Genomic DNA, 57,671 nt, shown 5'->3' on the forward strand with positions numbered 1-57,671 from the left:
GATACATCAGAGGTGAGTCCAAGACCTTTGGCGATACGCTCTCCCCAATTGGCATCCGCCTTGGCAAAATGCTCAACTTGGCGTCGTTGAATCGCCTCATCGACCGGTTTCATCGCGTCGACGATGTTCTCGATGAGTCTATCTTGCTCATCCGCCGTCATCAAACGATACAAGTCACCGGGTTGCGTGTAATGGTCATCTCGGTCGTACGGTGTATGGCCAGTTGTCCCAGACACTGGCAAACGATATCCCTCCAGCGATTTTGTCTCCGTGGGCGTGCCATAACTGTTCGGTTCATAATTGAGCGATCCGCCGCCATTGCCATCAAAGCGCATCGCGCCGTCGCGTTGGTAGTTGTGCACCTCTGCGGCGTGAGGTCGGTTGACTGGCAGCAGATTGAAATTTGTCCCAACACGATAACGATGCGCATCCGCGTAGGCAAACAACCGTCCCTGCAGCATCTTGTCGGGCGAAAAACCGATGCCTGGCACGACATTGCCCGGTGAGAAGGTAGCTTGTTCCACATCCGCAAAATAGTTTTCGGGATTGCGGTTCAAAACCAGACGACCGACTGGAATCAAAGGATAATCCTCGAAGTGCCAAACCTTCGTCACGTCGAACGGATCGAACTTGTATGTGTCCGCATCCGCGAGCGGCATGATTTGCACGTACAGTTTCCAAGCCGGGAAATCGCCCTGTTCAATCGCGTTGTACAGATCCTCTGTGGCATAATCCGGATTTTCGCCTGCCATCTTGATGGCTTCTTCTCTCGTGAAGTTTTCAATGCCCTGCTCTGTCCTGAAATGATATTTGACCCAAACGGCTTCACCTTTGTCGTTGATCCACTGGAATGTGTGGCTGCCGTATCCATGCATGTGACGATACGTCTTGGGCGTCCCGCGGTCTGAGAACAAAATGGTCACTTGGTGCAGCGACTCCGGCGAGAGGGAGAAAAAGTCCCACATGTCATTCGGATCTTTCGTATTGGTCGCCGGTTTGCGCTTTTGCGTATGGATGAAATCTGGGAATTTGACTGCATCGCGAATAAAGAAGACCGGTGTGTTGTTGCCAACGAGATCGTAATTGCCGTCTTCGGTATAGAATTTGATGGCAAATCCCCGTGGGTCGCGCACGGAATCTGCGGATCCTTTCTCACCGCCCACTGTCGAAAAGCGCGCAAATACTTCTGTGCGTTTGCCGACGGTGGACAAAAAGTTGGCGCTGGTCCATTTGCTCACATCATCTGTGACTTCAAAATAGCCGAAGGCGCCAGCTCCCTTGGCATGCACAACACGCTCTGGCACGCGCTCACGATTAAAATGCGCCAGTTTTTCAAACAGATGTACATCTTCAAATACGGTCGGTCCACGTGACCCCGCAGTCTTCGAATTTTGATTATCCACAACAGGTGCCCCAGTTTGTGTTGTCAACCGATGGTCAGCCAATGTCATTCGCCCTTTCGTTTTAGAAATTAGACTTAGTATAAATCCTAATATAGAATATAGCAAGAGGGTACGAAAATGATGTAGCGTAGATTGACCAGCCCATAGCAATCAGTGTAGATTCATTACATTGTCAACGTTTTGGCCATACATTGTGAATAAGGAGGAGATGCATCGTGAATCGCAAGGTGAACTGGACCACACAGCGCAGAGTCATTTACGAATTGATTCAAACCGCAAAAGATCACCCGACGGCAAATGACGTGTTGGAACGACTGCGTGAATCTGGTCATCAGTTTGCATATGGGACGGTCTACAACTCATTGCGCTATCTCGTCGAAATGGGGCTCGTTCGCGAGTTGAAGCTTGGCAACGCCGTCAGCCGCTTTGATGGCCGCATCGAAGATCATCTGCACATCATTTGTGACGTGTGTGGAACGGTCGCGGAAGCCGCCGTGGAATTGCCAGATACTTGGCTCAGTGAGGTCGCTTCGAAGACGAATTTTACGGTGGAAAACGCCGAGATCGTCCTGCATGGGGTCTGCCAAAACTGCAGAAATCAAAGAACATCTGAATGACTGCAATGCGGCGAATGGGTAGATAGAAAATGGACTTATATCTATTTTTTGAAAGCATGCCTGACCACCAGGTCGGTTTACAGCTCGATGGCCAGGCCCGACACAATTTTTTCAATCTTTAGCCGCTTGCCTAGTCAAACAAGCGGTAGCTCTGAATTGAAATGGCGACCCGCTGACCAGGTATGAGCAAGTCACGCTGTTTTCTATCCACATAGGCCTGAATTTGGACCGTATCTGTCAACCGTACATCCACGCCGTAGAAGTTCCCCTTGTATGACGCGCGAATCACTTTGCCCACCACATCGTGCGCAGAAGAAACCGTCGTCAGACGCACATCCGCAGGGCGAATGATAGCCCGCACTTCCTGGCCATCCTGTTTGGCGGACGCATCCAACGCAAATGGCCCAAGCGCAAATTTCCCGCTTTGCACAACGCCGACAAACTGGTTTGCCTCGCCAACAAAATCAGCCACAAACAGGCTTTTCGGGGCATCGTAAACTTCTTGGGGCGTGCCGAGCTGCTCTACGCGGCCTTGATGCATAACCAGTACCCTGTCGGCAATTTCCAACGCTTCTTCCTGATCATGTGTGACAAAAATACTCGTGATCCCGATTTCATCGTGCACCTGGCGGACCCATTTGCGCAATTCTCGCCTGATTTTCGTGTCGATGGCGGCAAACGGCTCATCCAATAGCAAGATGCTGGGTTTGGGTGCAAGCGCCCGCGCCAAGGCGACGCGCTGTGCCTGCCCGCCCGAAAGTTGATTGGGATAGCGATGTTCAAGCCCAGGCAAATGGACGAGATCGAGCAAATCGTGCACCCTTGCTTTGATTTCAGCAGGCCGCTGTTTTTGCACGCGCAAGCCAAACGCGATATTTTCAAACACGCTCATATGTTTAAACAGCGCGTAATTCTGAAAGACGAAGCCGACACCTCGTTTTTGCGGTGACAAGTGATCTATCACTTGACCACGGATGCGAATCTCCCCGGCATTTTGTTTATCCAATCCGGCAATCAGGCGCAATAAAGTGGTTTTGCCGCTGCCACTAGGGCCAAGAAAGCCGATCATTTCCCCTTCTTGAATGGTGAAACTGACGTCGTTCAGCGCAGCTGAACCACCAGAAAATCGTTTTACCAAGTGACTGACTTCGATACTCATACGCGCTGCACTCCTTGCCGTTTCCTGACGAAATGCAATAGTAGCAAAATGACAAATGAGGTGGCCGCAAGCACCAGTGATACCGCGTAAGCGCCCTGCATTTGACTGTTGACCGTCGCCTGATAAACATAGAGCGTCGCGGTCTGTGTGAGCATGATCAAACTGCCTGAGACCACCAGCACAGCGCCAAATTCACCCTGCGCGCGGGCAATGGTCAAAACCATCCCGTATATCAAGCTCCATTTGATTTCAGGCAGCGTCACCCGCCAAAATATTCGCCAACCAGAGGCCCCCAAAGTCAGCGCCGCCTCTTCCTGTTGTGTGCCAATCTCCCGCAAAACGGGCACCAATTCACGCACGACAAAAGGAAATGTGACAAACAAGGTGGCCATCACCATCCCTGGCATAGCAAACATCAATTTCACGTTGTTCTGCTGCAAAAATCCGCCGATGAACGTGTTCGGCCCATAGATGAGTAGCAGCGCCAAGCCCGCAATGACGGGAGACACCGCAAACGGAATATCGACAATGGCATTGACCACTTGCCAGCCGCGCATGTTGCGCCGCGCAATGATGATGGATGTCAGGATGCCAAACACGGTGTTGATGATGACGGTGATGGCCGTGATCTCAAAGGTCAACCGCAGTGAAAAGAGCGCATCCGGCTTTGTAAGCTGCACCCAAAACTGACCAAAGCCGTCGCGAAATGCGCCCGAAAGCATTCCGATGACAGGGAGGATAATCAAAAGAGCGAACCAGACGTAGACAAAACTAAACAGCCCGATCCGACGCTTCATACCTATCGCTCCCTTCCCGTTTTTTTGTGAACCACGACGCGATATGCTTCAATTTGGCTTGCGGTTTTTGTTTCAACATGTACAGTTGATAGACCAGCGCCAGAAAAGAAATCGCCAGCAGCACAACCGAGATGGCTGCTGCGCCTTGTTGGTCGTAGTTCTCCAATAGTCCATACAGATACACCGCAGCAACCTGCGTATGCATCGGCAGGTTGCCCGAGATCACCACCACAGCGCCCAACTCCGCCATGGAACGGCTAAATATCAACGTGAAACCAGACAAGATTCCGGGCATCAATGTCGGCAAAATGATGGCTTTCATAATACGCCAGCCGCTCGCACCCAACGTCGACGCCGCTTCCTCCATGCGAACGTCGATATCTTCCAACAATGGCTGCACAGCCCGGATGGTATAAGGAAATGTCACAAAAACCATCGCCAAGATAATCGCCGCAGTCGAGTACACCAGTTGAATGTGATAATGCGCCAACCAGATGCCCAAAGGGGCCGATGGACCATAGAGCAAAACGAGCATGATGCCACTTACGGTCGTTGGAATGGCAAAAGGCAAATCGACCAATGCGTTCAAAATGGACTTGCCAGGCAACTGCGTACGCACCAGCGCATAGGCGATGAATGTCCCCGCGATGGTATTGATGATGGCTGCGATGAGTGCCGTTTCTACCGTGACGCGTAAGGCAGCGACGCCAATCGGTTGGATGACAGCATGGATAAATTGATGAACCCCGCCTGAAAACGCCTGTTCAAAAATGGAGCCGACTGGCAGAACAATCAGCAAAAACATGTATCCAGCCACTGAGACAAACGAAATTTTTGTATGGATAGATCGGTTCATTTGGCCTCCAGCACCTGGTTCCAAATCCCGCTGTCAGAATATAAATCGGCATCGATTTTTGGCCAACCGCCCTCATCCTTCACTGTAAACAGATCCTTTGGCGTCGGGAATTTTTTCGCTGCAGAGCTTTGCAAAGCAGCATCTATCGGTCGAAAACCAGCTTGCTCGAAAATCTTTTGTCCCTGTTCACTTTCCAAGAACGACACAAACGCTTCAGCAACTTTTCGATCCCCATGTTTATCCACATTCTTGTCGACCACCGCAATTGGGTTTTCAATCAGCATGGTGGAATTTGGAACGACCTCACTGAAGGTCTTCAAGTTGTTACTATCTTCAAGGATTTCATTTTCGTAACTGACCACCGCGTCCCCGGTCCCGTTCGTAAATGTGGTCATGGAAGCTTCGCCTGACTTATCGAGCACTTTTACGTTTTTCACGATTTGCGAAAGTAAAGATTTTGCCTTTGCCGGCGTACCATGGCGCAAAGTTGCATAATAAATGGCGTTGATGTCCCACTTTGCCCCACCTGAAGTCGATGGATTTGGCAAGTCCACAGTCACCCCTGGTTTGGCCAAATCAGCCCAGGACTCAATATGCTTCGGATTTCCTTTGCGCACGCCAATGGTGACAATGGAATCCGTCACAATGCCGTGGTTTGGCCCAGCTTGCCAATTGTGCGTGATCAACCCGGCTTGTTGAATTTTGTCGACATCATCCGCAAGCGACAAAGCGGCGACATCGACAGGCAAGCCGCTGGCAATCGCACGTGCTTCTGCACCGGAGGCATCAAACGAAGCGTCGAACTTGACCGTCTGCCCCGTCTTTTTCTTCCAATATTTCTCGAATGCCGGAAACAGCTGATTTTCATAGACTTTCTGGGTCACACTGTAGGAGCCAAAATAGAGTGTCACGGTCTTGGCAGAATTTGTCGACTGACCACTTGCCGAGTCATTGTTGCCGCCTGTTTGAGAACCACAACCTGCAATACCTGCCATCATCATAACAATTGTGCTTGCCAAGGCGAATTTGCGCACGAAAGTCCCTCCCCATGTCCATTCCGATCTCGATTTTTTCCTTTGCCCACAAGCAACCCAAATCATTTTGGGGCAAGATTAAGTATCATTCTCATTATTCCGACCGATTTTGTCAACATTGACATGATGTCATGACCAATTTGAAGTGATATCATGTCAAGTGACAGATGATGCCTTGAATGGGGCAGTTGACATACGGTGCAAACTGGGGATGGAGGCGTCAGGCGAAGCACCCTCTGGGATTTTGTAAACGTAACGCAAAGGAGAAACCGCTCAGATGATGATTTTTGTCGATGCTGATGCTACCCCGCGTGATGTGCTGAGCATCACGCGCCGAGTGGCAAAAGAAGCGGATATCGCGCTTGTCACGGTCAGTTCCATCAATCACAATATCGACGGCCCCAACCACATCCAGGTCGATGCTGCGCCCCAAGCCACGGACATGGAAATCGTCAAACGCATGCGCGCTGACGAGCAGACCATTGTCATCACGCAGGATTACGGCCTGGCCGCAATGGTTCTAGCCCGCAATGGACGCGCCATTTCGCCCAGCGGGCGCATATTTTCGAATGAAAACATCGATTCGCTACTAGCCGAACGAGCGATGAGCGCCAAACTCCGCCGCAGTGGCAAAGTCCGTCTGCGCGGTCCTCGGGCCCGGACAGCTGCAGACAACGCGCATTTTGAGGAAGCTTTACGGAGATTGATCAATTCTTTTGACGAAAACGCCTAACGACAAGCATGTAAATCAGGCCCAATCCGCATTGGATGGGCCCTGTTCACACTTTTGATCAGTCTGATGATTTTAAAAGAAATGCTCCATCGAAAAACCGACGGGCAGTGGTGCGGGCCGTTCACAAGTGGTCGTCATTTCATAGTGACGGCCTTCGTCCGATGCCACTTGAAATCCTTGCATCACTTCCAGCGCATGCAATGCCAGCGCGCCACTCGCGCGATGTGGACGCTTTTGCAAAATGGCGTCCGCCATATCCGCCACAGCCAAACCTCGGCCATTCTCCGTAAATCCGTGTGTGAGCGCCACTTCTGTCCACTCTTTTGCATCACGGCGGCGAATGGAAATTGGGCCGCCAAAGCCGTTGGGATCCGGCACACTTAACGTGCCTTCCGTACCATAAATCTCGATGAGCGGCAATCTCGCATGCCAGACATCAAAACTTGTGATGATGGTTCCAACCGCGCCTGACGCAAAATCAAACACCCCTGCGACATGTGTGGCTGTCTCTACCGGAATCTCCTGGCCATACTTGGGCTTGCTTGTGATGGTGCGCGTTGGGAACGTCACTTGCGCCGACCCTGTCACCCTGCGAACAGGACCAATCAAATTGACCAATGCGGTAATATAGTACGGCCCCATATCAAACATCGGGCCACCGCCTGCCTGATAATAGAACGCCGGATCTGGATGCCAACTTTCGTGCCCATGGCACATCATGAAGGCGGTTGCAGCAATCGGTTGACCAATCCAGCCATCGTCAATCAGCTTGCGGCACGTTTGAATGCCACCGCCAAGGAATGTGTCTGGCGCCCCGCCGACCAAGAGACCCTTCTCTTTGGCAAGTTCCACTGTGCGCAAGCCGTCCGCCAAATTGATGGCCAGCGGTTTTTCCACGTGCACGTGTTTCCCTGCCGCCAACGCTTTTTGACATACGTCCGCATGCGCTTTGGGAATCGTCAAATTGACAACGATTTCAACGTCCGCATCCGCCAACAACTCATCCACACTGCATGCTTTGGCGATGCCAAATTGATTGGCGCGCGCTTTCGCCCGCTCTACATCCAAATCGGCGCAAGCAACCACCTCGGTGTTCGGAAATGATTGCAGGTTCCGGAAATATACTTCGCTGATATTTCCACAGCCAATGATACCTACTTTTACACGACGCATAGACTGCCCTCCTAAATGCTCAACCCATTTGTGCGCTAATAAGCACGTGTCCGACTCAACCGCTTTCGCGCATGTTTATACAATCGCATGAAACCTTTCAATGTGACATGAAATTGGATAAACACGCCCGCAGCTTCTATACGCGGACACCTTCTAGCTCCATTTTAAGCTAGTGATGCTTGAGGGACAACGTGCTCATCCTTACGCATTTTGCTATTTCCATACCTTGCGCACCAATGTTCAGGAGATTTCCAGATACAAACGAGGGCCGTCCTAATGTCCAACACAGCTAGACATAGACGACCCAACATCTATGAGAAACAGTTTTTAGGAAAAATCACGCGCGCTGCAATTGCACAGGCGCTTTTACTTTCGCCGACTCATACGCAGCCAAAGCGACCTCCATCGCCCGTAGGCCGTCTTCCCCCGTCACAGAAGGCGCTTTGTTGTCGCGCACACTCTGGATGAAATCAGCAATCAGCAACTCATCCATGTCATTGCCCCAATTCTGATACGTCGCATGACCGCGATCATCACTGTGAAGCGTCATATGCTGCGCATTTGAATCCAGTTCCAGCACACCATCCGTGCCGATGATTTCAATTGTGACGTCGCCCCAAGTCGGATATGTCCTCGGACGAGACCAACTGGGATCATGCGAGGCAATGATGCCGTTCTCAAATTCGAAGAGCAACAGCCCACAATCGTCAACGGGCAAATTCTCATAGAAACGCGTGTCCACTTCTGCAAACACTTCACGCACCTCGCTGCCGGTCAGCCAGCGCATGATATCCAGCACGTGCACAGTGTGATCCAAAACGGCCCCGCCCCCAGACAGTTGTTTGTCCACAAACCAACCACCGGGATTTTGGCCGCGATTCGTCCCCCGCATGGCCAGGATGCGACCAATTTTCCCGTCGTCAATCAGCTCTTTGACACGGCGGACTGAAGGATGGAACCGCACTGGAAACGCAATCTGCAACAGCGTACCATGCTTCTTACAAGCCGCAATCATGCGCGTTGCATCTGCGACGTTGGTGGCAATCGGCTTTTCACACAACACGTGTTTTTTCGCCTCTGCAGCAGCGACCACAATGTCTGCATGTTTGGCATTCTCGGAGCAGACGATGACCGCATCGACATCCGTTTTCAACAACTCATGATAATCTTGCACATACGTTGCACCCAATTCGGTTGCAGCCGTTTGCCCGCGTTTTGGATCTTCATCCGCGATGATGGTAAGTTCTACGTCAGGAATTTGTTGGATTGCCCGCGCGTATGAGTACGCGTGCATATGCGCAAAGCTGATGATGCCAATTTTCACTTCGCCACCCCCAATGCAACCGCCTCACCGGTCTGAATCGATTTCAACGCAGCCAAGCTGATTTCCAACGCTTTGTAAGCATCCTCGGCTGTCACAAGCGCAGCATCACCTGTCGTCAAACACGCGAGGAAGTGCTCCAATTCAAGTTGGTACGGGTCTTTTTCCAATGGACTTTCCGGCACTGCGACACCGCCGCTGCGATATTGGTTATCACGCAAAGATAGATGAATCGGCGCCTCATTGCCACTCGTATGTTCAAGCACACCTTTGTTGCCCGCCACTTCCAACATGGTTTTGAATCCTGATGGATACGCCCAAGTGCCTTCGACATGGCCAATGACGCCATTTTGGAAGCGGAGACTGACAAAGGCGTGATCCAACCGATTGATGTCGCGACCAAGCAAACCTTTGGCATACACGCGTTCCACTTCGCCAAAACACCAACGGAGGAAGTCGAAATCATGGATGATGGCGTCGACCACCAATGTGCCTGACAATTCCACATTGGCATACCAGTCATTCCATGCGCGCGGGAAACCGCCCCCGCGCATCGCCCGCACAGTTCCTACATCCCCCACCGCATTGGCCGCCAACAGCTCATGCGCACGCCGATATTGCGGGAAAAAGCGAAGCACTTGCGCGATAAACAAGCGGACGCCATGTTCTTCACACAGTTGGATCATCGCCTGCGCGTCTTCGAGTGTGCGCGCAATCGGTTTTTCACAAATCACATGCTTCCCAGCTCGGGCAGCTTGTTCGACATAAGCGCGGTGCAAGTAGGTCGGCACACAAATATCGACCACATCGACCTCTTCTTCTGCCAACAGTTGCTCAAGCGTCGCATACCAGTTCGTGTTCAGCAGGAATGCCTTCTCGCGGCCATGCATTTCTCGAATGTCGACAATGCCCACCAGTTTTGCATCTTCCATGCGTGCATACGCTTCCGCGTGCACATTGCCAATCGTGCCACAGCCCACCAAAGCTACGCGATACATATCATCCATCGCCCCTCAAGCCCTTGTTGTGATTTAATTCAAACTGCCTCTCGGCGCAAACTGCTGCCAATTGCAACAATCGTCCATCACGCGTTCTTGACGATCCCGCTCGTCAACACATGAAATCGAATTTCAATGCCGCGCCGCTGAATGGCTGCGGCGCGGGCGATCACGTTGCAGCAGTTTAGAGAATGACTTCGCGGCCTGTTTGGGCAGATTCAGTGATCCCGCTCAGCATTTGCACAATTTGCGCGCCTTGTTCGGCCGTGATCAAAGGCGCTGTGCGCGTCTGTACAGTCTCGACGAAATGGTTGATTTCATCTTCGTAAAAATCGTTGCTTACAATGTCAATGCGACTTTCCGTAAAAATGTCGTCGCGCTCGCCATAGAAACAAAGCGGATCAAGCGAGACGCCGCCCTTTGTGCCAAAGACATCCACCTTGACCGCGTCGTCTTGCGCACCATTGAGCGCCCAGCTCACTTCCAGGCTCAGCACCATGCCATTTTGAAAGCGGATATACGCGCTCGCAAAGTCCTCCACATCAAACACCGCATTGTCCTGATTGGCAGCGTCAGCCGACTTCCAGCGTGAAGTCATCGCCGTTTTGTAAGCGCCAATGCCCTGCACCAATTGCCCGGTGACCGATGTTGCCTGCGGTCTACCGGTAATCCACCAGGCGACGTCCAACGCATGCACGCCGATGTCCATCAGCGGTCCGCCGCCCGATTTCGATTTATCCGTGAACCAGCCTGTCGGCGTACCGCGGCGGCGCAAGATTTTCGCTTTGACGTAGTAGATGTCGCCTACATCGCCGTGATCGACAAACCGCTTGATGGAGCGCGCTTCATTGCGGAAGCGATGCGGCATGCCAATCATGCAGATGCGATTGCTCTTTTTGACCGCCTCGACCAATTGCAAAGCTTCTTGGTAGTCGGTGGACAACGGTTTTTCGAGCAGTACGTCCACCCCGTTTTCCAACGCGATCAACGCGAGAGGCACATGGCTGGTGTTCGGCGTACAAATGCTGACAGCATCCAGCTTTTCAGCCTTAAACATCTCGGCTACATCGGTATAGACGCGGGGGACGCCAAACTCATCGGCCACTGCGCGGGCGCGGGCCTCATCGAAATCGGCAACCGCGACCAGCTCTACGTCCTTGTTTTTGCGATAATTCGGAAGATGCGCAAGGCGCGCAATCGAACCAATTCCAATCACACCAACTTTGATGGTCATCACAATTCCTCCTGAATACATGAATCGATTTTAGATAAGCCCAAAGATACAGACAATCTCACCGGGCGTGTGAATGATAGTGGAACGGCTGCAATGCAGCGCCAACCAAGCCAGCGTCGGAGCCAAAACGCGCGTTGGCCAACGTCACCGTGCCGAGCAGTGAAGAAATGCCATGGATTGCGAATGCTTGCCTCACCCGGTCAAGAGCCCCGTTCCCCTCAGCCATGATTCCACCAGCAAACACAATCATTTCTGGGTTAAAACTGTGTGCTAGATTGACCGACGCTGCTGTCAACGCCGCAATCGCTTGGTCCAAAACCTCGTTCGCCAGCACATCGCCTTGTTTTGCCTTTCTAAAAACCATTTCGCCCGTCAGTTCTTTGGCCTGTCCCTCTACAAGACCAAGACGTTGCGCCATCTGTGCGGCAATACCGGCGCCCGACGCGAACAGTTCAAGACAGCCTCTGGCGCCGCAATTGCAGAGCGGGCCTTGAAAATCAACGGTCATATGGCCGAATTCAGCCGCCCCGCCCCAACTGCCATGCAACAATTCGCCGTTCATCATCGCCGCCCCGCCGATGCCTGTGCCAAGCGACAACATCACAACATGTCTTTTAGCGACGGCCACGCCCAGACTGGCTTCCGCCAGCAACTGAACATTTACATCGTTGTCAACCCATACCGGGAGACCTGTGATTGGCTGCAACGTCTTTCTAAGTTCAACATTTGCCCAGTTGAGAATATTCGGCGTACCGGACAGCACACATCCATTCACAAAATCTACCTGTCCCGCCGTACCAATCCCCACCCCCGCCAAAGAAATCGTTTTGAGCACTTCGCAAGTTTGGAGTTCAGCGAGCAATGTGACCAGCGTACGCACAACTTGTGCACCGTCGTGCGCTGGCGTATTTACGCGAATGCGATGAAGGACTACCCCATCTTCGCGCACAATGCCAGCTAGCATCTTCGTCGCGCCAATGTCAACGCCAATGCTGTGGCGCATGCGCCTCCCCCCACGCTTTCATAATCAGTAACCAGAAAGGGTCACATAGAGAAAGCTGGTCATTCCAAGGAACCATATGATTCTGATGCCTTTTCAAAAGTCGCGCATTTTTTCAACAAAAAGGCGTGTGATTTCCTGCGGTCGTGTGATGGCAGAACCTACGACCACCGCGACACAACCGAGCTGAATACAGCGCAACGCCTCATCCGGGGTATGGATTCTGCCTTCAGCAATCACAGGTTTCCCTGTATTCCGCACCAAGGACTCGATGAGCGCAAAGTCCGGCTCTGTGCGCTGTGGACTATAAGGCGTATAGCCAGATAACGTCGAAGCGACCACATCTACGCCAAGTCCTGCAGCGGTCAAACCTTCTTCTAGCGTCGAGACATCAGCCATAATCAACAGTTCTGGAAACGCGGCACGAATCCTCCTGACCAACGCCTCTAAAGTTTCTCCACCAGGACGTGTTCTCGAAGTTGCGTCTAAAGCCACCACATCTGCTCCAGCATGCGCAACTTCTTCGACTTCTTTAAACGTCGGCGTGATGTACACCGGACTTCCCGCATAATTCCGTTTTACGATCCCGATAAGCGGCATGGCGACTTCTGCTTTGATTTTGCGGATGTCATCCGCTCCATTTGCGCGGATGCCAACAGCACCGCCAATGGCAACTGCCCTCGCCATGAGTGGCATCATGCCAGTGCCATATAACGGCTCATCATCAAGCGCCTGACAAGAAACAATCAATCCGCCGCGAATCTTTTGAATGAACGTTCCATTTTCCATCTCGGAAATCTCCAAATGCTATAGAATCGGACTGCTTCACCTAAAGGAGTATTCGCGCCAAAATGAAATATACCTCCAAACCCAATATTAAAGTGGAGTTTTTTTTCGAAAAACAAATGCGATGATCCATACACATCGCGCCGGGCGAGCTAGTACAATTTATCTATCACGGCTTGCGCCGTTTGTTTCAGCGCTTTAATTGTCGAGTCCTGTTGTTTGATGGAAACAATGGTAGACAGGATATCCAGTAAGTGAATCTGTGCCAATTTCGAAGCAAATGCCCCACCTTGTAGAGGGTTTTCTTGTGAAGCGGCCAACAAAATAGCGTCTGCATAGGATGTCACAGGCGAACGTGCATGATTGGTCAAACAAATGACAAAAGCGCCGTTGTTTTTCGCAATCCGCATTGCGTCCACTAAATCTTTCGTGCTACCCGATGTGGAAATGCCGACGACCACATCCGCTTCGGTGACTAACGCACAATTCATGGAAATAATATGCGCGTCAGACGCGTAGTGGGCGTCGAACCCTAAGCGCATAAATCGATACTGAGCATCTTGGGCCGTAATGCCCGACGAACCTACACCAAAAAAATATTGACGTCGACCGCGCATCAATGCATCCGTGGCTTTTTGCAATTCCTTCTCATCCAATAAGCCAATGGTGTCTTCAAGCGCTTGCGTATTGAACATCGTCATCTTGCGACACATCACATCAACGCTGTCATTCTCTTCAATCTTGCCGTATACTTGCTGCTTTGGGCTGACGAGATCCTGGGCAATCGACAATTTAAATTCTTGAAACCCACTGTAGCCCAATTTGCGGCAAAAACGAATGATGGTCGTTTCACCAACACCCGCAAGCAGCGCGAGATCCGTAATGGAGGAATAAACTGTCTGACTTGGATCCTTCAATACGGACGTCGCAACCTTTTGCTCTGCTTTGGACAACGAAGGCAAGATGCTGTGCATCATCGCGATCGAATTTGCGTTCGTTTGTGTCTTTTCCATAGCTTCACCTCGGACTTTCATTGTGCTATTGATAGGACCAGGGCGACATCACATCGCCCTGGTCCTATCCTGTAAATCATACGATACCTTTGCGCGCGCCATCCGCGATGCCTCGATTGACTGATATTTTCATGATGTTGCTGGTGCGGGACGCATCACGCATGGCGGTCTATCATGAACATCTTACTGCCAATGTTTAGTCTTTGGCTGCAGCCCATACCATCCCCTGCAGCATCAACTGACTCACCTCTGGCATCTTGACGACTTTGTCGGTGTGTCCCAGCGAACAGTAAAACACGCGCCCTTGGCCATAGGTTTTAGTCCATGCCACGGGCATGGTCACTTCGCCAAACTGTGTGGTAGCCAGCACGTGATTGACAGGATCCACATGCATGTAATACTGTTCCGAGGTGACCGTGAAGTCATGTATACCTGCGGTGATCTCATGTTCCTTATCCGTAATGTTGACATCATATGTCACGCCATCATTACCCGGATGTGCGACCCATTGGCCGCCGACCATGTATTGGAACTCCGGCGCATCGCGAAATGCGTCCCCCATGCCTCCATGTAGACCAGTGATGCCAACACCACTTTGAACCGCTTTCACCAATCCTTCCAATTGCGGATGTGAGATGGTGCCCATCGTCCAATGCGGCACAATCAGATTGTAGGTCTTTAAATGCGCCGCATCGCTGAATACCTCCAAATTGTCCGCTACTTCCACGGCGAAATCAGCAGATTTGAGCAACTGCGCCAGTACCTCTGACACCTCGCGAGGTTGATGCCCTTCCCAACCACCTTGTACAATGAGTGCTGTTTTCCCCATCTTGTATGTACCTCCCTGTGACGACAATGCTGTTTACGAGCATCGCAAAGCAACTGTCATTACATTTTAGATCCTTCAAGCCTATGTTATCACTTTATTCGAACGATTATATGATAGGATTTACGGTAGCATGCGGTTTAAATCGCCATGCGCGATGCTTCCCGCACCAGCGGCGCTACAAAAAGATCATCAATCGAGGCATCGCGGACGGTGCATCGACTTTGTCTCAAGATAGAAAGGCGGACAGCACAGATGACGACAATCCAATTAAGTGATGTATCCTGGGTGCGCAATCAAAAAATGATTTTGTCTGATATCAATTGGACTGTGAAAAAAGGAGAACACTGGGCAATCATCGGCCTGAACGGATCAGGCAAGACCTCCATTCTCAATTTGATAACCGGATATACTTGGCCCACAAAAGGCACTGTGGAAGTGCTTGGCCATCGCTTCGGCAAAGTGGATTTGCGCGAAGTTCGCAAACAGATTGGCTGGGTGAGCGCCTCGATGGCGGATCGAATCACGACGGATAAGCCGTTAGAAAGAGCGCTCGATGTGGTCATCAGCGGCAAGTATGCATCTGTCGGCCTGTGGGAAAATGACGCGCATGATGAGGATATCGCCTATCAACTGCTCGTGGAGATGAATAGCGAGCACCTCGCAGACAAGCCATTGCAAGTGCTCTCTCAAGGGGAAAAACAGCGTGTGCTCATCGCCCGTGCCATGATGTCCAAATTGGATTTGCTCATTCTCGACGAACCCTGTACTGGACTGGACGTGCGCGCGCGTGAAACGCTGTTGCAGGCGATTGACCGCTTGGCGCATGGCCAAACCTCCCATGTGCCCACCTTATTGTATGTGACACATCATTCGGAGGAAATCCTCCCTTGTTTCACCCATGTGCTGCTGCTGAAAAACGGGAAGATCAGCGCCAGCGGACCCAAGCACGAAGTGATGACATCGGAGCATTTGTCAGATGCGTTTGAAATTGACGTCGATTTGTCCTGGCGTGGGAATCGCCCGTGGATTCAAGTGGAATCCTGGACACAAACTCCCTCAACTTCGTGATAAATTGTTTCCCGCTTTTGCGTCTGCAGCTTTCAATTTTTAACGCGGTTGAACAAGGACCTTTTGATGGAAATGACAACTTTGACATTTCCCAAGCAATATTGACGACAATCGACAGGGGGTACACGAGATGAGCGCAGATTTCATGCCCGTCATCGAGACAAATCGCACGATTCTCCGCCAACTCGTACCTGCCGACGCGGGCGAACTGTTTGCCTATGCCTCTGATGAAGCCGTAGCCAAATATACTACATGGCAACCACATCAAACTGTAGATGATGCCCGCCAATTTATTCAGCGCGCGCTGGAGCGATATGCACAAAACATTCATGCCGATTGGGGCATCATTGAAAAGGCTACAGACAGGCTGATTGGGACATGCGGGTTCGTCCATGTCCACCCGCATCGACGCGCTGAAATTGGCTATGCGCTTGGTCGAACGCATTGGAATCAAGGTTTGATGAGTGAGGTTGTCAAAAGCGTCATTCTCTACGGCTTTAAAACCCTTCAACTGCATCGCATTGAGGCGCGCGCCGATGTCCGCAATGTTGGCTCTTGGCGCGTGATGGAAAAGTGTAACATGACATTCGAAGGCGTATTGCGAGGACATCTGTTTGCGAAAAACGAATTTCACGATGTACGCATGTATTCTATTCTTGTATCAGAGTTGGATGACCCCTGATATTTGAACTCAAAGATGTTACATCATTGCTGTCGACGATATGCGCGCATATCGAAAAATAGAAAATTTCACAAATCCCCCGTTTCACGCATCCGGGCTGGCCAGAACAAACGTGTTTCCGTCGGGATCTCTAAAAATTGCCTGCATGCCGCCCCATTCCGCACGTTCTGCTGGCCGAACAAATTCGACGCCGAGATCGCGCAACCGGATATATTCGGCTTCCACATCATCGCTCGTAAACGCCACATTTTGAAATGAGCCGATACGCCCCTCATCCCCAGGCGGTGTAAACAGGACAACGAGTATATCTGAACCAGGCGGTTTCAGTTCGATCCAGCGCTGTCCCCCGCCAAACGGCTGATCTGTCACCAATTGAAATCCAAGTTTTTCTGTGTAAAAGCTGAGTGATACATCCTGATTGCGAACCGGAATGCTGACAAAACGAACTTTCATCATGATAAACTGCTCCCATCTCAAACGGAGTGATACACACATAGACAACATTCAGTATATAACAGCGACGCAGACAAAACGAACCCGACCGCCAAAAGTCCAATCATTCCTCGGCAACTGACTTCTCCAAAGGCGAGATCTTATCTACCCAATACGTGAAGCCCATGGTCAGTAAAAGCAAGAGACCCGTCACCCAAAAGACGCTGTGAATGGTGTACGCGCCGCCAACGGCGCCGCCCACAATCGGGCCGAACATGGTGCCCAACTGATTCGCAGTTTGATTTAAACTAAAAGCGCGACCGCGGAAATCGCTCTGCGTAGAGCGGACCACCAATCCATTTAAAGCAGGGAACACCGCGCAGAAAAAGGCCCCAAACATAAAACGCACAATCGAAAATCCCCAAATGTTGTGGAATAGAATTTGGGCCAGGTTGCCAAGTCCACCGCCCAATAATCCAATCATTAAAACATAGCGAAAACCGACTTTACTAGATAGTTTCCCCCATTGCGGCGCAAACAGCACACTGGCGATGCCCGCAAGTGAGAAGACAATCCCCGCCAACAAAGACGCATTGTTGACCGATCCGCCAATCTGCACGATATAAAGCGGCAAAACGGGTTCGATGGTCATCACCGAAAAAGAGGTGAGAATCGTCAACAGCATGACAAACATGAAAGTGCGGTTTTGCGCAGCCACACCTATGGCGCCAAATACTGTGCTTTTTCCCTTGCTGGGGACAAATCCTTCTTCTTTCACGAAAAATATAACCAGCAACGTAGATAAAAACACCAAAACGCCTGCACTGCCAAAAGCCATTCGGTTGTCCAGCAATTTAGAGATGCCGCCCCCCAAAAGCGGACCGATGATGCCGCCCGATGATGTGGCGGTGGATATCATCGCCAAAGCATATCCAATTTTATTCTCGGGAGTACTCGTGCCAACCAACGCGATGGCGCCTGGGATATATCCTGATAAGAGACCTTGCATCACGCGCAAGATAAGGAGTTCATACGGATTGGTCACAAACGCGGTTAAAAAATAAATGAGTCCAAGGGCAATGCCCGCGCGAATAATCATCGGCTTGCGCCCGTACTTGTCAGCAACCGCCCCCCAAAACGGTGAGGCGACCGCCCCAGCCAGAAACGCAGCGCTGAACAAAAGCCCTGACCACATCTCAGTGTGATGCTTAACACCAATTTGAAGAAGAAACAGCGGTAAAAAAGGAATGACCATCGAATAGCTTGCAGATGTGACAAGTGAACCGATCCACAAAATCAGTAAGTTCTTCTGCCAATTCTCCATGTATCTGAACCTTATCAAGTTATGACGCCTTCTTTTCACTTTATTCAATGACTGGGTCGGAAGATATTGTAAAACCCAACGCATTGAGACACGTAGACTATTGTACATCTATTTCTTGCTGCTGAACGCACGAATTTCACTTCATCTTGTTCTAACGTCATTACAATCTTCATCCAGTCAATTTAAGCACGCGCCACCACAGCAGTCTATGCCTAAATCGTCGCGAAAAGACAGACGAAAAGCGTCCCGCACGTAACAAAAATGAATTCAAATCAGCTAAAATGAGACGTGCACCCAATGGTACATCATATTCCACGAAATAGGTGACCCAATTCTATGCAACAAAGCGCATGCAACCCAATATTGATTTTTAATTTTGCCGACGCCGAATACGAGCAAGGAATGCAATTCACCCATCCCGTTGACATCATCGCGGCGTATGCGCTCGATAAAGTGCGCCCTTGTATTCGCCAAATTGAATCATATATCGAACAAGGCTTTTACGCAGCTGGCTTCCTCTCCTATGAAGCAGCGCCAGCATTTGATCCGGCGATGGTCGTGCGACCATGCCACACAGAACATGGTCCACTTTTGTGGTTCGGCATCTATGAAAAACCTGAACCTGTGCAGCAACCCGCATCTCTTGGCGCGTATCACATCGGAGATTGGGCGCCAACGGTAAGCAAAGAGATGTACAAAGCGCAGATCGACCGCATTCACAAGGCAATTGAACGCGGTGAAACTTATCAGGTCAATTACACCATGCGCATGCGCGCTCCATTTGAAGGCGATGCATATGCGTTCTATGAAACCTTAAAAAGCGCGCAGCAGGCCAAATATGCCGCTTATCTGAATATGGGTCAGCACAAAATCCTGTCCGTTTCACCTGAGCTGTTTTTCCGAATTGATGACGGCAACATCACGACCTCCCCGATGAAAGGCACCACGCACCGCGGGCGCTGGCCGGCAGAGGATGAGGCTCAAATGGAAAGTCTGCGCCATTCGGAGAAAGACCAGGCTGAAAATGTGATGATTGTCGACTTATTGCGCAATGACCTCGGCCGCATCGCTGAAATCGGCTCGGTCCACGTCACTGAACTGTTCAAAGTGGAGCCGTATCCGACCGTTTTCCAACTGACATCGACCATCACAGCCAAGTTGCGCCAAGACGCCAATTTGACTGCCATATTGACCGCCCTCTTCCCCTGCGGCTCTGTCACCGGCGCGCCAAAAGTGTCGACAATGAAGCTTATTAAAGCGCTGGAAACCCACTCAAGGGGCGTGTACTGCGGCACCGTTGGTTACCTTCAGCCGAATGGCGACGCGACCTTTAATGTCGCCATTCGCACAGTCGAGATCGACCAAAAGATGCACATGGCCACGTACGGAACTGGCGGCGGCATCACCTGGGATTCGGTCGCTGACATCGAATACCAGGAGGCATATACAAAAACCCGCGTGTTAACCGAACCGATAGACCCATTCCAGCTCCTAGAAACCATCCGCTACGAACAAGGCGCTTACGTCCTGCTCGAGCGTCATTTAGCCCGTCTGGTCGAATCAGCTCAATACTTTGCCATCCCGCTTGATCTCGCCACGCTTCGTTCCACCCTAGAGACATATGCGCACGCATTTGCCGCAGGCGAACGTTATCGTGTGCGACTGCTGGTTGCAGCGGACGGAAAAGTGGAAATCGAGCACGCACCCCTTACCTTAGCGACGCATGCGTCACAACCTGTCACATTGGCCCAGCGTCCGATGGATCCAGCGAACCGGTTTTTTTATCACAAAACCACCCACCGCGACATTTACGCCGTCCATCGTCAGGATCATCCAGGTGTTTTCGATGTGTTACTTTGGAATCCAGCGGGTGAAATCACTGAATTCACCATTGGCAACATCGTGATCAAAATGGATGGCGCTTTATGGACACCCCCGCGTGCTTGCGGACTGTTGGCTGGCACACTTCGCGCGGAACTCATCGCGAACAATGTGATCCAGGAGCGCATTCTCGTTCGTGATGATCTCCATCGCGCAGAGCAAATTTGGCTGATCAACAGCGTGCGCGGTTGGGTGCCCGTACATCTCATCGACACTGAAGACAGCGGCCAAGCACAGCCATAAATGCACAAACACACTCATCCGGCGGATAAACAGCACTTTGGCGCTTGTCTATCCGCCGACGGTTCCACTCTGCGGCTTTTTCCTCAACCTCTAGGCGAGCGGTAACACAATGCTGACGCAGGTGCCTTTGCCGATCTCGCTTGTGATATGTATCTGTCCATTGTGATCCTCAATGATCCGCTTGCTCAACATCAGCCCTAGGCCAGTCCCCTGTGACTTGGTGGTGTAAAAAGGATTCCCGAGTTTTGAAATTTGCTCCTTTGGGATGCCTTCTCCCTCGTCCACAAATTGAATACATACGTTGTCTTGACGCACTTCCAGCCTGATCTCCAGCTCGCCTCCGTTTTGCATCGCCTCAATTGCATTTTTTATGATATTGACGAAAACTTGCTTGAGTCGACTTTCCTCGCACAATACAACAGGAACAGGCATATCGAAGCGTTGAATGATGGTGACGTTATTCAAAATAGCCTGCGTTTCTAGGAGCGCAATGACATCTTTGAGAATCACATTGATTTTTCTCGGCTCAAAATTCATCCCTTGTGGTTTGGCCAAAACCAACAACTCACTTAAAATCATCTCAATGCGATTGAGTTCATTTTGCATAATATCACAATATTCTTTAACATTTTCTCTTGATTCCACCTGCAGCAACTGCAAAAATCCCTTGAGCGCAGTCAGTGGATTGCGAATTTCATGCGCCACACCAGCCGCAAGCTGACCAACTGCGGACAGCTTTTCCGACTGGATGATCAACTCCTCCGACGCCTTTCGCTCAGTGACATCATGCATAATCATTTGCACGCCAGTTTCCCCAAACGGAATCCCTGTCACCTCTGCATGCACGATATCCCCATTCACTTGTATCCATTTTTGTTCAACGACGCCAACTTGCTTTCCGGCGCGCATATCCTTGGTTCGATTTAGCCACTCTTCATGATGATCTGGATGCAAGAAATGGTCATAGCGGCGGCCGACAATTTCGGCTTCTGATTTCGCCCCGAAAAAACGAACGCCTGCAGGGTTGATAAAAACCCATTTTCCATCGTCCAATATGCCGATCACATCAAGCAAATTATCGATGAGCTGGCGGTATTGTTCCTGGCTCCGCTGCAACTTTTGATGCATTCGTTTCCGTTTGCTGATGTCGCGGATGATGCCAATAAAATAGCTCCCTATCCCCTCATCCGTCGTCGACAAGGAGAGTTCAATTGGAATTTCCGTTCCATCTTTGCGCAGTCCAACCAATTCCACTGTGTTGCCAATCAGCTTAGGTTCGCCAACTTCAAGATAATGCTTGAATCCCTGAAAATGTGCCGCGCGAAACCGCTCAGGAATAATGAGAGATAACTCGTCACCAATGCATTCGTCGGCCATATAACCAAAGATTTTTTGTGCAGATGCGTTCCATTTGACAATCTTCCCCCGGTCATCGACCACAATCATTCCATCTTTGGTCGCATCCAAAACGAAACGCATTTGCACTTCTGCTTGTTTCTGTTCTGTGATGTCCTGAATGATGCCAGTGATGTGATCACATGTTTCGATGCTGCCCTCTGTTTCCTGTATGCGCACCATCCGCCTAGAGCCATCGGATCCAATCACACGAAACTCCAAGCCGATTCGCTCATTCTGACCATGAGCAATAAAATTTCGGACAATCGATCTATCCTCTGGACAGATGGTTTGAAGGATTTTATCACACGAAATTGGGCATTCATGTGTATCCAAGCCAAGAATGTCAACAGCCACTTGATTCAGGAAACATTCGTGTGATGTAAAATTGATGTCCCACAGTCCGACACGCAGGGCTTTGAAGACTTGAGTCAAATCCATCCTATTAAAAAAATCAAATTCAGTTCCCTGATTGACCAATGGCGATACGCATCCTTCCACAATACCCGTGATGATTGCAATCAAACTGTTTGTTTATTCTTCATTGTGCGAATCATACAGTCGCTTGTCGTCAGCGCCTACACATTGCTTATAGACCGCTCTCCGATATACCAAGCCATGAAATCATCATATAATCTATAAAGTTTCAATCTACCTTCTAATTATCAGTCAATTTAATTCTATACAAATTGAGAATGACGTACCAAGCGGCACGCCATTCTCAATTTGTATACCGGAGTTGCCCGCATCGCAAAACAATTTAAACATTCACCAAAGCATCCCGCTTTGCGAGATATTCATCATAAGATCCAACAAAGTCGACGACGCCCGTCGGAGTCAATTCAACGATGCGATTGGCCACATCCGTCACCAGTTGACGCGCATGTGAGACAAAGATAACCGATCCTTCAAACTCTGAAAGCGCGGTTGTCAACGCGTCAATCGACTCCAAATCCAAGTGGTTGGTCGGTTCGTCCAAGATCAACACGTTTCCTTGCAACAAAAGCATCTTAGCCAGCATCAAACGCGCTGTTTCCCCACCAGAAAGCACTTCGGTGGATTTGTGCACCTCATTCTTCGAAAAGAGCATGCGGCCGAGAATGCTGCGAATGGTCTGTTCGTCTGCCTGTTCGTCGAAACTGCGCAACCATTCGTAAACGGTGGTGTTCTTCGGAATCACCTCGTTGTGATCCTGCGCAAAATAGCTGGGCTGAGCGGATTTGCCCCACGTGACCGTGCCCGCATCTGGCGTCAGTTCTCCCAACATCACATTGAGCAATGTCGTTTTCCCAATGCCATTTACGCCGATGACAGCGACTTTGTCGCCACCTGTGATATCAAGCCGGACATCTTTTAACACGTGCAAGTCATCGAATGACTTATTGATGCCATCGAGCGAAACCACTTGCTGGCCAAGTTTTTGCTGTGTAGTGAATTTGATGTACGGTGCGACGCGCGATGATGGACGCACCTCTTGAATTTCGATTTTGTCAATTTGCTTTTGGCGGCTGGTCGCCTGTTTCGCCTTGCTCTTATTTGCTGAGAACCGCGCGACGAATTCTTTGAGTTCCGCGATTTTGTCCATATTACGCGCATTGTCAGCCAAAAGCTGTTCACGCGCCAGTGTGCTCGCTGCCACGAAATAATCGTAGTTGCCAGTGAACATCGTAATCTGTTTATAATCCACATCCACCATGTGCGTACAGACCGTGTTGAGAAAATGCCTGTCATGTGAAATGATGACCATCGTGCCTTTGTGCGCGAGCAAGAAATTCTCCAACCAACGAATGGTATCGAGATCCAAGTGGTTGGTCGGCTCGTCCAACAAGAGAATATCCGGTCGACCAAACAGCACTTGTGCAAGCAATACACGCAACTTGAAGCCGCCGATCATCGAACTCATCAAGTCATTGTGTTTCTCAACTGGAATACCGAGTCCCTCAAGCAGTTCTGCCGCGAAATACTCCGCAGAATATCCATCCATGTCGGCAAACGTGCTCTCCAGTTCACCGACCAGCATGCCTTCTTCCTCGGTCATTTCCGGCAATGCATACAGCCGCTCCCGCTCCTTCATCACTTTCCAGAGCTCTGGATGCCCCATCAACACCGTATCCAGCACGGTAAAATCGTCGTATTGGTAGTGATCTTGACGCAGAACGCCAACCCGCAAATCTGGCGCAATGGTGACCGTACCCGTCGTCGCTTCAAAATCGCCCACTAAAATCTTCATAAAGGTCGACTTCCCTGCGCCGTTTGCGCCAATCAACCCATAGCGATTGCCTTGATCGAAACTTAAATTGACACCTTCAAATAAAATACGGCTCCCGAAAGAAACCGAAACATCTTTTACACGAATCATATTTGATGTGCTCCCTCAATTGTTCATTGTGTTCATCTTCAAAGAATACGTTGGCGTATTCTGGAAATCATCGTCATTCATTGTCACATCATACGTACATCAATGAAGTTTAACATGAATGACACTCTGTCTCACGACTTAATTTTTCCAGTCCCACTTTGGCTCACGATTCTGTGAATACAACAAGCACCATAGACCACCATGCACGATGCGTCCCCGCACCAGCAGAATCATGAAAAGTCCAGTCAACCGGGCAACGCGTATGGTGCTCACCGAAGGTACCGCATGACCCCTTTATCCCACGATGTGCTGTACGCGCCCAACCTGCCCATCTTCAAGGCGCACCTTGATCCCATGTGGATGCGTTGGAGATTTGGTCAAAATATCTTTGACAATGCCCCTGGTGGTCTTGCCAGTTCTTTGATCCTGTTTGAGCACAATATCCACTTCCAGACCCGGCCGAATATCTTTGCGATTCTGCCCGTTCGCCATCCGAACACCTCCTTGGCATACCCTTAGTTACATAGCTTGTGCGCGAATCCGCGCTGTCTGTGATTTCCTGATTGGCTGGCGTTCTGGTAGGCGAGATGCTTCATGCGTGGCCCTCTATGCCCAATCGGGCTTTGGCCATCGCTGTGTCCTTGTGCATCTGCTCAATGAGCGGATCCAAACCAACAAACTTGATCTCATCACGCAGGCGATGCAAAAACGAGACAGAAAGTCGTTTGTCATAGAGATCGCCTGTGAAATCGAGCAAATAAGCTTCAATTAAATAAGATTGTCCATTGACCGTCGGTCGATAACCTGCATTTGTCAATGCATACCAATACTCGCTCTTTTGGCCATTCACGCCATGGATCTCGACCAGCGAGACATAGATCCCTGGCGCCACCATCACATACTCATCAACATCGTCAAAATTTGCCGTTGGGAAACCTAGTTGTCGCCCCAGCGCGGCGCCATGGACAATTGTCCCTGTGATTTGATATGGGCGCCCAAGCAGTGCTTGCGCAGCTTCTACCCTTCCCGCTTGCAGATGTTCGCGAATGCATGCGCTTGTCACCAAACGGCCATTCACTTTTGCCTGGGGCACAACCGTGATGGGCACATCCAGCTTTGCGCATAAGTCCACCAGCGTTTGCACAGTTATGTCTACGTCATGTGCAAAAGATGTTCCTTCACTCACCACTAGGCGCTTGATGTTCAATCGCGTCAACTGCTCCGCGAATAAGGCAGCGGCTGACTGTTTTGTGCAGGCGCCAACATCGCTTACTTCATAAAGGCGGTTGACGCCAAACTGGTTGAAAAGCCGTTCCTGTTCGGCGCGAGGCGTCAGCAAAGATTGCGTAGCTTCGCCTCCTTGAACTGGCCTGTCCATTTGTTGCGAAAAACGGAGAACGGTCAATATTTCGTCCGTTATGTATTGTTTAGCTATGTCAAGCAGTCCTTGATGGCCGATGTGCATCCCGTCAAATTGGCCAACACATAAAACCATCGCATCTGCACTTTGCGGAAATTCATCCACAACCTCAATCCATTCCATGATGACGCTCCCCTTGACAACAAAGCCACACGTATTTTAGTAGACAATAAATTGTATTGCAAAAAATCGCTGTATGCGAACTGTGCACAAAAGCGATTGAACTGAGGGTCATCTATCGCCAAAATTCTCCCCACCTGCACTGGTGATTGGCATGATGCGCTCACTTTTTCATTATATCATCATCAGTTTATACACGATAAATCTCGGAGGTGCGAGCATGTGGACATCAGGCATTGCACAATATCATCACTGTGCAATTCGGAGGACAACCACGAGAGCCGATGGTGTGCAAAATACGGTGAAAAGAGGGAGGGTGACATCCGCAAACGCATACACTGACAGTAGGACACCACCCTCAAACGTTAGCTCCATTTGCTGAGCATGTCTGATAGATGTTCGCGATTGACCAACCCTTTTTGCAACAAGGGCGTCGGAACCATCACGTTGTAACGCTTGATTTTCTGATTGATTTCTTGGATGGCTTCTTCCATCGCCTCGTCGGCGATGCGTGGCTGCCGTTTCAACAAAGCGGCAATCTGGTTGCGGATCTCGTGTTGCAAGTCGACCCAAGCAGGGCGGGCATCTGCATTCTTGAGGATACCGTTCAGAACGGCTTCAGGTGGATCATCCAGGCGGATATTCAACGGTTTGCCTCGTCCTTCAAGCTGATCAAAGGCGCCCTTCTCCTGTTGTTCCGCTATCATTTTGTCCATCCAGCTCATCCGTCCGCGTTCCTTGACTTGCGCCACAGGCGCATTTTCTCGCACTTCTAATGGGGGCTCATGCTTCGTCGGTTCTACTTTCGCGCGCCAAAACCGTTTTTTCATCAAGTCGCCTCCAGTAAACCAAGTTATCTGATGAAGCGTTGAAAACGCTCACTTCTAAAGTATGAACGATTCCATGCCATTGCAGCAGCGCGCGTCCGCCAGAAGCGTGAAAGTTTTGTGAATCAGCAAGTTCAAAAGGGGGCTTTCACCCCCTTCTGCCCTCAAATCAAAGCGATTCCACCTGAAAGCCGGCTTCTTTCCATGCAGCTGTACCACCATCGATAAACGCCACATCTGTAAAGCCCATTTGCTTCAGTATGTAAGCGCCAAGTGCAGCTTGTCCGCCAGCGCCGCAGGTGATGATAACGGGTCGGTTTCTGTCAGCCAAGCGGGCGTCGCGCAGGTGTTCCGGCAATTCCAAATCCGCGCGAATCGGCAACATGCCAAGTGAGATGTTTACACTGCTGGGAATCAGGCCACATGCCCCCGCATCAGCCGCATCCTGCACGTCAATGACCAATGTATTCGGATTGGCGTCAATCTTGGCCCGCGCTTCCTGCGAAGATACAGCCGGTACGTTTTCCCGCGCCTTTGCAACCATTTGCATAAACGTCTTTGCCATCTGCAAACACTCCCTGTCCTAAAATGATGGTATCCAGTACTGAAAACCCAATTTGCTTGCACGTGGGCAGTTCATTGTTGCTATGGCAATTTTAGCATTTCAAGCCACCAGACGTCTAAATTATTGGGCTCTACGCTGCGCCTTTCGCGCGGCACCATCAAATTGTGTCACCAGCCAACGCCAAGCGCATACCACAAACAATAGAAAAATCAGGATTTTAAGCGATTTAGGCACTTGATGAAAAAGGACGTCAACCACCATTAAACCACTGATTGCAACAAGGATGCCGATGCCCCATCGCCGCATGCCTGGCAGAGAAAACAACGCGAATGCGCGTTCAGCCTGCATCTGCCGGAAAAGGCGTTGTGCCGCGGCATAGCACAGAACAATCAACAACAGAAACCAACTGAGATCCAGCCACCCCTGAATGTCATCCACACGACGCCCGACAAACGACCAAGGGGTAATACACGCTTGCCAGTTAAGAAAAATCCAGTTGTACGGCATACGAAAGATCAAACGATAATAGGCATCCGGCAACACCCATTCGACCATCCCCGGCAACTTTTCGAGCAAATATCCAATCCCTAACGCAAACACAGGATTGCTGACTAGAATGGCGATGAGCATAGTTAAGGTAAAGATGCCCGTTTCGACAACCACCTGTGTAACACTCCATGTCAATATCACCACACTTGCAATATGAGCGTGAATAACGCTGTTTAAAATAAAGAGATACAGCCCGCTCAAGCCAAATACCCCAATCAACGTAAGGAAACCAAAACACCACTTTACACGTAAAATTTGCTGCCGGGACACCGGCGTTGTCAGCGCGTACCAGAGAGATCCTCGCTGGCGTTCACTGTACATCAGCATGACCGCATACCCCATCACCACAAAAGCTGCCCAAATGCCAACGCTGCCAGTCGCACCGCCATCCACAAACTGCTGTAGCGCCTGAACCGCTTGCAGACGCCACGGCATTGGGGAAGTCACCCCCGACTTAACCGAAACAATGGTTTGCGCCCACGGCAATTTCACCAGCGTCGGAATGATCAGCAAAAAAACGGATAACGCATACCAACGATGCAGGTACACTTCTTTACGCACAAGCGCTTTAGGAAAAATGGACTCGATCACGCCTATACCCCTCCTCTTCCATCATAATATGGAACAACTCGTATAAGTCGAGTGAATGGACGTCGATATACTCCGCGTTCACAGAGGTCAACCTGTGTTTCCAAACATCCACGTCCCCATCCACAACCAAAGACAAATATGTTCCCTGCCGCCATATGCGGAGCACATTCGGATGTTGTAGCAACTGTGCAGATACTGGACGGTCAAGTACACAGCACACCTCGTGTATACGTTCCTGCAAACTGTCTAACGTTTGGGCGCTGATAATCCGACCGTTTGCCATCACTGCAACGTGATCGGCCATGCGTTCAATCTCTTCCAACTGTTGGGTTGCAAACAGCACGGTCATTTCATCCGCTGCTGCCGCTTCAAGCACCAGATGAAGCAATTGCTGTTTGACGACAGGATCTAGTCCATTGGTCGCTTCATCCAGCACCAAAATCTCTGGACGAGCAGACAGACCGATGACGAAGCGCAGCTGCATTTGCTTGCCTTTGGACAAATGGCGAATCCGTTGTTTTGTGGGCAGCGAAAACGCCTCCAATAACTGTGCCTCGCGTGTCTTATCCCACTTGCGATACATCAGACGCGCTACATTTAGCATTTCCGCCACACGCAAATCTGGGTAAGCACCGATATCACCCGCAATATAGTGGAGGCGTTCGTACAACAATTTTGGGGAGATAGCTGATAAATTCTCGCCTAGGACATAAACTTCGCCAGAGGATGGTTGAAATCGTCCGACTACAAGGCGCAACAGTGTACTCTTGCCCGCGCCGTTGGCGCCAACCAAACCGTAAATACTGCCGCTTGGCACTATCAGATTGGCATCCACTACGGCATGTACGCGCCCAAACGACTTGGCAAGCCCTCTGGTTTCTATCACATCATTCACGCTTGGTTCTCCTCCATTTCTCTCATCCACATATCCACTGCCTCTGTGAACATCTGCTTCAAGCGCTCTGGTGGAATCTGGACATGATGTGCCTCGACAATCAGTTGGTTGATCCGCAATTTCATGTTTTCAAGCTTCTCCTGCCGATTGGGCACCGCGTCTGTTGTGGCAATAAACGTGCCTTTGCTCCGCAATGTCTCTATCACTTTATCTCGTTCAAGCTCCCGGTACGCTTTGGCAACGGTGTTGTGATTGACGCCTTGCAAAGTGGCCATCTCACGCACTGTAGGCAGCCTGTCCCCCGCTTTTAGAATCCCTTTGGCGACCCCTTCCCGCACGCCATCAATCATCTGCTGATAAACAGGTGTCGCGGACCGTGGGTTGATGCGCAACCACATGCTAACACCTCACAATCGTTGTTATATTTGTACTATATCAAAAGGTACAAAATAACCATACTTGTTCTGTCACCTTCATGCAAGCATGCTTTGCGACAAAAGGAAAGCGGTTGTCGAACTTGATAGCGAAGGAGAGATTCTCCGCAACCACCCCGAAGTTTATCCTTCCAAGCTGTGCAATTTATGGTACGCTTGAAAATAGCCATACCGTTTCTTTGAAGGTTTTGCGAAAAAGAACGAGGAGGACGAGAATTGATGAAGCAATGGATCAGTGGAGTCGCCGCAAGTCTGGTTGTACTGGGAAGTGCTGTCCCCATGGCGATGGCAGCGCCGAACAAAGCGGCACTTGGCAGCATCGCATTGAACAACGACACCATCTCCCAGCCATACACATTGACGAAAAACGGCGGCACTTATATGCCTGTTTGGTATGTGATACAGGCCCTGAAGAAAGCTGGCATTCAAAGCAAGTGGAATGGCCACGCGTGGAATCTCACTTCGACAAATCTGCCAACGCCCACAACCAGCAGCACATCCGGCAGCGGCAATGTAGCAGTTTTTCTCAACGGCGTGCAAATCGCGACCATCGCCACCGTCACGGCGAAGGATCCAGCGTCACACGGCAAGACGGCGTATGTCGACGCTGAATCTCTCACGTCCATTCTGAAACAATTGAACATCACCAGCACCGCATCTGGAAAGGCGTGGAATCTCGTCACGCCAGATATCCAAACGCTGGTAAATGCATTCAGCAACACCCAGGCTGCCCCGCAGTCGCAAATGACTGGCAGTGAAACGGAAGACATCCAATTAAACTTGACCAGTAAAGGCAAGTCGGATCCGACCTTCAGTGGTCAGCCTACGAACATAGACATCAGCACGAACATTCAAGTGAAAACTGGAACAGTGGATGGCGAGAAAGCAGCCTATACGAGCATAACGATGAATCTGCCTGCTGATCTGACCGGCGTGTCTGGTTCAGGAGATGACAGTGCAAGCGCAGTGCCACAGACCATCCAGGAGTATCTCCAAGGCAGCAAACTTTGGATGAACGAGGGCAACGGCTGGACTGAGGAAACCGCCGATGAACAATTGATACAAAGTTTGGAATCGCAAATGCCTGGTCAAAACATGGGCTTCTCCGCGCTTCGCCAAATTCAATCCTCACAAAGCGGCGATGGTTACACATATACGGCGACACTCGACACCAGCAGTCTCACAAAGCTTTTGGCACCTCTGTTGGAGACCGTGACCAGCACTGCGTCGGCAAGCGGCGCTGACACATCCGGTGTTTCGAGCAGTGAGATGGCTTCCATCCTCTCAACCGTTCTCAAACAACTGAAAGGTAGCATGCAAATTACCGTACAACCTGTCAACGGCCAGAATGTCGTAACCAGTGAACAGTTGACGATGGATATGAATTTACCCATCAGCTCACTGCCGATTCCCGCTGGTGGAACAGATTCTTCGCTGGCAAGCGACATCGACAGCATCGGGTTGCACGAGACCATGAGCATGAACTATACCTATGATGACAGCACGCCATTCACACCGCCAGCGGATCTGAACACCAGTTCTGACTCCACGAGCGACACAGGCGCCCAATAAACACATCATTATCTAGGGGACTTGTGAAAAAAACTTCTAGCGATTCAAGCTGATGGATTTTCACATGTCCCCGACACGATTATGGAGCGACAGTCCGAGAGTGCCCCTCTCGGACCTCATCTTTGATGATCTCCGCTTCAATGCGACAAGTCTCCTCATGTATGAGTTGATAGAGACGCGACATGAAGTTCGCGCCCAATTGATGCTCCGTCCCCCGCTTCACATAGCGGCGCTCCACTTCCTTGGCTCGATCCGCCTGTACGACCGGCTGCTCACACCGCTTTTTCAACTCGGCGATATGTTTCGCCGCCTCGAACCGCTTGGCAAGATAGTCGATCATCTGTTGATCGATACCGTCAATCTCTGACCGATACGTGTGAATGCCTGTCGTCCATTCCTCTTGCACGTTCAATTCCTCCTTGGCCTAAAACCATTCGCGATTTTGAGTACTGCGTTGTCCATGCGCTTTGATGGCTGTATCACCACTGGTTTTGCAACAACAAATAAAAAAGAGACCTCGCCCCATAGGGACGAGATCGCTCGCGGTACCACCCTAATAGAAAGCTCAGTCGCTTTCCATCTTCGTTGCCATAACGAGAAACAACTGTTTCCCGGCCGAGGCTACTGACCAGTACGGTGTTCACCTGGCGGCTCCGGAGTGAACTTCCACAGCGCGGCAGTCCGGTTTGCACCAACCACCGGCTCTCTGCACCTGCACATCGCTGTGTACTCTCTCCATCTAAGCCATTCGACTATTTTTCATCCAGTTACCAATATGTCTTACAGCTACAAAAAAGTGCCCAACCGTTGTTGCTGTACAAAAAGTCTCCTAAACGCAAAAAAGCCCGCCCCTCTAGGGACGAGATCACTCGCGGTACCACCCTAATAAATGGCATGTGCCACTTACCTTCGTTGTGATAACGACAACCCGATGACAAGTTGCCGGCCGAGACTACTGACCACACTTGCGGCGTTCCCCTGGCAGCTCCGGAGTGAACTTCGGCAGACCTGTCAGTTCGGCTCGCACCCACCGCCGACTCTCTAAGCTGAACCAGTCGCGTACTCTCTCCATCAAAGCACTCATATTTCGAATTTTTCTATACTTTATGCCGTGATCGACCAATTGTCAACTGTTCTGATGCAAAAAATATCCCGGCAAATCCAGATATCCGTTCAGCGAAGCCGCCGTGTTACGACTGGCGGCTTCGCTCAATTTCCTCCGCGCGTTCATTCAGATACGTCCATCTTTCCATCAGCGCTTCAAGCTTTGTTTCGAGCGCCTGTTGTTCGGCGTACAAGTCCTGTAATTTTCCGTAGTCATCAGCCGCGTTCTCCATCTGTCGATTCACTTCGGCCAGCGCCTGCTCTGCCTCTGCGATTTTGTCATCAATGGTTTCGTATTCCTTCTGTTCTTTATACGTAAACTTCAGTACTTCCCTTTTGTGTGTATGCGTCGTCCGTTTATCCGGCGCCTCTTCATCAGAGCGCGCTTTGTCGTCTATCGCCGCACGCGCTTTTAAGTAGTCAGAAAAACTGCCGGACTTCTCCTCTATCTCTCCTGCGGTAAAGACAAACAGTTTATCGGCCACCCGGTCCAAAAAATAACGGTCGTGCGATACCGCAATGACCACACCAGGGAAACTGTCGAGATACGATTCGAGCACGGACAATGTCGGAATGTCGAGATCATTGGTCGGCTCATCGAGCAAAAGCACGTTCGGCGCGGTCATCAGCGTGTGCAACAGCGCCAATCGGCGCTTTTCTCCGCCTGACAACTTGCCAATCGGGGTCCACTGCAGTGAACCCGGGAACAAAAATCGCTCCAGCATCTGTGCCGCAGTGATCATCTCGCCATCCGCCGTTTCTACATACGCCGCCTCATCGCGAATATAGTCGATGACCCGTTTGTCAGGATCTAACGCCTCGTGTTCCTGCGAAAAATAGCCGATTTTCACGGTCGATCCAATCGTGACCGCGCCGCTGTCCGGCTGCAGGCGGCCCGCCATCAGCTTTAGCAAAGTGGATTTGCCCATGCCGTTCGGCCCGACGATGCCAATCCGATCCGCGCGCAATACGATATAGCTGAAGTCCCGGATCACGGTCCGCTCGCCATACGCCTTGGACACATTCTCCAATTCGATAATCTGATTGCCAAGCCGCGATTTGACTGAAGACAATTCCAGCTGCGCGCCACCGCCAGTTGGCCCTTGTTCCAGAATGTCATAGTAGCGTTCCGTCCGCGCTTTCTGTTTCGTGCCACGAGCGCGCGGCCCCTTTTGAATCCATTCCAGTTCGTTGCGCAAGAAGTTTTGCCGCTTGTTCTCCGAGGCGCGCTCAGCATCCTCTCGCGCCAACTTTCCTTCGAGAAACGCCTGATAATTGCCGGGGTAGCTGTACAGACGGCCGTGATCGAGCTCAAAAATGCGGTTGACCACGCGTTCCAAGAAATAGCGATCATGCGTGACCATGAACAGCGCACCCTTGCGTTTTTGCAGATAGGTCTCCAACCAAAGCGCGCTCTCGTCGTCAATGTGGTTGGTCGGCTCGTCCAGAATCAGCAAATCGGCTAGTTGTATCAACGCGCGGGCCAAAGCAATCCGCTTGCGCTGACCGCCAGACAATGTGTCGGCCACAGCATTGAAGTCGGTGATGCCAAGCCGTGTCAAGATGCCTTTGGCTTCGTGCTCCAACTGCCACGCATCCAGCGCTTCCAATTGCGCTTGAAGGCGAAGCAATTCCGCTTGCAGTGCGCCGCTGTCTGGTTGCTGTGCCAAGCGGTTCAAAATCGCTTCATACGCACGCAACGCTTTCATCACGGGGGTGTCGCCGTAAAAGATTTGGCTTAACACCGTCGCGCCAGGTTGAAACACAGGCTCCTGCGGCAAGTAATGAACCGTTGTGCCTCCATTCAATGTGATATTTCCCGCATCCGGCCATTCGAGACCGGCAATCATCTTCATCAGTGTGGATTTGCCGGCACCATTGACGCCAATCAACCCAATTCGATCCCCATCGTCAATGCCAAACGAAACATGTGTCAGCAGATTTTTCTCGCCATATGTCTTCGATAGATTTTCCACGGATAGAATGTTCATGTGGAATATGATAGCATACCGCTGACGATGAACTGGCATGCTATCCAAGAAATCGGCGCCCACTAAAAATTTTACTCGCCAGTCGGTCACTTCGCGTCTATACTATGGAACGAATCTCAATCATTTTAAGGAGGACGGCACTTCGTGAAGTCGTTTTTAAGGGGTCTTCCCCTATCCATCCAACACGTATTTGCCATGTTTGGGGCGACCATCCTCGTTCCGATTTTAACCGGGCTCAATCCCGGCGCAACACTGGTTGCCAGCGGTGTTGGCACACTTATTTTTCACCTGATCACCCGTGGTAAAGTCCCTACATATCTCGGTTCATCATTCGCATTCATCGCACCACTCACCTTATTTGTCACCAAGGACCACGCACCTGGACAAGCTGTAACCGGACTTATCAGCGTTTCTATTGTCTACGGCATTCTCTCCCTCATCATCACCAGCATTGGCTTCCAAAGAGTACGCAAAGCCATCCCGCCCGTCGTCGTTGGCCCTGTTGTCGCCATCATCGGATTGTCTTTGGCCCAAACCGCAGTCTCGTCGGAAGCCTCGACACATTGGGATGTGGCCATCGTCAGCCTCTTGGCAGCCATTTTATCTGCACTGGCTGGCTTTAAGCAGATGCGCATCATCCCCATTCTCATCGGGATTGTGGTTGGTTATCTCTACGCCCTCATCCGCGGCCTAGTCAGTTTCAGCGGCATGAGCTCCACCGCGTGGATTCAATTGCCCCACTTTCATACGCCCGTCTTCAGTTGGCAGGTCATTCTCGCCATGGCGCCTATCGCATTGGTCACTATGGTAGAAGATTTGGGGCATATGTTTGTCTTGAACGAAATTACCGGAAAGGACGTAACGAAGGACCCTGGCTTTTCAACCATTTTGCTTGGCAATGGATTAGCTACCCTGATTTCGGCCTTGATTGGTGGCCCGGCTGAGACAACCTATGCGGAAAATTTAGGTGTCATCGCCATGACCCGCCAATTCTCCAGCAGAATCATCCAAGGGGCGGCCGTCATTGCCATCATCCTCGGTTTGTTAGGCAAGTTTGGCGGGTTAATTCAGTCCATCCCCACAGCAGTCGTGGGCGGCATCGGCATTCTTTTGTACGGGATGATCGCTGCAATGGGCATTCGCCATATGATTGAGGAAAAAGTCGATCTTACCAATATGAAGAACTTGGTCATCGTTGCCGTCATTTTCATCATCGGTGTTGGATACAGCAATAACGGGATTGCTTACGCGACTTTGGCGGGCTTGTTGATTCACTGGCTCATCCCGAACGTCGCGCTGCGAACTGCGAAAAAATCATGAAATATGTCATAGAAAAAACAAGCGACTACGTGAGCGGATCACGTGGTCGCTTGTTTTTTTATCGAATGAGACGGTTGCCTATGCCCAATTCCCATTGCGAAACAGTGGGATCCACGTACCATCGCTGGTCTGAGCATCAATGTCCATCGCTTCCGAACCAATCATAAAGTCAACATGTGTCAGACTCATATTCACACCGTGTGAGATGAGTTCATCCTCGCTCATTTGCTCACCATCTTGAATACAGATGGGGTACGCTTGGCCAAGCGCCAAGTGATTCGACGCATTTTCGTCAATCAGCGTCTCATCAAATACCAATCCAAGTTGCGAAATTGGCGAATCATGCGGCACCAAAGCCACTTCACCAAGGTAGCGTGCGCCCTCGTCTGTTTCCAGCAACTTCTGAAGTGTCTCCAATCCCTGTTTCGCTTCCACATTGGTGACCCGACCATCGACAAAGGTCATGGAAAAATCATCGATGACTTGACCCGCGTAGCTGAGCGGTTTGGTGCTTTTCACAACCCCATTGACGCCATCTTTACGCGGCAAGGTAAACACTTCTTCGGTCGGGATGTTTGGCATAAAGACGGTGCCGCCTGGCGTCTTGCTTCCGCCGCCGAGCCACAGATGCTTATCTGGCAGTTCCACAGTCAAATCTGTCCCAGGCGCCCGGTAGTGCAGTTGCCTAAATTGCATTTGATTGAGATAAATCAGTTTTTGCGCCAAAGTGTCCGTGTGCTTTTTCCAAGCTGCAATGGGATCCGCCTGATCTACCCGCGTGATATAGAAGATGTGTTCCCACAGTTTTTCCACAGCTGCATTCACATCTAAGCCTGGAAACAGCTTTTGCGCCCAGGCATCGTTGGCATAGGCGACAATGGACCAACTGATGCGCGAGGCGCTCACATACTCGTTGAACGCTTTGAGCCCTGTACGCCGCGCTTTGGCCTCTGTGGCAACGCGCTCGGCATCCACGTCAGCAAGCAGACCAGGATGCGGCGCCAGAATGTTTAAAACAGCAGCGCCACTCCGGGCCATCTCCTCGTATCCATCGGCGATCCACTGCGGAAACGATTGCAGCGTCTCACCCGGCGCATACTGTAGGGTCATCTTTCCTGTCTCAGCGTCACTCCAGTCCACATGCACCCGCTTTGCGCCGATTTGATAAGCGTGTTTGGCAATCAGGCGCACCAGTGGCGCCGCATCAATAGAACTGCGGACGATGAGCAGTTGCCCTCGTTGCAGATTGACGCCTAGCTTCACCGCCAGTTTTGCATATTTATCTAGCTGTTCTGCGAAATTCATGGAATCATACTCCCTTTTTTTCAAGTGTACGCGTCCGCACCAAGTCCGCCAAACGGCGAACCCCTTCCACCATGTCCTGTTCACCGACAGAGCTGAATGACAGTCGGAGAAATGTTCGACCTTGTTCCTTTTTCACAAAGAAATACTGCCCCGGCACATAGGAGACGCCTGCCTGCAGCGCTTCGTTCAACAGCGCCCCCGTATCCACACCTACCAACTGCAACCATATGAAATAGCCGCCGTCTGGCACATGCCAAGTCACAGTTTCCGGCATGTGCTGATCCAAAGCCTGCAACATCACATCTCGGCGGCGTCGATACGCATTTCGCAATGAGGTGAGGTGCTGATTCCAATCCAACCGGGTCAACAGTGTGCTGATAGACGCTTCGACAAAGGCGTGATCGAGATCCTTCTTGAACCAGTTGATGGCCTGAATCAGTTCCGCTGGCGCAACCGTCCAGCCGATGCGCAGTCCTGGCCCCAACACCTTGGACATGGATCCGACATACAGGACCCGCCCATGGCCGTCAAGGGACTTGAGCGTGGCTGGATCGCTTGCGAAAGACAGTTCTCCATACGCATCGTCTTCCAAAATCAAAAAATCAAACGTTTCAGCAAGCTCCAATAAATGCCTACGCCGTTCCAGTGGCAAATTGCTGCCGGTTGGGTTTTGAAAAGATGGAATTGTATACACTAAGCGAGGCAGCGGCAGTCCATTTTCAGCGCGCTGCTGCAGCATCTGCTCCAATTGCACGGTGCACATGCCACGCTCGTCAACAGGGATGGTGATGATATTTCGTGTATAGTTTTGAAAAATTTCTAGCGCTTCCATGTATGTAGGCGCCTCGACGGCGACTGTGGCAGTGGCGTCCAGCAACACACGGGCGATCAAATCGATGGCTTGAATGCCTCCTGCTGTCACCAACAGTTCGGTTTCGGCGACAGGCATGTTACGCGCCATCAACCTGCGACGAATCCAATCGCGCAACATCACTGCGCGATGACTGCCTATATACTGCAGCGGCAAGTCTTTTTCTTCAGCCAAAAGCGCCTCAATTGAAGCGCCGAGCTGTAGGGTTGGCACAAGCTCTGCCGCCGGATAACCAGCGCTTAGGCGAATGCAACCCTGTGGCACGTCAGGTATCCATGCGCCTGGCGGATCGTTCTCCAAGGCTGATTTTATAGATGGTGGGTAGAAAACATCATAATTCAACTGTGCAACCACCTTACAATGTTTTGTCAGCAGGCACTTTGCAAAAGGCTTCGGTCCTTGTAAAGCACCGAAAAAATCATTTTGACTGAATGGAGAGACTTTCGCAAGAAACGGACGAAAGACCCGTAGTTATTTTCAGATAATCAATGCTTATTTTAATTTTACAATTTTAAATCCACCCATTGCCTTTGAATATATATACGTTTATATTGTTTTTTATACAAATTGTTTGGACATTGAGAAGGAGTAGAGCATTCTTATGAATAAATGGGCATCTATTGGTGCATGCGCAGCTTCTGTTGTTGTGTTGACTTCTGTGGCAGGTTGCGGAACACCGACCAATTCAAATAGTAGTGCAACAAGTGGTACAAGCTCGGAGCCTACACTCATCATGGCGACCTCTGCAGATTATAAACCATATGAATACCATGATACCTCTGGTGGTCAAGATCAGATTGTCGGTTTTGACGTGGATGTGGCTAACGCCATTGCAAAACAATTGCATTTCAAAATTAAAATTGAGGACATGAACTTTGATTCACTCATTGGCGCTTTGCAGTCCAAACGGGCCGACTTCGTCATCGCTGGTATGACCGCAACACCTGAGCGCAAGAAGAGCGTCGACTTTTCTAACGTGTACTATCAGGCGACAAACGTCGTGTTGACAAAGAAAGGCGTCAACATCAAAACGATGGATGATTTAAAAGGAGACAAAGTCGCAGCGCAACTCGGCTCCATTCAGGAAACAGCCGCCAAAGCCATTCCGAATGTGCAACTGGATTCCATTGACACCATCCCAGACGTGGTTCAGGAAGTCGCGACCGGACGCGCCACCGCTGCGGTGATTGAAAATACCGTCGCGACAGGCTATGTAAAGAGTGATCCTCAATTGCAGATCAACACCATCAAAGGTATGACTGCAAATGGTTCAGCCATCGCCTTCCCGAAAGGGTCCAAGTGGACTGCGAAATTCAACACAGCCATTGCAACCTTGAAAAAGGACGGCGAGTTACAAAAGTTATCGAACAAATGGTTTGGTGGTCAAAACGCTTAAGACGAAAGGGTCCTTAGTTTTATGAACCTAGATTTCGGAGCCATCGTGCCGGATATACCATTTATCTTGGGCGGTGTGCTCGTCACGCTCGAATTTACTTTGATCTCGACCGTATTCGGCTTTATCTTAGGAACATTGCTATCCATCATCAAAATTTCCAAGTTTGCGCCGCTGCGCTGGTTTGGCGTTGCTTACACGTCCGTATTTCGCGGCACGCCGTTATTGGTGCAGTTGACCTTTATCTACTTCGCTGTGCCGCAGTTGACGGGGTATGACATCCCGGCCTTGCAAGCAGGTGTCATCGCGTTCTCTCTGAACTCTGCCGCATATGTGTCTGAAGTGATTCGGGCGGGTATTCTGGCAGTGCCGAAAGGCCAGCGGGACGCAGCCTTATCGCTTGGGATTCCGAACAGCAAGATCATGAAAGACATCATTTTGCCGCAAGCGGTCAAAAACATTTTACCAGCGCTGGTCAATGAAGGCATCGCATTGCTGAAGGATTCGACGCTGGTTTCGGCCATCGCTGCCAATGACTTATTGCGCCGAGCGGAAATTACGATGTCCAACACATTTCGCTATTTTGAACCATTGATCTTGATTGCCGCCATCTACTACGTGCTGGTGATGGCGCTGACCGTCATTGGTCAACGTCTGGAGAGGAGGCTCCGCCGCAGTGATTAAAGTAGACCATCTCTCCAAATCATTTGGCGCGCTGACCGTGCTCAAGGATATCTCGCTTGAAATTGCCAAGGGCGAAGTCGTCGCTTTGATTGGCCCGTCCGGGTCGGGAAAATCTACGTTGCTTCGCTGTCTCAATCTGCTTGAAGCGCCGACGGCAGGTCATGTGTTCATCAACGACGTAGATATCACAGCCAAAGGCGCTAATGTGACGAAAATCCGGGAAAATGCTGGCATGGTTTTTCAGCATTTCAATCTGTTTCCACACATGACTGTGATGGAAAATATGACATACGCGCCGATACAAGTGAAAAAGCTGGACAAAGAGACGGCAAAGTCCAAGGCGATGGCGCTTTTGAAGCAAGTCGGACTAGAAGAAAAGGCAAACGACTATCCCGCTACCCTGTCAGGCGGTCAAAAACAACGTGTCGCCATTGCGCGGGCGCTGGCCATGGAACCAGAAATCATGTTGTTTGACGAACCGACATCCGCCCTTGACCCGGAAATGGTCAAGGAAGTGCTGCAAGTGATTCAATCACTGGCCGAAACCAAAATCACGATGGTCATTGTCACACATGAAATGGGTTTTGCCCGCACGGTAGCAGACAGAGTCTGCTTTTTGGACGCAGGCACCCTCGTGGAAGTCGCGCCGCCAGAGCAGTTCTTTACACAACCGAAGTCAGAGCGCGCACAGACATTTTTGTCGAAGATGATTTGACGTTGCTCTTTACGAATAAAAACCACCCTTTGGTGAGCAGCATCTCACCGGCAAGGGTGGTTTAGTTTTGCAGAAAATTCATGATTTCATCTCCTTTTGCTCACTTCGCTAAAATAGCCGTTAAACAGGAACCCCCGCCTGGTTTCACGAATGACAAACGAGTAATGAGTAATGAAACCGTAGAGCGGAGAGATCGAGATGATACAATCCTCGTGTGACCTTCGTGGAGTCCATGAACGAACGCTGAAGGTTCATTCATTCTACGTGCCGCATGCACGAAGGAGAGAGAGCCGAAATGAATTCCCATATCGACAATCTGCCGCCAAAGTTACGCAAGATGATTGGCGAATGTGACTGGATTCCAATAGATGCACCCTATTCAGGCGCCAGTACATACTTGCTAAAGCGTCAATCCAACTGGAACAACTATTTGAAGATTCTACCGAGCCCTCACCATGAACCCCTTCACAACGCGAAAGAGCGATTGGAGTGGCTTCAGCAAAAGTTACCTGTACCAAAGGTGCTGTTTTACAGCCACGATGGCGCACGAGAATTTTTACTGACACAAGAAATAGAGGGAATTGACTGTTCTGATCATGCGGTGTGGCAAGAAAATGTGGCAGACCTCATTCAACGCTTTGCCATTGGATTAAAGATGGTTCACGGGGTGAATATAGAAGACTGCCCTTTTGACCACAGATTGACGACTCGTTTACAGATTGCCGAACACAACATGAAATCCAATTTATTGGATAGCGCAGGCATCATGAACCAGTTTCCAGGGAGTTCTGTTGAAGAACTTTACCATCTCTTGATTTCTGAGCAAAGCGCTATGGTTGAGGATTTGGTTTTTACTCACGGAGATTACAGTATGCCCAATGTGATTATCCACACTGGAGAGATCAATGGATTTATTGACCTAGGGAATAGCGGTGTTGCGGATAGATATCAAGATTTAGCTATTGCCGCGAAGAGCATCGTCCGAAACTACGGCGAAAAATGGGTTCCGTTATTTTTTGAAGCTTATGGTATTGGCGAGATCGACCATGACAAGATCAGATATTATCAATTGTTGGAATGGTTTGTATTCCCTTGATCACGATTTTTGTAAATGCAACCGTTTGCGCTCTTTAAATGCTGATGAATTGGGGAAGTAAGCATTGTAGCCCCAATTCATCAGACTGGATCTGATTGCGCTGCTTAGTACGCTCCACCTGCACCAGCGCCATATCCACCGCCGTAGCCCGGTACAAGCAGGAAGAACAGGACGAAAATGATCAGGAACACGACTGCCCAACGGGTATATCCCCCAAAAGCTCCATACATGCCAAACACCCCCATCTCCCATGACATGATGTAGCGTATGAACTGAAAAAAATCTCTGCGGCGGTATTTGTCCGTCTGCTTGCGCACAATTTCTTGAGCTTGTCCGCATTCAGACGCCTCCCAATGAGAGGCAGCCCACATCCCGGCTTTCTTATAGCACCCCAACGGGTGAAAAATAGAATTACTTGGATTTCTTCCAAAGCGTCATTCGATCCCGCCGACTTTGCGGATCCATCCCTTGCTTGACCAACCAACTGGCCGCTTGCGTTTGCTCGTCGGAAGTCAAGGGCACATCCAACTCGGACGCCAAGTCCCGAATCAATTGTGTAGTGCGTTCAAGATTGGCCAAATCCGTTTTGGTGTATGCCAGAAATATTTGGTTTGCCTTGCGCCAATGCAGTGGATTCGCCATCTTTCGCCGGAATATTTTGAGCGCTTTTGACTCCATGATTGTCTCCCTTCATGTTCCACAAAAATGAATTCATTGCGTCCATTGGACATCTGTGCAATCATGTTATGCGTATCATCTGCCCTGGTTGTCGGCGAATGACAGATGTCACAAAGGGAAGTTTGGAGGAAAAGCCGTACCAAACAAACTGCGATTGATGACCACAGTATTCTTGACCAATGAAGAGGACGTACTCTTACTGCAGAGATCGAACAAAAAGTTGCTTGCACCTGGTATGTGGTCTGGCGTCGGTGGACATGTGGAGTCATACGAACATGATGACATTCATTCATCAGGTCTTCGCGAAATATACGAGGAGACGGGTTTGACGGAAAGTGAAATCGATGACTTGAAGCTTCGGTACATCGTCCTCCGCCAAAAGGAGAGTGAACTCCGGCAACAATTCGTCTATTTTGGCACTGTAACCACACGAGCACTCGGAAACACGGACGAAGGAACACTGCATTGGATCCACTGGAACGATGCGCTCAACCGCGAGATGACGGAAACCACGCGGTATATCCTCAAGCACTACATCGAACACCACACCCCCAACGGTGTATGGGTCGGAACCATGGGCGCAAATGACGGCCACACCGCCAGCATCAGTTGGTCGCCACTCAGCGACTGGGCGTGACAGGGGATGGCGCATATACAGCGCTTAGACATGGTGTTAAAAAGCACTTCCCCAAGAGAATCTGATATCTGAAGTCATAATGTTGTTATATGGAAATTAAACAAACGTACTGCTCTGTGTTCGATGTCCCTTGTCATCGTGTTGAATTCGTGCGATGATTATCATAAGTCACAATAGGTCATTTTGACTCTTTGTGGTTAGAGTGAGGATGCTTGGGAGAGCATAATGCCGAAATATGTAAAAGTACCGTCACATGTACTGTCAAGGATTCGGAAACAACACAGGGCTCAACTCGTTTCAAATGCAGAACATGTCACGGACTTAATTCTCGACTTAGCTAAAGAGCAATTACAGCAAGGGCTAGAAGCAAGTAACGGGCATGAGACAAAGGCGACAGGAATTATTGCGTTTGAGGCTGTTCTTATTGCCCTCATCCTAGACAAAGCATTCGGATGGTGGGTACTGATTCCTGCGTCTTTTATGGCTGTGACAATGTTATTTAGTATTTGCGCTTTGTGGGGAAAAGGGTACGACTCCGGGCCGAATATTGAGAAATTTTATGAAACACACTGGGCAGATTCAAATTTGGACGCTAATTTGTGGATGGCCAGAGGTTTGCAGGAAGCGGTATTGTCTAATGCTGCCCGAGTGCAACGTAAGGGTTTTTTCGTGAACATAGCCCTTATCGGAATGATTTTGACAGCTTTATCGTCGGGTGCCATATATTTTACTGTGGGGAGTGGTGATGGACATGGAACGAAATCGGTTAGCTCCAAGCAATCCACCAGCATCAAAACAGCAACCACAGGGAACGGGACAAAATAGTGTACCTCTCGGGAAGTTCCCAGATGGACATGTGCCGCAAGTGATTTTGAAAAAAGGTTTAGGGCCTGTAAAAACAAAATAAAATTAACACAGAGAATCTGGAGTTGCGAGTTCCCTGTTTCGTTCCCTCTTCAAGCTTCTCAGGCGTTAACCGAAGAAAAATTATAGGATTTGCTTCAATCTTTTACGGAGTAGTCTAATGGCTAATGATCAATGCTTGAAAATTTATAGGCCATCTCCCCCCTTCTATTTCCATTATGATATAATGCTTCTAGAGTGTTCGTATATTTTTGATATCGAAGAACGGAGGCATCGAGTACACATCATGGTGGATCGAATTCGCTTTTTAGGTTGATGGAGAAACTGAATATCTCTCGCCTGAGCGAAGCGAATATCATGATGCGCTGTACTTCGTATGTCTTTCTTTATATGTCTTTGAGTGAAATCAGCGGATAACTCCCCCGCCAAACTGCCAAAATACACTGCGATACCTCGGAGGCTACCACTTGCAGCGCATCGTTCACCTATCCACCGGAAGCCCAACCGTGGCTTTCTTCGTTCAGGCGATTGTACTAAAGGAGTGCAATCGTGATGACCATGGTCCTCAAACTTGAGCATGTAAGCAAGGAATGGCAAGAGAAACCTATCTTTACCGCTGTTGATTTGGATATCTCTGTCGGTGAGCGCATTGCTTTAATCGGAAAAAATGGAGTTGGGAAAACATCGCTATTGTCTGGTATCATGGGACATACGATGTTCAATTCAGGCATCGTCAAAAGAGGTGTTCCCAGCCAAGATTATGGATGGCTCCAACAAAAACTGTCCGTCGATCCGCAAGTCAAGTTGTTCGACTTCGTCTTCTCAAAAATTCAGGAATCCCTCCCCACATCCGATTTCAACCAGAGCGGACACATTAGCGAGACTCATGCCTCACTTCGGGCCAACATACAAAAGCAACTTCGTCGCTTGGGATTGACCAAGGATGTCTGGGACGTTCCATATGTAAACCTCAGTGGCGGCGAAAAGACAAAAACCCAGCTTGTTCTCCTCACCTTACAGCAACCAAAGTTCCTCATTTTAGATGAACCGACCAATCACTTGGACGTCAAAAGTCTCGAATGGCTTGAACATTGGCTTTGCCGCTACCCAGGTACCGTGTTGTTTGTTTCACACGACCGCCAATTCATCGATCACGTTGCCACAGCCACCGTGGAACTCACCCCCACTGGGGCAAAACGATACAACGGTGGATACACGACATTCTGTGAACAGCGAGCACTGGAACTAGAGACACAAAGAGCGCTTTTTGACAAACAGCAACAGGAACGTCGTCAGTTGATGGAAAGTATCCAGACCTATCGCAACTGGTGGGCGGAAAAAGCCAAAACAAGGGAAACCAGAGATCAATTTGACTTTAATCGCAAATCCACGCAAAACAAACACAGGAATCATTTGCGCGCGAAAGAGCACGCTTTGGAACGGCTCGAACAACGCATGGTGGAACAGCCAACAGAAGAGGCAACGTTTCGAGTGGATTTAGGGCATCCACACTTGCAGATGCAAACACTCATTCGTCTAGAGCAGATGACGTTCGGTTACGATGCCCGAATGCTGATGACAGATGTGAATTTGGATGTGCGCCGAGGTGAACGGATTGCCGTTATCGGCCAAAATGGAATTGGCAAAACGACGTTCTTGAAGTTGTTGACCGGCGACCTGAGTCCCACATCAGGGGAAATCAAGCGCCATCCTGCGCTCTTCATCGGTTATTTAGATCAAGAACTTCTCGATGTTCGTCCCACAGAGACGCTCCTCGGCACAATTAGCAACATGCCCGGAATGACCATACAGCGTGCGTGTAGCGCGCTCGCAGGGTACTTATTCGAATCGGAAGACTGGGGCAAATGTGTAGCAGACTTGAGTATGGGTGAACGATGCCGTTTGTCACTGTTGCGGATGGCTTTATCAGAAGTGAACGTATTAATCCTTGATGAACCTACCAACTACTTGGACATCCAAAGCCGTGAAACAGTTGAAGCTTGCTTGACGAACTATCCGGGCTCTCTTGTGATGGTTTCACACGACAGATATCTGATCAAGAAAATCGCCAATCGCGTTGTAAGCATCGAAAATGGCCGAGTCGAACATTTTCCCGGAACATACGATGAGTGGTTACAGCGGCGTGATCGCAAAAAAACTGGCTTGGACATTGAGACGGAGAATCGCATCCAACAACTAGAGTTGCGATTGACGCAGTATATGACACAATCGTCTGGCAGAAGAAGCAGTAGGGTAGACAATGCGGCTCGATCCGACGATGGCATGGAGATTCTGCAACGCATTCAAGAAATTCAGGATGAATTGAAGCAATTGCGCAAAAAGACTCAAAAAACACCTCGGAGGGAAATTGAGAAGGCAAAACGAGAGTACCGCGATTGGATTACTAGGCACGGTCGATAAAGGAGAGGGGGTGGCTCCCCCCTCTCCTTAGAAGTCAAAATGACCCCTAGGTTTATCCTCGCTGAACTTGTCTTGTGAAGGGAAAGATAGTGGAGAAAGGCCACGGGATTTCGTGGCCTTTTGAATTGGTGCGATTCATCCATATTACCTCTTGTACAAAACAGGGAAGTAATCATTGGCAAATAATTGACCATCATAAGGCCTTGGACCAAGGTGAGTGACGTTCGGATGCCACTGAACCCCCGTCCGGAATGCTGTGCCTTTGGACATCAGGTGTGCTACAACAGAGAGCCGTGGATCATTTGTCTGATTTGGTCCGGATCCGTGAAAGGTCAGCGCGTGGTGGAAGCTCGCTTGACCAGCTTTGAGTATGCACGGTTCCTCAATCCACTCTTTTCCTTCGGTGGCATACCTGTTTTTTAGAGATGCCAAATTGGTATCAAAGAATGTATTGCTTTCCGGAATCAGCCCCCATTTGTGTGATCCGGCGATGGACATCATCCCACCGTTATTCAGATCCGTATCTTGCAGCGCAAGCCACACGGTGACCATGTTGGTGGTGCTAGAGCACTGCCAGTAACCGAAATCCTGATGCCAGCCGACGTTCCCAATGTCCGAAACTTGGTCAGCTAAACCAGGCTTGTAGAGCACTTGGTCGTGCCAAAGCCTCACTTCATCCGTTTCCATCAAATCAGCTGCGAGTTGGCCGATCAGCGGATCTGTCACAATGTCACGAATCTCATCGTTGATCCACCAGCCGTTGTCGAGCTTACGAAGTTTCAACGGATCGTCAGGCAAATTTACCAATCCGTTGCGCGTGTATCCATCTCCGTCGATCTCGCCGCGCCAAATTCGTTCATGTGCTTGCCGCAATTTTTCAATCCGTTCGTCACTGATGAGTTTCGGGCTGATCCAGTATCCCTTTTCGCGATAGATTTCGAGATCTTTCTCCGTGATCGAAATTGTCGAAGATGTTTCCAAATCTGATTCCTCCTTACGGGGAGCTTAGTGGCTGTTCTTCTTACATCATGAACGAGTGAATCTCCTTTGACGTTCACCATCGTGCCGAGTAGAATTTGAAACATGAGAGACGAAACTACAAGTGGTATAAAACCAAATGATTTGCATCGTTGGGTCAGGCGTAGCGGGCCTCCTTTTCCGAAAGAAATCCTGGAGTTTGGCTACGATAATCCTCGTCATGCATTGACATTATCTGAACATGTTCACGAAAACGCTTTCGAATTCGTCGTCATTGAAAAAGGACTTGCAGCATGGGAGCTTGACGAGGGTCGCTTTCAAACGCGTGCCGGAGATGTGTTCCACACCCGTCCTGGAGAGGTGCATCGTGGTGGTTATGAGGTCATTGAGCCATGTCGATTTTGGTGGATTCAACTGGAAATCCCCGCGCCGAGCGAGTTGCACGCGCTACCCGAAAACTGGCTGTCGATGCCTCCGGTGGAAGCCACGCCACTCGTGTTCGGCATATGGAATTTGCCGCGTGTTCACCACTGTGGGCCTTTGATCACGACGTCACTCAAGGGATTACGAGAAACCGTAGAACGTCATGATCCACTTTCCCATCTCAAGAGCCGGGTTGCAGTCATTGATTTTCTTGTGCGCTTGTTGCAGCCCGAACGACACAGCTCAATACCCAGTGATGTGTTAGCGGGTTTGGAGGAAATCACGAATCGAATGAATGCATCACCTGATTGGCACCCGCGAATTCCGGAGCTGGCAAACAGGTTGGGCGTGAGCGTATCACATTTTCATCGCATCTTTCGGGATTACACAGGCCTAAGCCCAATGAATTACGTGGAGCGTCTTCGCATGCAAGAAGCTTGTTATCTATTGGAAACGACAGACGACTCGATAACAAAAATATCCTTCGATCTCGGCTACGCGACAAGCCAACATTTTGCAACGGTTTTTCGACGAATTACAGGGAAATCTCCAAGCCAATGGAGACGAAAATAACATATATTCACAAAAGTCGGGGCGCACGCTATTTAACATCCATTCTCCACCTGCCTGCATGATTGACTTTCATATCTACTGTGACTTGGCCCAACATGTTTTTCTCTATGGATAAATGTTTTCTCTCAAATGTTGCTTTCCAAAGCCGATTTTGCTTTCGATATAGCGTATTTTCTAAATGAAGTACATCCGTACCTTTGTTTATACCACTTAAAAAGGTCCGCATGATTTCCTGCTGAATTTCTTTGTCGATCATTTTGTCCATGTTCCCTTTTATTCGGTCCTGGGCCAAAATCGTGGCCTTGCCCTTCACGCGAACGTTAAATACAAGACGTCCCTGCTTCATTTGCGCCTTAATGATTGGTTTCACATTCGATACAGCGACCTCCAAAGACGGCGCATTGGGGCGTTCCTGCACTGTAATGACTGTCCGTTTCACATTGTAAGTAACCCATCGGTATCCCGCGAGTGCTTTGGTGGACATCCAATGTTGATACTTCCGATGTTGAAATAGGAACGCTCCGTTGATATAGGGCTGTGGATGAGACTCGTCCCCCTCAGACCATGCGTTCGTCATACTCAAACTTGGCAGAACAACTGCGCTCGCAGTACCTTGATATTGCCGATTAAAATCAAGTACCTGCAATGGTGGAATGAAGATGTACTGCTTCACAATCGCTCTGGGTGTGTGTTCGATGAGCGTCAATGGCGCCAAGTTAAACAGCGGGGTCGCACTCAAAATCTGCTGTATATTATCTTTGGTTCCAAACATCCATCCTGTCAATCTGAAATCAGGGTACCTGCGCAGCCAATCCATGATATGGCTCATCCCATGCTCGATTGCGCTATCGGTTAAAATCACTGAACTCACATGACTCAACACATACGGCTGCGGAGAAGCTTCAAGGATATTCCTTAAAGCATCTGGCCAGGTTTGTCCAGTCCCGGTTGCTATCCATAACGGTATTTTTTCATTTGACTTTCCTTGCTCCGTTTTTGCGACCTGTGAAAAATCCATAAATTGCAGATATGCAGTGTATTGATTGTCTTTATAATCCGCCCCCATTGCAACTACGTAATATGTGTCCTGCATGACTTTTTGATCCCAGCACCCCGTTGTGAGAAATGAGCAACATAGTATCAACAAACAGAACATGATTCTTGATATCATTTATTTCTCCCTCTGCGGCCCCGACGCTTTGACTTGGTGATCAGACTAGGTTTGTCATCATCAAAAGTAGACGACTTTGAAAGTATCGCTGAAATCAGTTCACGCACATTCAACGGAGCAAGGGGGGTGAGATACGGAACACCAAATGACTCAAGACTTGTGAGATAAATACATAATCCAAACGCAGAGAGAAAGAATCCAAAGAGTCCAAAAGTCGAAGCAAGGATCATGACCAAAAATTTTACGATGGTTACAGCGTTTGTCAATGACGGATTGATAAGCGTGAAGCTTGCGACCGCCGAGACGGCAGTGACCACCAACATACTCGGGGATGTCAGCCCCGCGCGAATCGCAGCATCACCGACCATCAAGCCGCCTACGACTGCGACCGTTTGCCCCACCGCCTTAGGCAATCGCAGACCAGCTTCTCGAAACAATTCAAACATAAACTGCATGAGAAATGTCTCAAACGTGTTTGAGTACGGAATACCATACCTCCCCATCGCCACCGTTGCTAAAAACAACATCGGCAACTGTTCGGGATGATAGGAGGTGATTGCAATCCAAAAGCCAGGAAGGAATAAGGCAATTAAAATACCTGCAATTCGAATTGCTCGTTGACATGTCACAATGAAAAATGGAAAATAAGCGTCTTCTGCTGACTTGATTAATTCAGTGAGACTGATTGGCGCAATAATGGCCAATGGCATTCCTTCCATCAGGATCACAAAGCGACTATTCAATAGACAACCCACGGCCAATTCAGGTCGTTGTGTAGAATCGACAAGCGGGAAGAGGCTGAATTTACGATCCGACATCACCTCTTCAATCATGGAGAGGGTGGGCACCTCTGCGTCGATCTTTTGCAATCTCTTGCGAGCTTCTTCAATGATCTCGGGTTGCGCAAGATCATTCAAAAAAAGCAGACCAATCTTGGTTGGCGAGCGATTCCCTATTTTATACTCCTCATAAGATAAGCTGTTTGTACGCAATCGTTTGCGAATCAGACCGACATTTGTGCGTAAATCCTCTGTAAAAGCATCCTTTGCTCCCTTGACTGTGACCTCCATAGAGGACTCTTCCGGTTGACGATTTGGTGGATTCGCAATGTCCAACATGAACAGTTCGTGATCCGAATTGAGACGTAACAGCAGTTTCCCATCAAAGACAGTATCAATCACTTCAGAAGGACTCTGAACCCGCAGCTGAGTCATGTTCAACAGATTCGCGTCTTCAAACTCAGAGGCCATCAAAGGTTTCCTTGTCTTCGCCATGAAAGCCAACGCAGGAAGCACATACTGGTTGATGTCCCTGATATTCACCAACACTTCACAGTAAACCATGGTCACCTTGTGGCTCGCACGAGCTTCCCCGAAAGTATGCGTCTTCACCGTCACATCCGCGCATCCTTTAAATATTTCCTCAAGCATGAGAGATAAACCGTTTATCATGACCGTCCCTCCTGTCTGTTCGGAAGTATGGACAACAGAAATAAGATGACAGTCGCACCGCAAAATATGCACAAAACCAACACAGTGTAATATTTCACAACCAAATTGAAGAAGGTTAAATCACTAATGGGCAACAAGGTAACGATGATCAATAACAGAAACAGAACAGCCAAAAAGACACGGCGCTGTTTTTGCCCTCGAATCAGGAATAAGTCCATTATTAAGAAGCCAAACAGTGAAATTCGAATAAAAGCGCCAGACAGCCACTGAAATATCGAAAGAAAATCCAAATGTTCAATATACTTTCCAATCTGGACGATGCGCCACTGTTCGAAAGCTGGATAGCGCTGGTTTATCGCCTCCTGTAAACCAAATGCTGAGACTGCGCCCATTAGTGGCCCCATGGTAATGACCATCATCACAACATTGAACATGGCTAGATTCAAAAAGTTGATTTTCACCTTTGGCGCGATATATTGTTGAAGCAACACCACCATAAAAAGCTCCATCCATCCCCCTAGCGCATCCCATACGCATTGCCAAACAGGCGCCATCCCATGCTCTAAGAAAGGAAGCAACATCGAATAATGTTTTTTTGGCATGTTTGCCGACATGATAAAAAGTCCACACAACATGACCAAAGGCCCTAATATTCCTGCCGTAAAGGCAATGGTGCGAACGCCCACCGAACATGCCCAGTAACAGATCAAGCCCAAAAGAAGCGCTAAAATGAACGGCGGCGTGTATGGCAAATACGTCGCATGTGACCAAGAGATCGTATCTTTATATGTCACCCAGTTCATGACGAAGATACACAGTGCGAGAGGAACAGTGATTAAATATCTCATTCCAAAGCCAAACCTTCGCGATATCCAGAGGGGAATTGGCTCTTGTTTTACTCGCTTAGATATCCATGAAATCATCCAAAGCCAGAGGAACATGATTGCCGTGGCAATTAAGAGCCCCACCCAAGCATCTCGTCCAGCTTTTATGACCAGCGCCGGTATCAAGAGAACGTGTGTATAGAGAACGATACTGAGTAACAGCATGAAGAATACATTCCACATACCTATTTTTCGAGCCGTCTCAATCAAACTTCCGCCCTCCCAACCCAACTTTGTAGAATTATCCCACCCATCTAGATAAATATTCCTTTGTTATGAAAGCTTATGTAGGCCCAAAATTGGGGATTGCAACAGGCAAAAAAATCAACAGCAAAACACCAACGTCATCTACATGACAAACAGCGTTGATATCGCCGATTGTCCAAAGACCAGTTCAGCCCCCAGTGGCCTGCAACTGGGGGCTCATGGCACATCGCCCATTTGTACACATATCTTCGAATGTGCACTTGTCATCCCTTCAATCCAGTTGTCGCAATTCCTTTTGTAAGATGACGCTGGAAAAAGAGGAAAATCACGAATACAGGGATAAGAGACAGCACCGACATCGCAAACATTTGCCCCCATTGGCTTGATCCCTGCTGATCCAAAAAACTTTGCAATCCCAGCGCGATCGTATATTTCACAGGTGAGTTCAAATAGACCAACTGACTGAAGAAGTCATTCCAACTCCAGTAAAAACTGAAAATCGCAATGGTGACCAACGCTGGTTTCGTGAGCGGGAGAATCATTCTCCAATAGATTTGAAACATATTACACCCATCTATTTTCGCCGACTCATCCATCTCCTTGGGAATGCCGCGAATAAATTGGACACTGAGAAAAGTAAAGAACGGCGATGCGCCAATAAAACTAGGTATGGTAAGTGGATAGTACGTGTTCACCCAGCCAAGTTTATGAAAAATGATGTATTGAGGGATGAGTGTCACCTGCCCCGGCAACATCATCGTGATCATGAGCATGGCAAATAACACCCGTTTAAAGCGAAAGCGCAAGCGAGCAAATGCAAAAGAAGTCAAGGAAGAAGTGAACAAACTGCCGATCACGACAACAAACGAGATAAAAAATGAATTGAGAAACATCCGTCCAAAATTCACATTCGGCAATGCGGACCAGCCTTTTGTATATTGTGACACAATCCAATGTGTCGGCAAGAGATTGTTGGAGAATATCTCTCCCTCCGGTTTGAACGAGGCAAACACCATCCAAACAATAGGGTATATCAGCAAAAGACCAAATAGGATCAGAAACAGATGCAACACGGCTCGTCCCCACGTGCCAACTTCTCGTTGTCTGATTATCATGCTTGGTCCCCTCCATCCTCATAGTGAACCCATAGTTTTGACGTCATGAAAATGAGGGCGGTCAGAATCCCCACCATCACCAACAGAATCCATGCCAACGCAGACGCGTAACCCATTTGAAAATCTGTGAATGCTTTTTGATAGAGATACAGTGCGAAAAGAAGCGTAGAATTCAGTGGACCGCCATTTGTAATCACAAAGGCTTGCGTAAACTGCATAAATCCTTCGATCACCGCCATGATCAGATTAAAGAAAATCACCGGCGACAGCATCGGCACTGTGATGGAAAGAAACTGTTGAAACTTTGACGCGCCGTCTATGGACGAAGCGTCGTAGTAGGAATCCGGAATCTGTTGCAATCCGGCTAAGAAAATCACCATCGTTGATCCAAATTGCCATACGGAAAGCAAACTGAGGACAAAAAGCGCATAATGTGGATCTCCCAGCCAATCTGGTCCGTGAATGCCGAGCACGCCTATCGCTTTATTGATTAGGCCAGATTGACCAAATATATTTCGCCACATGATGGAGATGGCAATGCTTCCTCCCATGAGGGAAGGGATATAATAGGCCGCCCGATAGATTCCGATTCCTTTGATTTTTCGTTTTAAGAGAATGGCTACAAATAGCGCAAAAGCCAATCGGAGTGGGACGGATGTGACCACATAAATCGCAGTAACCCGAACGGACGACATGAACATGGGATCCGAGGTCAGTATATTTTTGTAGTTCTCCAATCCTGTCCATTTAGGCGCTTGCAATAAATCAAAATCCGTAAAGGAAAGATACAAAGAGGCAATCATCGGCCCTAATGTGAGTCCGACCAGACCAATGAACCAAGGAAGGAGAAACAACATCGCAGATTTATCATACTTCGAAGCTGTTTGTCTTTTCATTTTGCGTCTCATCTGTAAAACTTCCGTTCTTGTGGCCAATTTGCGACCTCCTTCATCCAAAATGTCCCTAAACGATTGCCCCACTTACCTCACGCGAGTTCAATGCTGTGAAGTAAGTGGAGGCACACTTTTATCTGTCACGCTGTCGTGCATCAATTTACTGGTTTAAAATCCCGTTCACTTGCGTGAAAAATTGATTAGCCGCTTGCTCCGCTGTCATTTTCCCAAATTGGTTTGCTTGCGTGATATTTGAAAATACGGTCGATACTTGAGGCGCAGCAGCTGGCGCCAACGGGGACATCGCTGTTGAGACTTTCAACTCAGCTTGAATGGCGTTCCAAGCCGTATCCTGATCCGCAGGCAACGATTTGTGCACCGCAGCGGCAACTTTGGAAGATACGGGAGCGCCTCGCACCAAACCAAGGATTTTGCCTGCTGTTAAATTATTTGTAAGGAAATTGACGAGTTCTTGCGCCTGCTTTGGATACTTCGTTTTTGCATTGACCGACCAGTACATCGTTGGACGTGGATAGTTTTCTTCTTTGCCGCCAGCGATATCTGGCACCATCATCATGCCCAAAGGGTGCTTTAGATAGGATTCATAGTCATTAAAAGCAGAGTCGCCGGAAAAATCGAAGAAAAAAGGTGTTTTTCCAATCGCGAAGGCACTGTGTCCTTCATCGACATTTGCCTGTGAAGCGGTATAAGTAGCTGGCGGAGCCGCACCAGATTTGCGCAGCGCTGCCCAATAATTCAACCAATCCTCAAGCGTCTGTTTATCAAATCCTAGTTTTCCATCTGTCGTATATTCACTTTCACCTTTTTCACGCAAATAGTACTGAAAGAAGGTCTCATTCCCCACTAGATCCGATGTGCCATAGACACCAGGCAGTTTCTGTGTGACCTGATTTGCAATTTGCGCGTACTGTGTCCAGGTTATTTGCTCATTGGGTTTGATGGTCACCCCAGCTTTTTTGAGCAGGACTGGGTTGTAGTATGCCGCCGCCCCTTCAACACCTGATGGAATTCCATATAATTTCCCATCGATCACACCCGTTTTCAAAACAACTGAATCCACTGACGACGTATCGATGATTTGCTTACTCAAAGGAAGGAGTGAACCTCTCTGCGCATAACTGGCAATGGTAGACACATCTTGTTGCATGACATCAGGACCATCACCGCCGCTGATTTCGGTGGGCAATTTTTGAAAATACCCTGAGAAACCAGCATATGACACATTTACTTGGATATTTGGATGTTCCTTCTCAAAGACTTTTACAGCCTGATTGGTCACTTTCGCTCTCGGCGCGCTCCCCCACCACGCCATGTTTAATACGATCTTTCCATCAGATCCACCAGATCCGCTGTTGCTGGATGAACAGCCCGTCATCAAACTACTGGCTACCAAAACACACCCAACTGCAGTTCCCCAAACTTTATTCATCTACAGCTTCCCCCATCTAAATTGGTTTCACAAAATGACAATTGAAGCAACACCCCAGATTGAAGTGAAGGAATGGCTATTGGCACCACCTCCCATTCAGGCTCACTATTAATCCACGATTAATGATATTTATATAAAAATACCCATAACGAAACACAGGATAACCCGTTGATGTACAAGTATGTACCCTGTGGACATCGACGAAGTGATCCATGATGTTAACGCAAGTCCCCTTGTCGATACGCCCGCGGTGAAACTCCGGTATATTGCCGAAATAGTCGACTAAACTGTGCAACTCCGCCTACACCAATTTCTTCAGCGATGATCCCGATGGGCTTGCTTGTCTCTGTTATCAATTTTTTTGCCTCGTCAATACGCAGCTTGGTAAGGTATTGGTTGATGGTCAAACCGGTTACTTGCTTAAAACAATGGCACAAATAATGTTTATTTAAGTGAACCTCTGCCGCGATATCTTCCAGCGACATGCGCTTGCGAAACTGCTTATTGATGACTCGCAGCGCGCGCTCAACATTTGTTTCACGCTGCCCCTGAAAATGGATGAGATGACTACGCGTAATGGATTCTTCATTTTTGCGCAAAATCCACAAAATCAGTATGGTCAGTAAAGCGTTCGTCATGTCTTGGTGGCCCAATTTCTGTTCACGTTCCTCCTGCGCAATTTGAGAGAATAGATGCTCTATCTCACCACTTTCTTGCTCACTCCAATGCAAGCGTTCCCCGCTGGATGAATTAAACAACTGCTTCATTCTTTCTTGTACAAATGGATGCAGAACACGCCCCATGTACTCTTCACGAAAATTGAGAATACTGCGCAAGTAAGGCCTCCGTTCACTAGGATTGACGTGATGCGATATGTCGCCACGAAACAGCAGCATGTCCCCTGGCAAAAGCGTATAAATCTTATCGCCAATGATGTACGTCGCTTCACCATTTTGAAAATAATAAATTTCATAGCCGTAATGCCGATGTGGACATGTGATGTTGGGGGCTTTCGCGGTCTTGCGATACTGCACATAAACAGTGTTCTGCGTCAGGATGCGGTTCGTAAGGTAATCTGTCTTGTACATTCGCCAACCTCCAAATATCCCTAAAGGCCATCACATCACCCACGATTTCTCTGCCCTTTGCCAAATATTCAACATTCTTTCGTCCCCAGACGAAAACGTTATCATGACTAAAATACTGTTATTTATTTTATTCAATGGCGCTGTAGGTGTATTGATATATATTGTGCGATTCCATAGATTCTTTGATAAAAATTGCTGGGAAATAATGATAAACTATACGTGCTAGGTATAAACAAAAAAAATTGTGCGGAAGACGCAGTCATATGATGGTGTAGTGCGTCGTTCGCAGAAAGACAAAGAATTGCTGTTCTCGGAGGACATTCTTTTTTTGAAGCCAGTTTTTTTGTATGAGCGAATCTACGAACTCCGCTTCTGTGACTTATTCCCGCATATTTAAATTGACATATTTCATAGCAACACAAAAAGCCATCCCAGGCTGACTGCTAAACCGTGCAGGATGACCTTTCGTTCGTCTGCAATTTTCTCCGTATCGCCAACCATGTCGCCTGACTGCACAACCGTTGTTATTCCCTCATGTCACTTGCATTGCGGATACTCGGCCGACAGAAACATGTTTGTACACAAAGCGACGTACAACATCTTCGTACAACTCCGGTTCTTCAATACGAGGAAAATGCCCACTGTGTTCAAACATCGCCACTTCTCCATTCGTCACGTTTTGCAAATACGCGAGCAACTGTTTGTCACACGTCACCAAATCGAATTTTCCCTTTATCAACAGGCTGGGCTGCGTGATGGCTGACAGCAGTGGGATGATGGACTCATAAATCTTCCCGTCCCGCAGTAATCCACTGAAATGCATAGCTGCTCGTCCCCACTGTTCGTCCTGAAAATCAGCTTCTTGGGCTAAACGGGGAAACACACCCTTCTCTGGTCCATGAATGTGCATGGCTTCCCAACGCTCCGACCCCAATCCATCAACCAGCGTCTGAAAAACGTCGAACGTACCACGGCCATCCTGCGTTCCATTCGCGGCAGCAAGCGCCTGAATTGCATGCGCGCGGTCATCCATTTTCAGAAACTCCAAT

Annotated in this window: 53 protein-coding genes, 1 pseudogene and 2 other annotated features (1 of these 56 cut by a window edge); of the genes and pseudogenes, 15 read left to right on the plus strand and 39 right to left on the minus strand. The window is 49.3% G+C overall.

Translation table 11 applies throughout. The features are described 5' to 3' along the window. Positions 1–1,451, minus strand: a 1,451-nt coding sequence (locus tag ACFSB2_RS15910) for a catalase (protein WP_377944078.1), incomplete at its 3' end; no start/stop codon positions are given. A gap of 167 nt (positions 1,452–1,618) precedes the next feature. On the opposite strand from ACFSB2_RS15910, the gene ACFSB2_RS15915 reads away from it, so the two are divergent. Further along, positions 1,619–2,020, plus strand: a complete 402-nt coding sequence (locus tag ACFSB2_RS15915; protein WP_377944079.1) for a Fur family transcriptional regulator — start codon at positions 1,619–1,621, stop codon at positions 2,018–2,020. A gap of 130 nt (positions 2,021–2,150) precedes the next feature. On the opposite strand, the gene ACFSB2_RS15920 is transcribed toward ACFSB2_RS15915, so the two are convergent. From ACFSB2_RS15920 to ACFSB2_RS15935, 4 genes are read right to left on the minus strand one after another with little or no spacing between them, the layout of a single operon-like run. Then, positions 2,151–3,179, minus strand: a complete 1,029-nt coding sequence (locus ACFSB2_RS15920) for a sulfate/molybdate ABC transporter ATP-binding protein (RefSeq protein WP_377944080.1) — start codon at positions 3,177–3,179, stop codon at positions 2,151–2,153. Further along, a complete protein-coding gene (locus ACFSB2_RS15925; RefSeq protein ID WP_377944081.1) occupies positions 3,176–3,976 on the minus strand; it encodes a sulfate ABC transporter permease in 801 nt (266 codons plus the stop codon). Before ACFSB2_RS15925 ends, ACFSB2_RS15920 begins: the two co-directional genes overlap by 4 nt. Beyond that, entirely contained in the window at positions 3,951–4,832 is an 882-nt protein-coding gene (gene cysT, locus ACFSB2_RS15930) for a sulfate ABC transporter permease subunit CysT (protein ID WP_377944082.1), read from the minus strand. The genes ACFSB2_RS15925 and cysT overlap by 26 nt, the downstream gene beginning before the upstream one ends. After that, the gene (locus ACFSB2_RS15935) at positions 4,829–5,866 is read right to left on the minus strand and encodes a sulfate ABC transporter substrate-binding protein (RefSeq protein ID WP_377944083.1); all 1,038 of its coding nucleotides are present in this window, start codon (positions 5,864–5,866) and stop codon (positions 4,829–4,831) included. Before ACFSB2_RS15935 ends, cysT begins: the two co-directional genes overlap by 4 nt. Before the next feature lie 277 nt (positions 5,867–6,143). Between ACFSB2_RS15935 and ACFSB2_RS15940 the strand changes: the two genes are divergently transcribed. Next, positions 6,144–6,599 carry a YaiI/YqxD family protein gene (locus ACFSB2_RS15940; protein ID WP_377944084.1) on the plus strand — a complete coding sequence of 152 codons (456 nt, stop codon included), beginning with the start codon at positions 6,144–6,146 and terminating at the stop codon, positions 6,597–6,599. 72 nt (positions 6,600–6,671) lie between these two features. On the opposite strand, the pseudogene ACFSB2_RS15945 reads toward ACFSB2_RS15940, so the two are convergent. From ACFSB2_RS15945 to ACFSB2_RS15980, 8 genes and pseudogenes are all read right to left on the minus strand, one after another. Beyond that, positions 6,672–7,820 (minus strand): annotated as a pseudogene (locus ACFSB2_RS15945) (Gfo/Idh/MocA family protein); the annotation flags it as partial. Positions 7,821–8,109: 289 nt separating this feature from the next. Then, positions 8,110–9,096, minus strand: coding sequence for a Gfo/Idh/MocA family protein (locus ACFSB2_RS15950; RefSeq protein ID WP_377944085.1), 987 nt, complete (start codon positions 9,094–9,096; stop codon positions 8,110–8,112). Further along, positions 9,093–10,091 (minus strand): Gfo/Idh/MocA family protein, encoded by a 999-nt coding sequence (locus tag ACFSB2_RS15955; protein ID WP_377944086.1) that lies wholly within the window; start codon positions 10,089–10,091, stop codon positions 9,093–9,095. Before ACFSB2_RS15955 ends, ACFSB2_RS15950 begins: the two co-directional genes overlap by 4 nt. Positions 10,092–10,275: 184 nt before the next feature. Then, positions 10,276–11,325 (minus strand): Gfo/Idh/MocA family protein, encoded by a 1,050-nt coding sequence (locus ACFSB2_RS15960; RefSeq protein ID WP_377944087.1) that lies wholly within the window; start codon positions 11,323–11,325, stop codon positions 10,276–10,278. Between the two features lie 58 nt (positions 11,326–11,383). Further along, positions 11,384–12,328 carry an ROK family protein gene (locus tag ACFSB2_RS15965; RefSeq protein ID WP_377944088.1) on the minus strand — a complete coding sequence of 315 codons (945 nt, stop codon included), beginning with the start codon at positions 12,326–12,328 and terminating at the stop codon, positions 11,384–11,386. Positions 12,329–12,421: 93 nt separating this feature from the next. Next, complete coding sequence (locus ACFSB2_RS15970) at positions 12,422–13,114, minus strand: N-acetylmannosamine-6-phosphate 2-epimerase (RefSeq protein WP_377944089.1); 693 nt, start codon at positions 13,112–13,114, stop codon at positions 12,422–12,424. A 149-nt stretch (positions 13,115–13,263) separates the two neighbouring features. Continuing rightward, positions 13,264–14,124 (minus strand): MurR/RpiR family transcriptional regulator, encoded by an 861-nt coding sequence (locus tag ACFSB2_RS15975; protein ID WP_377944090.1) that lies wholly within the window; start codon positions 14,122–14,124, stop codon positions 13,264–13,266. 196 nt (positions 14,125–14,320) lie between these two features. Further along, a complete protein-coding gene (locus ACFSB2_RS15980) occupies positions 14,321–14,953 on the minus strand; it encodes a ThuA domain-containing protein (RefSeq protein WP_377944091.1) in 633 nt (210 codons plus the stop codon). 252 nt (positions 14,954–15,205) lie between these two features. Here ACFSB2_RS15980 and ACFSB2_RS15985 point away from each other — a divergent pair, with 252 nt between their 5' ends. Beyond that, complete coding sequence (locus ACFSB2_RS15985) at positions 15,206–16,021, plus strand: ABC transporter ATP-binding protein (RefSeq protein ID WP_377944092.1); 816 nt, start codon at positions 15,206–15,208, stop codon at positions 16,019–16,021. Positions 16,022–16,151: 130 nt separating this feature from the next. Continuing rightward, positions 16,152–16,703 (plus strand): GNAT family N-acetyltransferase, encoded by a 552-nt coding sequence (locus ACFSB2_RS15990; RefSeq protein WP_377944093.1) that lies wholly within the window; start codon positions 16,152–16,154, stop codon positions 16,701–16,703. 84 nt (positions 16,704–16,787) lie between these two features. Here the strand turns inward: ACFSB2_RS15990 and ACFSB2_RS15995 are convergent, their stop codons facing one another. Further along, the gene (locus tag ACFSB2_RS15995; RefSeq protein ID WP_377944094.1) at positions 16,788–17,159 is read right to left on the minus strand and encodes a VOC family protein; all 372 of its coding nucleotides are present in this window, start codon (positions 17,157–17,159) and stop codon (positions 16,788–16,790) included. 100 nt (positions 17,160–17,259) lie between these two features. After that, positions 17,260–18,459, minus strand: coding sequence for an MFS transporter (locus ACFSB2_RS16000; protein WP_377944171.1), 1,200 nt, complete (start codon positions 18,457–18,459; stop codon positions 17,260–17,262). A 336-nt stretch (positions 18,460–18,795) separates the two neighbouring features. Between ACFSB2_RS16000 and pabB the strand changes: the two genes are divergently transcribed. Further along, complete coding sequence (gene pabB, locus ACFSB2_RS16005) at positions 18,796–20,583, plus strand: aminodeoxychorismate synthase component I (RefSeq protein WP_377944095.1); 1,788 nt, start codon at positions 18,796–18,798, stop codon at positions 20,581–20,583. Positions 20,584–20,673: 90 nt separating this feature from the next. Here pabB and ACFSB2_RS16010 read toward each other — a convergent pair whose 3' ends face one another. The 9 genes from ACFSB2_RS16010 to ACFSB2_RS16050 form a co-directional block, all read right to left on the minus strand. Beyond that, positions 20,674–22,458 carry a PAS domain S-box protein gene (locus ACFSB2_RS16010; protein WP_377944096.1) on the minus strand — a complete coding sequence of 595 codons (1,785 nt, stop codon included), beginning with the start codon at positions 22,456–22,458 and terminating at the stop codon, positions 20,674–20,676. Between the two features lie 280 nt (positions 22,459–22,738). Then, on the minus strand, positions 22,739–24,337 hold the full coding sequence (locus ACFSB2_RS16015; RefSeq protein WP_377944097.1) for an ABC-F family ATPase: 1,599 nt from the start codon (positions 24,335–24,337) through the stop codon (positions 22,739–22,741). 294 nt (positions 24,338–24,631) lie between these two features. After that, positions 24,632–24,829, minus strand: a complete 198-nt coding sequence (locus tag ACFSB2_RS16020; RefSeq protein WP_377944098.1) for a YwbE family protein — start codon at positions 24,827–24,829, stop codon at positions 24,632–24,634. A gap of 100 nt (positions 24,830–24,929) precedes the next feature. Continuing rightward, positions 24,930–25,880 (minus strand): riboflavin biosynthesis protein RibF, encoded by a 951-nt coding sequence (gene ribF, locus ACFSB2_RS16025; protein WP_377944099.1) that lies wholly within the window; start codon positions 25,878–25,880, stop codon positions 24,930–24,932. A gap of 362 nt (positions 25,881–26,242) precedes the next feature. After that, positions 26,243–26,707 (minus strand): DnaJ family domain-containing protein, encoded by a 465-nt coding sequence (locus ACFSB2_RS16030; protein ID WP_377944100.1) that lies wholly within the window; start codon positions 26,705–26,707, stop codon positions 26,243–26,245. A 166-nt stretch (positions 26,708–26,873) separates the two neighbouring features. Then, positions 26,874–27,269, minus strand: coding sequence for a rhodanese-like domain-containing protein (locus ACFSB2_RS16035; RefSeq protein WP_377944101.1), 396 nt, complete (start codon positions 27,267–27,269; stop codon positions 26,874–26,876). A gap of 120 nt (positions 27,270–27,389) precedes the next feature. Then, complete coding sequence (locus ACFSB2_RS16040) at positions 27,390–28,409, minus strand: ABC-2 transporter permease (protein ID WP_377944102.1); 1,020 nt, start codon at positions 28,407–28,409, stop codon at positions 27,390–27,392. After that, entirely contained in the window at positions 28,387–29,304 is a 918-nt protein-coding gene (locus ACFSB2_RS16045; protein ID WP_377944103.1) for an ABC transporter ATP-binding protein, read from the minus strand. The genes ACFSB2_RS16040 and ACFSB2_RS16045 overlap by 23 nt, the downstream gene beginning before the upstream one ends. Next, a complete protein-coding gene (locus ACFSB2_RS16050; protein ID WP_377944104.1) occupies positions 29,301–29,702 on the minus strand; it encodes a GntR family transcriptional regulator in 402 nt (133 codons plus the stop codon). The genes ACFSB2_RS16045 and ACFSB2_RS16050 overlap by 4 nt, the downstream gene beginning before the upstream one ends. Positions 29,703–29,957: 255 nt before the next feature. Between ACFSB2_RS16050 and ACFSB2_RS16055 the strand changes: the two genes are divergently transcribed. Next, positions 29,958–31,310, plus strand: a complete 1,353-nt coding sequence (locus ACFSB2_RS16055; protein WP_377944105.1) for a hypothetical protein — start codon at positions 29,958–29,960, stop codon at positions 31,308–31,310. 79 nt (positions 31,311–31,389) lie between these two features. Here ACFSB2_RS16055 and ACFSB2_RS16060 read toward each other — a convergent pair whose 3' ends face one another. Then, positions 31,390–31,716: a chorismate mutase gene (locus tag ACFSB2_RS16060; RefSeq protein WP_377944106.1), complete on the minus strand. Its 327-nt coding sequence runs from the start codon at positions 31,714–31,716 to the stop codon at positions 31,390–31,392. A gap of 117 nt (positions 31,717–31,833) precedes the next feature. Further along, positions 31,834–32,061: a binding site (T-box leader), on the minus strand. A gap of 101 nt (positions 32,062–32,162) precedes the next feature. Then, positions 32,163–32,394: a binding site (T-box leader), on the minus strand. A gap of 106 nt (positions 32,395–32,500) precedes the next feature. Further along, on the minus strand, positions 32,501–34,405 hold the full coding sequence (locus ACFSB2_RS16065) for an ABC-F family ATP-binding cassette domain-containing protein (protein WP_377944172.1): 1,905 nt from the start codon (positions 34,403–34,405) through the stop codon (positions 32,501–32,503). A gap of 144 nt (positions 34,406–34,549) precedes the next feature. Between ACFSB2_RS16065 and ACFSB2_RS16070 the strand changes: the two genes are divergently transcribed. Continuing rightward, positions 34,550–35,725 carry a solute carrier family 23 protein gene (locus ACFSB2_RS16070; RefSeq protein WP_377944107.1) on the plus strand — a complete coding sequence of 392 codons (1,176 nt, stop codon included), beginning with the start codon at positions 34,550–34,552 and terminating at the stop codon, positions 35,723–35,725. A gap of 78 nt (positions 35,726–35,803) precedes the next feature. Here ACFSB2_RS16070 and ACFSB2_RS16075 read toward each other — a convergent pair whose 3' ends face one another. Then, positions 35,804–37,030 carry an aminopeptidase gene (locus ACFSB2_RS16075; RefSeq protein WP_377944108.1) on the minus strand — a complete coding sequence of 409 codons (1,227 nt, stop codon included), beginning with the start codon at positions 37,028–37,030 and terminating at the stop codon, positions 35,804–35,806. Positions 37,031–37,034: 4 nt separating this feature from the next. Next, entirely contained in the window at positions 37,035–38,243 is a 1,209-nt protein-coding gene (locus ACFSB2_RS16080) for an aminotransferase-like domain-containing protein (RefSeq protein ID WP_377944109.1), read from the minus strand. Positions 38,244–38,502: 259 nt separating this feature from the next. Here ACFSB2_RS16080 and ACFSB2_RS16085 point away from each other — a divergent pair, with 259 nt between their 5' ends. The 4 genes from ACFSB2_RS16085 (at position 38,503) to ACFSB2_RS16100 (ending at position 41,789) form a co-directional block, all read left to right on the plus strand. Continuing rightward, positions 38,503–39,297, plus strand: coding sequence for a transporter substrate-binding domain-containing protein (locus ACFSB2_RS16085; protein ID WP_377944110.1), 795 nt, complete (start codon positions 38,503–38,505; stop codon positions 39,295–39,297). Positions 39,298–39,318: 21 nt separating this feature from the next. Beyond that, the gene (locus tag ACFSB2_RS16090) at positions 39,319–39,978 is read left to right on the plus strand and encodes an amino acid ABC transporter permease (RefSeq protein WP_377944111.1); all 660 of its coding nucleotides are present in this window, start codon (positions 39,319–39,321) and stop codon (positions 39,976–39,978) included. Beyond that, the gene (locus tag ACFSB2_RS16095; protein ID WP_377944112.1) at positions 39,971–40,693 is read left to right on the plus strand and encodes an amino acid ABC transporter ATP-binding protein; all 723 of its coding nucleotides are present in this window, start codon (positions 39,971–39,973) and stop codon (positions 40,691–40,693) included. Before ACFSB2_RS16090 ends, ACFSB2_RS16095 begins: the two co-directional genes overlap by 8 nt. Before the next feature lie 295 nt (positions 40,694–40,988). Continuing rightward, positions 40,989–41,789, plus strand: coding sequence for an APH(3') family aminoglycoside O-phosphotransferase (locus ACFSB2_RS16100; RefSeq protein WP_377944173.1), 801 nt, complete (start codon positions 40,989–40,991; stop codon positions 41,787–41,789). Positions 41,790–41,893: 104 nt separating this feature from the next. On the opposite strand, the gene ACFSB2_RS16105 is transcribed toward ACFSB2_RS16100, so the two are convergent. Then, the gene (locus tag ACFSB2_RS16105; protein WP_377944113.1) at positions 41,894–42,019 is read right to left on the minus strand and encodes a hypothetical protein; all 126 of its coding nucleotides are present in this window, start codon (positions 42,017–42,019) and stop codon (positions 41,894–41,896) included. A gap of 181 nt (positions 42,020–42,200) precedes the next feature. Continuing rightward, the gene (locus ACFSB2_RS16110) at positions 42,201–42,467 is read right to left on the minus strand and encodes a hypothetical protein (protein WP_377944114.1); all 267 of its coding nucleotides are present in this window, start codon (positions 42,465–42,467) and stop codon (positions 42,201–42,203) included. Positions 42,468–42,624: 157 nt separating this feature from the next. Between ACFSB2_RS16110 and ACFSB2_RS16115 the strand changes: the two genes are divergently transcribed. The 3 genes from ACFSB2_RS16115 to abc-f all read left to right on the plus strand — a co-directional run bounded on the left by ACFSB2_RS16115 (position 42,625) and on the right by abc-f (position 46,389). Next, a complete protein-coding gene (locus ACFSB2_RS16115) occupies positions 42,625–43,104 on the plus strand; it encodes an NUDIX domain-containing protein (protein ID WP_377944115.1) in 480 nt (159 codons plus the stop codon). 225 nt (positions 43,105–43,329) lie between these two features. Then, positions 43,330–43,929, plus strand: coding sequence for a hypothetical protein (locus tag ACFSB2_RS16120; RefSeq protein WP_377944116.1), 600 nt, complete (start codon positions 43,330–43,332; stop codon positions 43,927–43,929). A gap of 591 nt (positions 43,930–44,520) precedes the next feature. Next, the gene (gene abc-f / locus ACFSB2_RS16125) at positions 44,521–46,389 is read left to right on the plus strand and encodes a ribosomal protection-like ABC-F family protein (protein ID WP_377944174.1); all 1,869 of its coding nucleotides are present in this window, start codon (positions 44,521–44,523) and stop codon (positions 46,387–46,389) included. Positions 46,390–46,533: 144 nt separating this feature from the next. Here abc-f and ACFSB2_RS16130 read toward each other — a convergent pair whose 3' ends face one another. Beyond that, the gene (locus ACFSB2_RS16130; protein ID WP_377944117.1) at positions 46,534–47,370 is read right to left on the minus strand and encodes a phytanoyl-CoA dioxygenase family protein; all 837 of its coding nucleotides are present in this window, start codon (positions 47,368–47,370) and stop codon (positions 46,534–46,536) included. A gap of 102 nt (positions 47,371–47,472) precedes the next feature. Between ACFSB2_RS16130 and ACFSB2_RS16135 the strand changes: the two genes are divergently transcribed. Next, positions 47,473–48,363, plus strand: a complete 891-nt coding sequence (locus ACFSB2_RS16135) for an AraC family transcriptional regulator (RefSeq protein WP_377944118.1) — start codon at positions 47,473–47,475, stop codon at positions 48,361–48,363. A gap of 28 nt (positions 48,364–48,391) precedes the next feature. Here ACFSB2_RS16135 and ACFSB2_RS16140 read toward each other — a convergent pair whose 3' ends face one another. The 8 genes from ACFSB2_RS16140 to ACFSB2_RS16175 all read right to left on the minus strand — a co-directional run. After that, positions 48,392–49,534: a Ger(x)C family spore germination protein gene (locus ACFSB2_RS16140; RefSeq protein ID WP_377944119.1), complete on the minus strand. Its 1,143-nt coding sequence runs from the start codon at positions 49,532–49,534 to the stop codon at positions 48,392–48,394. Next, positions 49,531–50,985 carry a spore germination protein gene (locus tag ACFSB2_RS16145; RefSeq protein ID WP_377944120.1) on the minus strand — a complete coding sequence of 485 codons (1,455 nt, stop codon included), beginning with the start codon at positions 50,983–50,985 and terminating at the stop codon, positions 49,531–49,533. The genes ACFSB2_RS16140 and ACFSB2_RS16145 overlap by 4 nt, the downstream gene beginning before the upstream one ends. Further along, positions 50,982–52,079 carry an endospore germination permease gene (locus ACFSB2_RS16150; RefSeq protein WP_377944121.1) on the minus strand — a complete coding sequence of 366 codons (1,098 nt, stop codon included), beginning with the start codon at positions 52,077–52,079 and terminating at the stop codon, positions 50,982–50,984. Before ACFSB2_RS16150 ends, ACFSB2_RS16145 begins: the two co-directional genes overlap by 4 nt. A 260-nt stretch (positions 52,080–52,339) precedes the next feature. Next, a complete protein-coding gene (locus ACFSB2_RS16155) occupies positions 52,340–53,191 on the minus strand; it encodes a carbohydrate ABC transporter permease (RefSeq protein WP_377944122.1) in 852 nt (283 codons plus the stop codon). Next, entirely contained in the window at positions 53,188–54,099 is a 912-nt protein-coding gene (locus tag ACFSB2_RS16160) for a carbohydrate ABC transporter permease (RefSeq protein ID WP_377944175.1), read from the minus strand. Before ACFSB2_RS16160 ends, ACFSB2_RS16155 begins: the two co-directional genes overlap by 4 nt. 145 nt (positions 54,100–54,244) lie before the next feature. Next, on the minus strand, positions 54,245–55,534 hold the full coding sequence (locus tag ACFSB2_RS16165; protein WP_377944123.1) for an ABC transporter substrate-binding protein: 1,290 nt from the start codon (positions 55,532–55,534) through the stop codon (positions 54,245–54,247). 218 nt (positions 55,535–55,752) lie between these two features. Further along, entirely contained in the window at positions 55,753–56,622 is an 870-nt protein-coding gene (locus tag ACFSB2_RS16170) for a helix-turn-helix domain-containing protein (protein WP_377944124.1), read from the minus strand. Between the two features lie 532 nt (positions 56,623–57,154). Further along, positions 57,155–57,671: the 3' portion of an alpha/beta fold hydrolase gene (locus ACFSB2_RS16175; protein ID WP_377944125.1), read on the minus strand. It continues 437 nt past the right edge of the window; the window shows 517 of its 954 coding nt (coding positions 438–954); the start codon falls outside the window, past its right edge; the stop codon is at positions 57,155–57,157.

It is taken from the genome of Alicyclobacillus fodiniaquatilis, from assembly GCF_042678105.1.
GTDB lineage: Bacteria > Bacillota > Bacilli > Alicyclobacillales > Alicyclobacillaceae > Alicyclobacillus > Alicyclobacillus fodiniaquatilis.

What these genes read in the sequence shown, in the direction of transcription:
- ACFSB2_RS16050 (WP_377944104.1), bottom strand. Translation starts at nt 29,702, where the DNA reads ATGTGGTTGCGCATCAACCCACGGTCCGCGACACCTGTTTATCAGCAG.
- ACFSB2_RS16000 (WP_377944171.1), bottom strand. Translation starts at nt 18,459, where the DNA reads ATGGAGAATTGGCAGAAGAACTTACTGATTTTGTGGATCGGTTCACTT.
- ACFSB2_RS16110 (WP_377944114.1), bottom strand. Translation starts at nt 42,467, where the DNA reads ATGGAGTCAAAAGCGCTCAAAATATTCCGGCGAAAGATGGCGAATCCA.
- ACFSB2_RS16170 (WP_377944124.1), bottom strand. Translation starts at nt 56,622, where the DNA reads ATGTACAAGACAGATTACCTTACGAACCGCATCCTGACGCAGAACACT.
- ACFSB2_RS16120 (WP_377944116.1), top strand. Translation starts at nt 43,330, where the DNA reads ATGCCGAAATATGTAAAAGTACCGTCACATGTACTGTCAAGGATTCGG.
- ACFSB2_RS16160 (WP_377944175.1), bottom strand. Translation starts at nt 54,099, where the DNA reads ATGAGACGCAAAATGAAAAGACAAACAGCTTCGAAGTATGATAAATCT.
- ACFSB2_RS15960 (WP_377944087.1), bottom strand. Translation starts at nt 11,325, where the DNA reads ATGACCATCAAAGTTGGTGTGATTGGAATTGGTTCGATTGCGCGCCTT.
- ACFSB2_RS16155 (WP_377944122.1), bottom strand. Translation starts at nt 53,191, where the DNA reads ATGATAATCAGACAACGAGAAGTTGGCACGTGGGGACGAGCCGTGTTG.
- ACFSB2_RS16075 (WP_377944108.1), bottom strand. Translation starts at nt 37,030, where the DNA reads ATGAATTTCGCAGAACAGCTAGATAAATATGCAAAACTGGCGGTGAAG.
- ACFSB2_RS15940 (WP_377944084.1), top strand. Translation starts at nt 6,144, where the DNA reads ATGATGATTTTTGTCGATGCTGATGCTACCCCGCGTGATGTGCTGAGC.
- ACFSB2_RS16100 (WP_377944173.1), top strand. Translation starts at nt 40,989, where the DNA reads ATGAATTCCCATATCGACAATCTGCCGCCAAAGTTACGCAAGATGATT.
- ACFSB2_RS15985 (WP_377944092.1), top strand. Translation starts at nt 15,206, where the DNA reads ATGACGACAATCCAATTAAGTGATGTATCCTGGGTGCGCAATCAAAAA.
- ACFSB2_RS15990 (WP_377944093.1), top strand. Translation starts at nt 16,152, where the DNA reads ATGAGCGCAGATTTCATGCCCGTCATCGAGACAAATCGCACGATTCTC.
- ACFSB2_RS16015 (WP_377944097.1), bottom strand. Translation starts at nt 24,337, where the DNA reads ATGATTCGTGTAAAAGATGTTTCGGTTTCTTTCGGGAGCCGTATTTTA.
- ACFSB2_RS15920 (WP_377944080.1), bottom strand. Translation starts at nt 3,179, where the DNA reads ATGAGTATCGAAGTCAGTCACTTGGTAAAACGATTTTCTGGTGGTTCA.
- ACFSB2_RS16055 (WP_377944105.1), top strand. Translation starts at nt 29,958, where the DNA reads ATGAAGCAATGGATCAGTGGAGTCGCCGCAAGTCTGGTTGTACTGGGA.
- ACFSB2_RS15965 (WP_377944088.1), bottom strand. Translation starts at nt 12,328, where the DNA reads ATGCGCCACAGCATTGGCGTTGACATTGGCGCGACGAAGATGCTAGCT.
- ACFSB2_RS15995 (WP_377944094.1), bottom strand. Translation starts at nt 17,159, where the DNA reads ATGATGAAAGTTCGTTTTGTCAGCATTCCGGTTCGCAATCAGGATGTA.
- abc-f (WP_377944174.1), top strand. Translation starts at nt 44,521, where the DNA reads ATGACCATGGTCCTCAAACTTGAGCATGTAAGCAAGGAATGGCAAGAG.
- cysT (WP_377944082.1), bottom strand. Translation starts at nt 4,832, where the DNA reads ATGAACCGATCTATCCATACAAAAATTTCGTTTGTCTCAGTGGCTGGA.
- ACFSB2_RS15970 (WP_377944089.1), bottom strand. Translation starts at nt 13,114, where the DNA reads ATGGAAAATGGAACGTTCATTCAAAAGATTCGCGGCGGATTGATTGTT.
- pabB (WP_377944095.1), top strand. Translation starts at nt 18,796, where the DNA reads ATGCAACAAAGCGCATGCAACCCAATATTGATTTTTAATTTTGCCGAC.
- ACFSB2_RS16165 (WP_377944123.1), bottom strand. Translation starts at nt 55,534, where the DNA reads ATGAATAAAGTTTGGGGAACTGCAGTTGGGTGTGTTTTGGTAGCCAGT.
- ACFSB2_RS16105 (WP_377944113.1), bottom strand. Translation starts at nt 42,019, where the DNA reads ATGTATGGAGCTTTTGGGGGATATACCCGTTGGGCAGTCGTGTTCCTG.
- ACFSB2_RS16115 (WP_377944115.1), top strand. Translation starts at nt 42,625, where the DNA reads ATGACCACAGTATTCTTGACCAATGAAGAGGACGTACTCTTACTGCAG.
- ACFSB2_RS16090 (WP_377944111.1), top strand. Translation starts at nt 39,319, where the DNA reads ATGAACCTAGATTTCGGAGCCATCGTGCCGGATATACCATTTATCTTG.
- ACFSB2_RS15975 (WP_377944090.1), bottom strand. Translation starts at nt 14,124, where the DNA reads ATGGAAAAGACACAAACGAACGCAAATTCGATCGCGATGATGCACAGC.
- ACFSB2_RS16145 (WP_377944120.1), bottom strand. Translation starts at nt 50,985, where the DNA reads ATGATAAACGGTTTATCTCTCATGCTTGAGGAAATATTTAAAGGATGC.
- ACFSB2_RS16020 (WP_377944098.1), bottom strand. Translation starts at nt 24,829, where the DNA reads ATGGCGAACGGGCAGAATCGCAAAGATATTCGGCCGGGTCTGGAAGTG.
- ACFSB2_RS16030 (WP_377944100.1), bottom strand. Translation starts at nt 26,707, where the DNA reads ATGAAAAAACGGTTTTGGCGCGCGAAAGTAGAACCGACGAAGCATGAG.
- ACFSB2_RS16065 (WP_377944172.1), bottom strand. Translation starts at nt 34,405, where the DNA reads ATGAACATTCTATCCGTGGAAAATCTATCGAAGACATATGGCGAGAAA.
- ACFSB2_RS16140 (WP_377944119.1), bottom strand. Translation starts at nt 49,534, where the DNA reads ATGATATCAAGAATCATGTTCTGTTTGTTGATACTATGTTGCTCATTT.
- ACFSB2_RS15955 (WP_377944086.1), bottom strand. Translation starts at nt 10,091, where the DNA reads ATGTATCGCGTAGCTTTGGTGGGCTGTGGCACGATTGGCAATGTGCAC.
- ACFSB2_RS16085 (WP_377944110.1), top strand. Translation starts at nt 38,503, where the DNA reads ATGAATAAATGGGCATCTATTGGTGCATGCGCAGCTTCTGTTGTTGTG.
- ACFSB2_RS15925 (WP_377944081.1), bottom strand. Translation starts at nt 3,976, where the DNA reads ATGAAGCGTCGGATCGGGCTGTTTAGTTTTGTCTACGTCTGGTTCGCT.
- ACFSB2_RS16135 (WP_377944118.1), top strand. Translation starts at nt 47,473, where the DNA reads ATGAGAGACGAAACTACAAGTGGTATAAAACCAAATGATTTGCATCGT.
- ACFSB2_RS15980 (WP_377944091.1), bottom strand. Translation starts at nt 14,953, where the DNA reads ATGGGGAAAACAGCACTCATTGTACAAGGTGGTTGGGAAGGGCATCAA.
- ribF (WP_377944099.1), bottom strand. Translation starts at nt 25,880, where the DNA reads ATGGAATGGATTGAGGTTGTGGATGAATTTCCGCAAAGTGCAGATGCG.
- ACFSB2_RS16035 (WP_377944101.1), bottom strand. Translation starts at nt 27,269, where the DNA reads ATGGCAAAGACGTTTATGCAAATGGTTGCAAAGGCGCGGGAAAACGTA.